This is a genomic window from Micromonospora mangrovicola (assembly GCF_047200535.1).
Lineage (GTDB): Bacteria > Actinomycetota > Actinomycetes > Mycobacteriales > Micromonosporaceae > Micromonospora.
On record NZ_JBJZOG010000019.1, the window covers coordinates 1 to 56,303 of the forward strand.

Here is a 56,303-nt window from a genome sequence, read left to right on the forward strand (position 1 = left end):
GGCGCCGGTGGACGGACTGGTCTGTAGACTTGGCCGGGTCGCGAGGGAGGACTGAATGACGCGTACACCCGCCGGCTCCGCCCGGGAGCGCATCCTCGACACCGCGTTCCGGCTCTTCTACGCGTACGGGCCGCGGGGCGTCGGCGTGGACACCGTGATCGCCGAGTCGGGGGTCGCCAAGGCCACCCTCTACAAGCACTTCCCGAGCAAGGACGACCTCGTGCTGGCGTACCTGGACAAGGTCGACCAGGCGTGGTTCGGGGCGCTGCGGGCCGCCGCCCGGGACGCTGGCGACGATCCCCGCGAGCAGCTCGTCGGCATGTTCGACGCGCTGGTCGGGGCCTGCCGCCGGCAGGGGTACCACGGCTGCGCGTTCATCAACACCGCCGCCGAATCTCCGGCCGGTGGCCCGGTGCACGCCCGTACCGTCGAGCACAAGAACGTGGTCCGGGCCTGGGTGACCGACCTGGCCCGGCGAGCCGGGGCGGCCGAGCCCGAACTGCTGGCCCGTCAGCTCACCCTGCTGCTCGACGGCGGGCTGGCCGGCGGGGTGCTGGACGGGGACCCGGCGCTCGCCGAGGCCGCCAAGCGTTCCGCCCGTGCCCTGGTCGACGCGACCCTCGACTGAGCGTGCGGCCGTCGTGGGGCGGTGGCGTGCCGCCGCGTGGTGTCAGGCCCACCCAGGCGTAGCGCTCCAGGTACCGGCGGGACAGCGCCCGGCCGACGTCCGCCTGGTCGGCGACGACCGCGGCGCGCAGCGCGGTGCGGCGTGCGGCGTACTGCTCCAGCCGGGTCCGCAGCTCCGCTACCGGAGCCGCGGTGAAGGGGCCTTCCTCACTCGCTGGCCGGGTGGGGGGCGATCTGCCCCTGACGCAGCCGGGCCGCGCAGAGTTCGGCCAGCCTGGCGTACGCGGTGGCGCCGATCAGCGCGGTCAGCTCCGGGCCGTACGACAGGTACATCGGTTCGGCGCCGACGTGCGCGTCGGTGGAGGAGGTGCACCACCAGTCCAGGTCGTGCCCGCCCGCGCCCCAGCCCCGCCGGTCGAACTCGGCGAGCGTGGAGATCAGCACCTTGGTGTTGTCCGGCCGCTTGTGCCACTCCTGGTCCCGGCGGATCGGCAGCTGCCAGCAGACGTCCGGCTTGTACTCCAGCGGGTGCACCCCGTCCCGCAGTGCCTGGGCGTGCAGCGCGCAGCCGCCCCCGCCGGGGAAGTCGGCGTCGTTGAGGAAGACGCACGGCGCGTCGACGTCCCGGGTGGCCGTACGCCGGGCCGGGTTCTTCCCGTCGATGGTGTCGTTCTCGGTCCAGTTCTTGAAGCCCTTGCGGAAGTGCTGCCAGGTCTCCGGGGTGAGTCGCTTGACCGCCGCCCGGACCCGTTTCTCGTCGTCGGCGTCGGTGAAGAACGCCCCGTGCGAGCAGCAGCCGTCGGCGGCCCGACCGGCGATGATGCCGTGGCAGCCCTTGCCGAAGATGCAGGTCCAGCGGGAGAGCAGCCAGGTCAGGTCGGCCCGGACCACGTGCTTCTCGTCGGCCGGGTCGACGAACTCGATCCACTCCCGGGGGAAGTCCAGCTCCACCTCCCGGCTGCGCGGGTCGTCGGGGTCGTCCACCAGCACCTGCAGCTCGATCTGCCCTGTCACCCGGCCCAGCGTACGCGCGGTGACCCGGGCCGGCCGGCGAGCCGGGGAAAGTGTCTGGCCATAGGGTCAGGAGCATGCGACTGGGTGTTCTCGACGTCGGTTCCAACACGGTGCACCTGCTGGTGGTCGATGCCCACCACGGGGCTCATCCCTGGCCGGCGCATTCGGAGAAGGTGGTGCTGCGGCTCGCCGAGCAGCTCGGCCCGGACGGCGTGCTGACCGACGCGGGCGCGGACAGCCTGGTCAAGGCCGTGGGGATGGCCCGCGCCGCCGCCGACGGGCTGGAGACCGACGACCTGCTGGCCTTCGCCACCAGCGCGGTCCGCGAAGCTACCAACGCCGGCGAGGTGCTGGCCCGGGTCCGCGACGAGACCGGCGTACGCCTGGAGGTGCTGTCCGGCGCGGACGAGGCCCGGATGACCTTTCTCGCCGTGCGACGGTGGTTCGGTTGGTCGGCCGGCCGGTTGCTGGCGATGGACATCGGCGGCGGCTCGCTGGAGTTGGCTGCCGGGATCGACGAGGACCCGGATGTGGCGGTCTCGCTGCCGCTGGGCGCCGGCCGGCTGAGCCGGGAACGGCTGCGGGTCGACCCGTCCGGCACGGTGCCGCCGTCCGCGGAGGCGGTCGAGGAGCTGCGGGAGTACGTCGACGCGCAGCTCGAACCGGTGCTGGAGCAGCTCGCCGGGGTGGGCTGGGAGCGTCCGGTGGCCACCTCGAAGACGTTCCGGACGCTGGCCCGGCTCGCCGGGGCCGCGCCCTCCGGCGCCGGGCTCTGGGCCCGGCGCAGCCTGACCCGGACCGGACTGCGGCAGGTACTGGGTTTCATCCGGCACATCCCGCCGGGGCAGCTGCACGAGCTGGAAGGGGTCAGCGCGGGGCGGGCCCACCAGCTTCTCACCGGGGCGGTGGTGGCCGAGGCGGTGATGCGCCGGCTCGACGTCGACCGCCTGCACATCTGCCCCTGGGCGCTGCGGGAGGGGGTCATCCTGCGCCGGCTGGATCAGCTCGCGCCGATGTGATCCGTGCCGGTCGAGGTGGGCGCTTTGCGGCTGCTCGTCCCGATGCGCCGCGCCGGGGGCGGCTACCCTGAGGGGTGTGACTTCCCACGTCCCGGTGCTCCTGTCCAGTTCCTCGGTGTTCCCTGAGCGCACCGCGGCGGCCTTCCAGCTGTCCGCGGCGCTCGGGTACGACGGCGTCGAGGTGATGGTCTGGACCGACGTGGTGAGCCAGGACCCGGGCGCGCTGCGCGGCCTGGCCGACCACTACGGCGTCCCGGTCCTGTCGGTGCACGCGCCGTGCCTGCTGGTCACCCAGCGCGTGTGGAGCCCCGACCCCTGGGAGCGGCTGCGCAAGGCCGCGGAGCTGGCCGAGACGCTGGAGGCGCCCACGGTCGTGGTGCACCCGCCGTTCACCTGGCAGCGGGACTACGCGCGGAACTTCGCCGAGGGTCTGGCAAAGATCGAGGAGCAGTTCGGCGGGCTGCGCTTCGCCGTGGAGAACATGTACCCGGTGCGGATGGCCGGCCGGCAGTTCGTCCCGTACGTCCCGGGTTGGGACCCGACCGTCACCGGCTACCGCTCGTACACCCTGGACCTGTCGCACTGTGCCGCCTCGCACACCGACGCGCTCGCGATGGCCGACCGGATGGGCGCCGGCCTGGCCCACGTGCACCTCGGCGACGGCACCGGCGAGGGCCGCGACGAGCACCTGGTACCCGGCCGCGGCGGTCAGCCCTGCGCGGAGCTGCTCCGCTCGCTGGCCGGCCGGGGCTTCACCGGCTCGGTCGCGGTCGAGGTCACCACCCGGGGCGCGAAGAGCCGCGCCGTGCGCGAGGCCGACCTGCGCGAGGCGCTCGAGTTCGCCCGCGCCAACCTCACCGCACCCTCCCCGGTCAGCTGACCGGGGAGAGCGACTCCGCCTGGGTGGGGACGCTGACCTGCTCACCGACGGCGGCCCGCTTGCGGGCCCGGTGCGCGGCCACGTGCGAGCGGGTCGCACAGCGTTCCGAGCAGAACCGCCGGCAGCAGTTCGACGAGGTGTCCAGGTAGACGTTGCCGCAGCGCTCGTCCGCGCAGACGCCGAACCGGGCGCTGCCGTACTCGCACAGCCAGACCGACAGGCCCCAGACGGCGCCGGCCAGGTATTCCGACGAGACCGAGGCGCCCCGGCTGGTCACGTGCATGTGCCAGTCGCTGGAGTCGTGGCCGGAGATGCGCGGCTGCACCGGGAAGGCCTCCAGCATGGCGTTCAGCTCCGCCACCGCCTCACCGTCCCGGCCGGAGGTGCCGTACTCGAAGACGTCGCGCAGGCGCTTCTGCGCCCGCCGGAAGATCGTCAGGTCCCGCTCCGCGACCTCGTCGCGCATCCACCCGCTCTCGTCCGGGAAGAGGGCCCGCAGGTCGTCGAGGTCGTCCAGGCGGGCGTTGACGAGATCAACTCCGGTCCGGGCGTACGCGTCGAAGTTCACGACACCAACGGTAGACGACTCACGGGACACGCGGCGCGTCGATGTAGTGGGGCAGGAACCGCGCGTAACCGTCTGTGATGAGGCTCTCGCTCTCCCGTACACCGGCGCCGGCCGACTCGCCGTCGACGATCCAGCTCCCGAGCACCATCCGGTTGCCGGCGAACTCGGGCAGCGCGCGGAACTCCTGGTAGCAGAAGCCCTCGTCGCCGTAGACGCCCGGATTGGTGATCTCGGTGCCGGCGGTCACGATGCGTACCGAGCCGCCCTCCCGGCCGAGCAGCGGCTTGGCCACGTACCCGGTCATCCCGCGCGGCGAGTCGAGGTACGCCGGCAGCAGGTACTCGTGGCCCGGATACAGCTCCCAGAGCACCGCCAGCAGCGCCTTGTTCGACAGGAGCAGCTTCCAGGCCGGCTCGATCCAGGTCGTCGGGGTGCCCGGCTCCAGGGCCGGCGGCCCGTACGGCTCGGCCAGCATCCACTCCCAGGGGTAGAGCTTGAAACAGGTGGTGATCGGCCGGTCGTCGGCGTCCACGAAGCGCCGCCCGTCCCAGCCGATCCGCTGGATCGGCATGAGCGTGACGTCCAGCCCGGCCTGGCGGGCCGTCTCGGCCAGGTAGCCGGCGGTGATCTGGTCCTCGCCGGACTCCTCCTCCGCGGACCAGACCACGTGCACTCGCGGGTCGTGCAGCCCGGTGCCGATCTTCGCCCACGCGCCGACCAGCCGCTCGTGCAGGCTGTTCCACTGGTCCGCCTCGGGCCGGGTGTGCTCCAGCCAGTACCACTGCACGATGCTCGCCTCGACCAGCGAGGTCGGGGTGTCCGCGTTGTACTCCAGCAGCTTGGGCGGCCAGCTGCCGTCGTACCAGAGGTCGAAGCGGCCGTAGAGGGTCGGCGGCTGAGCCCGCAGCGACTGGGCGACCGCCTCGGCCGCCCAGGCCGGGATGCCGAACTCGGCGTACCGGTTGCGGGCCACGATGTGCTCGGCGGCGGCCACCGACATCCGGTGCAGCTCCTCGGTCGCCTCCTCCAGTCGGAGCACCTCGTCCAGCTCGAAGGCGTACGCGGCGGTCTCGTCCCAGTACGACATGATCTCGCCGCCGGGCAGTTCGGTGTCGACGTACACCAGGCCCTGCGACCGGATGGTGGCGTCCCAGCCGGGGCGTGGCGGGCTAGCCTCCCGCCGCACGTCAGCCCCCGCAGGAGGCGAGGTAGGTGCCGAAGCCACCCCGGTCCGGCAGCGCCGCGACCGGGGCCGGGGTGTCCCGGGCGGCGGCCGGCGCGGGGACGCGCAGGGCCAGCGCGACGGTGTCGGCGCCACCGCCGGCCGGGCCGAGGGCGCAGTCGTCATCGTCGTCGTAGCCGCCGTTGCAGCCGGACAGGGCGAGCGCCAGGACGGTCAGCGTGCCGAGCTGGACGGTGGCCGACCGGAGCCGGCGGTGGGGGTGAGGTTCCACGTGCTCCGTTCTAGCGGACGGCCGCCAGATCGGCGGCCCCACGGCGGGGCCGGAACGCAGCGTGACGTTGGCCGCCGCCCCTCGGCGCGGGTACGCAGGCGGGCGTTACGCTCGGCGCATGCTCCGTTCCGTCATCCTCGCCGCCTCCCGGTCATCCCAGGTCGAGCGGCTCGTTGCGACGGCCCCGTTCACCCGGGACGTCGTCCGCCGGTTCGTCGCCGGCGCCGGCACCGACGACGCGCTGCGCGCTACCCGCGCACTCGTCGCGGACGGCCAAGCGGTCACCCTCGACAACCTCGGCGAGGACACCGTCACCCCGGAGCAGGCGAACGCCACCCGGGACGAGTACCTCAAGCTGCTGCGGCTGCTGGGCGCCGCCGGGCTCACCCCGGCCGCCGAGGTCAGCGTGAAGCTCTCCGCGCTCGGTCAGATGTTCGACGAGCAGCTCGCCTACGACAACGCCCGGGCGATCTGCGCGGCGGCGGACGCGGCGGGCACCACGGTCACCCTCGACATGGAGGACCACACCACCACCGACTCGACCCTGGACATCCTCGCCAAGCTGCGTAAGGACTACCCGTCGACCGGCGCGGTGCTCCAGGCGTACCTGCGGCGCACCGAGTCGGACTGCCGGGAGCTGTCCGGCGTCGGGTCCCGGGTGCGGCTCTGCAAGGGCGCGTACAAGGAGCCGGAGTCGGTGGCCTACCAGTCCACCCGCGAGGTGGACAAGTCGTACGTGCGCTGCATGAACGTGCTGATGGCCGGGGACGGTCGCCCGATGCTGGCCACCCACGACCCGCGGCTGATCGCCATCGGCGAGGACCGGGCCCGCTGGTTCGACCGCGGACCGGACCAGTTCGAGTTCCAGATGCTGTACGGCATCCGGCCCGAGGAGCAGAAGCGCCTGATCGGCGAGGGGTACACCGTACGCACCTACGTCCCCTACGGCGACCAGTGGTACGGCTACCTGATGCGCCGCCTGGCCGAGCGCCCCGCCAACCTGATGTTCTTCGGCCGCGCGCTGGTCTCGAAGAAGTGACTCACGCGTTCGACCAGGCCCGGGTGCAGAGCACCAGGCGGTAGCCGTCCGGGTCGGCGAACGTCACCCCCCAGCGGTCCCAGTACGGGCCGGCGGAGACCCTCGTCCCGCCGGCCCGTTCGAGTTTGTCGAGCAGGCCGTCGTCGACCGGCCCGTCCAGGTAGAGCACGAACAGGTCCTCGTCGGTCGGGCGCGGCGCGACGGAGAGCTGCGCGCCGCCGACGAGCTCCAGGTGCCAGCCGGCGCCCGGCCAGCCCAGCATCACCAGGTCGTGCTCGCCGGGCCCCTCGGCCTCGCCCCGGTACAGCACCTCCAGACCCAGGCCCTCGGCCCAGAAGCGTTCGGCGGCGGCGAGGTCGTGGCTGGGTCGGGCGATACGGACGTGGGTGTCTGCGGAAAGCGGCATGCGCACGATCGTGCGATCTCCACTCGACTTGAGGTCAAGCCTTGACGGCAAAAGCTAATGGCATTAGCCTTTTGGCTATGACGATTAGCCGCGTGTCGCGGGACGGCGGAACCATCGCGTACGAGGTGCACGGGGAGGGCCCACTGGTGGTCCTCTCGCACGGCATGGGGGAGAACCGGGCGGCCTTCCGGCACCTGGTGCCCCGGCTGGTGGCCGCCGGGTACCGGGTCGCCTCCGTCGACGTGCGGGGGCACGGCGACTCCAGCGCCCACTGGCCCACGTACGCCCCGGCGGAGGTCGGCGCGGACCTGCTCGCCGTGGTCCGGGCGCTCGGCGGTCCGGCCACCCTGGTCGGCAGCTCGTCCAGCGCGGCGGCCGTCGTCTTCGCCGCCGCCGACGCGCCCGAGCTGGTCAACGGCATCGTGCAGGTCAGCCCGTTCGTGTCGCGGGAGAAGCCGAACCCGGTGATGCGGCTGGCCCAGGCGCTCGTGCTGCGCAGCCCCCGCCTGTTCGGGATGTTCCACCGGACACTCTTCCCGTCCGGACGGCCGGACGACGACGCCGCGTACCGGACGGAGATGGTCGCCAAGCTGCGCGGCCGGATGGCCGCGGTGCGCGGCGTGGTCGAGCCGGTCGAGCCGCACTGGACCACCCGGACCCGGGAGGTACGGCAGCCGGTCCTGGTGCTGATGGGCACCCGGGACCCGGACTTCAAGGACCCGGGCGCCGAGGCGCGGGCCGCCCGGCGGCTCTTCACCACCGCCGAGGCCCGCATGATCGACGAGTCCGGCCACTACCCGCACGCCGACCAGCCCGACGCCACGGCCACCGACCTCGCCGAGTTCCTGGCGGTGACCTCCCGTGCCTAGGGTCGGCCTGACCCCGCAGACGGTGGTCCGCGAGGCCGCCGCGCTCGCCGACGAGGTCGGCCACGACCGGCTCACCCTGGCGGCGGTCGCCGGCCGGCTCGGCGTCGCGCTGCCCAGCCTCTACAAGCACGTAAGGGGCGTCGACGCGCTGCACCAGAAGCTCGCCGTGCTGGCCGTCGGCGAACTGGCCGAGGAGATGACCCGGGCGGTCGCCGGCCGCGCCGGCCGGGACGCGCTGCACGCGGTCGCCGTCGCCTGGCGGGACTACGGCCGCCGGCACCCGGGCCGGTACGCGGCGGCGCAGCAGGTGCCCGACCCGGACGACCCCGAGCACGTGGCGGCCGGCCGGCGCGCCCTCGACGCGGTCTACGCGATCCTGCTCGGATACGGCCTGACCGGCGACGACGCCGTCGACGCGGCCCGGATCTTCCGCAGCGCCGTGCACGGTTTCGTGACCCTGGAGGCGGTGGGCGGCTTCGGCATGCCGCGCGGCCTCGACCGCAGCTTCGACCAGCTGGTGGCCGCACTGGACACCGCGTACCTGGACTGGAGGTCCTGATGAAGGGCGCGCTGCTCGCCTTGATCTTCCTGCTGGAGCTGGCGATGCTCGCCGCCGCCGGCTGGTGGGGGTTCACCCTCGACGCCGGCTGGTCGGTGCGCCTGCTCGCCGGTCTCGGTGCGCCGCTGCTGATCGCCGTCGTGTGGGGCGTGTTCTGCTCGCCGAAGGCCGGCGTGGTGCTGCCCGCCCCGGCCAAGCTCGCCGTGCAGGCCGCCTGCTTCGTGACCGGCGGGCTGCTGCTCGCGCTGGCCGGGCAGCCGGTGCCCGGTGCCGTGCTGGTGGCCCTCTGGGCGCTCGACAAGGCGCTGCTCACCCACCTCGGCGACCCGGTCTGAGTCCGCCCTCCCCGCCGGGCACTCGTGTCCTCCCTTCCAGCCAGCAGGGATGACACCTTTGAGTGCCTACAAACTTGATGTCCTCGACGATTCACCGGGCGGGCCGGGCCGACCGGTACCAGAAGCCGGACCGAGGACCATGACGCAACCGAGGCTCGGCGGGAGGCGTTTGAAGGCGTCGTTCTCCTGACGGGCGGGAGTCCGCTCCGGTGAGTCGGCCGCGACATCAAGTTCGTAGGTGCCGGGAGACGCGTCGTTCGAGTGCACGGTGGTCCGCACCTCGCCGGCGCGCGGTGGGCTCTGGCCGGAACGCCCCGATTGGTCGTACCCTTCGCCGGTGACCGACGGTGACGAGCGGCCCTCCGGCCCGGCTACGGCGAGCCCCGCACCTTTCGCGCCGGCAACGCCGGCCCCGCCGCCGGTGTCGCGGAAGCTGCGGCGACCGCCGCTCTGGGTCGTGGTCGCCGTGGTGCTCGCGCTCGCGGCGTGCGGGGTGTCCGGCGTGCTCCTGGTCGGCGTGGTGGGGGACGCGGCCGGGCGCCCGGCGGCCGGCCGCGCCGACGACGACCCGGCCACGGCCGCCGCCCGCCGGCTCGGCCAGCGGATGACCGCCCAGCTCGACCGGCAGGCCACCGCGCTGCTCGGCGGCGACAAGGCCGCCTTCCTGGCGGTCGCCGAGCCGGCCGCCCGGCCGGCGCTGACCCGCCGGTACGCCGCGCTCCGGGCGCTGCGGGTGACCGTCTGGCGGCCGGCGGCCGAGGGCCTGCCGGCGGCGGTCGACGGGCGGCCGGGTGAGTGGCGACTGTCGGTCGACGTCGGTTACTGCTTCGTGGTGCTCGACTGCGCCCCGAGCACGGTGGAGATCGGCACCCGGTGGCGGCTGATGGGAGAGGAACCCCGGCTGGTCGCCGTCGAGGAGTCCCGGGCGAAGCCGGCCGGCGCCCGACCGTGGGAGATCAGCGACCTCGCGGTGGCGGTCGGGAAGCGGACCGTCGTCGCCACCACGCCCGCCCAGCGGGCCAAGCTGCCCGGCCTGCTCGCGCAGGCGGAGGCCGCCGCCAAGGTCGCCGACCTGTACGCGGTCGACGGCCCGCCGCCGGACCGCTACCTGGTCTTCTACGCCGGCCGGGCGGAGTGGCAGCGCTGGTACGGCGGTGGCCGCCCGAAGTGGACCGCCGGGTACGCGGTCGGGGTCGGCGGTGGGCACCACGACGTGGTGCTGAACGCGCAGATCATCTCGCGGGCCGGCGTCGACGACCTGCTCCGGCACGAGCTGACCCACGCCGCCTCGCTGCCCGACCGGGGCTACTCCGACCGGTCGAGCTGGTGGCTGGTGGAGGGACTGGCCGAGTACGCGGGCGCGGACGGCCAGCCGGTCGACCGCTACGAGGGTCTGGCCGAGGTGCGCCGACTCGTCCGCGGCGGCTGGAACGGCCGGCTGGACTCGCTGGCGCCCGCCGACGACGCGGCCGACGACCGGGTCGGGGGTGCCTACGGCGTCGGCTACCTCGCCGTCCGCCACCTCGTCGACCGGTACGGCGAGCAGCGGGTGCTCGACTTCTTCCGGGCCGTGGTGCACGAGCGGCGATCGCTGGACGCCGCGGCCGACGAGGCGTTCGGCGAGCGGTGGTCCACCCTGCACGACGACTGCGTCGCCTACGTCCGCGCGGTCGCCGGCGGCTGACCCGCACCCAGCCAAGGCCATGGTCCGGGCCGAGCCGCCCAGCCGCGGACCGGGGGACGGCGTGGGTCACCGCCTCAGCTGATTCCGGGGCGGGTGCGGCGTACTCGTACGATCGACGGGTGCGCCGCACCCACTCGCCGCGGCTGCCCGCGGCCACCCGCCCTCGCCTGCTCACCGCCCTCCTCGCCGTCGTCGCGCTGACCGGCACCACCGCCGCCTCCTGCGGTGACGACAAGTCCGGCGTCACCGTGGCCCAGGTCGGCCGGTCCGAGGTGACCGAGGTGATCGACGCGCCGGCCACGGTGACCGCCCGGGCCGCCGCCACCCTCACCGCACCCGCCGACGGCACCCTGGCCAGCCTGCGCGTCCAGCCTGGACAGCGGGTCGCCAAGGGTCAGGTACTCGCCGTGATCGACTCACCCTCCGCCCGGGCCCGCCTGAAGCAGGCCCGGGAGGCGCTCCGCGCGGCCAAGCGGGCCGGCCGGGGCGTCGGCGTCGGGGACCTGGGCGGCAGCCGGCGCGGCACCGACCGGGCCGCCAAGGAGGCGTTCGACGCCGCGCGGCAGGCCGCCGGGAAGATCGCCGACCCGCAGCTGCGGTCCGCGCTGCTGCTCCAGGTCGACTCGGCCCAGCAGCAGTACGAGTCGGCTGCCCGGGCCGCGGATCGCGCGGTCGCCGCCGTGCAGCGCGGCGTGGCCGGCCTGAGCAGCGCCGTCGGCGCGCTGTCGGCCGCGCAGCGCCTCCAGGCCCAGCAGGCGTACGACCTGGCGGAGGCGACCGTCGACGCGTTGACACTGCGCGCCCCGATCGCCGGGGTGGTGCAGCCGGGCGGGACCCGGGCCGCCACCGCGACGGATCTCGGCAGCCTGCTCGGCGCGGCCGGGGGCAACGTGCCCGGGCTCGACCCGTCGGCGCTCGGCGCGACCGGCCAGGGTGGCCCGCCGCCGGGGGTGGACGACGCGGTGCCGCCGGGCGGCCGGGTCACCGCCGGCACACCCGTGCTGACCGTGGTGGACACCGGCCGGCTCGGCCTGCTCGCCGAGGTCGACGAGACCGACGTGCTGCTGGTCAGGACCGGCGTACCCGCCGCCGTCGAGCTGGACGCGGTGACCGGCGCCAGTTACGACGCGAAGGTCCGCTCGGTGGACGTGCTGCCCACCACCTCCGCCCGCGGCGGCGTCACCTACCGGGTCCGGCTCAGCCTCGGCGCGGGGCGGCTCGGCGAGGGGGAAGCCGCGCCGACGCCCCGGCCCGGCATGAACGCGGTGGTCCACCTCCGGGTCCGGGAGGCCGCCGACGCGGTGGCCGTACCGGCCTCGGCGGTCTTCTCCGCCGACGGCCGGGACGCGGTCTGGCTGCTGCGGGACGGCAAGGCCGACCAGGTGCCGGTCACCGTCGGCGTGCAGGGACAGGACCTGGTGCAGATCGTCGACGGCGTGCAGGCCGGGGACCGGATCGTGGTGCGCGGGGCCGACCAGGTGCACGACGGTCAGGAGCTCGGGTGAGCGCGGTGCCGCGGGTCGGCCGGTGACCGCCGTGCTCCCCTCCGGGGTGCCGGCGATCGAGGCGGTCGACGTGTCCCGGACGTACCAGCTGGACGGCGTGTCGGTGCCCGCCCTGCGGGGGGTCTCGCTGACCATCGACCCCGGCGAGTACGCGGCGGTGATCGGACCGTCCGGCTCCGGCAAGTCCACCCTGATGCACCTGCTCGGCGGGCTGGACCGGCCCACCGGTGGCCGGTTGGTGATCGGCGGCCGGGACGTGGCGACCCTCTCCGCGCCCGAGCTGGCGACGCTGCGCAACCAGACCATCGGCTTCGTCTTCCAGGCGTTCCACCTGCTGCCCCGGACCTCCGCGGTGGACAACGTGGCGCTGCCGCTGGTCTACCGGGGGGTCGGCGCGCGGCAGCGGCGGGAACGCGCGGCGGCGATGCTCGGCCGGGTCGGGCTCGGGCACCGGCTGGACCACCGGCCCAACCAGCTCTCCGGCGGCGAGCAACAGCGGGTCGCGATCGCCCGCGCCCTGGTCACCGACCCGGCGGTGCTGCTCGCCGACGAGCCCACCGGAAACCTGGACACGGCCACCGGTGAGGCGGTGCTGGAGCTGCTCGAACAGTTGAACGCGGAGTCGGGAGTGGCCCTGGTGATGGTGACCCACGACCAGGAGGTGGCGGCCCGGGCCCGCCGGCGGATCGCCGTCCGGGACGGTCTGATCAGGTCGGACACCGTTCATGATCGACCGCCGTCCGGCCCCGGCGGCCGGCCTGCGACACTGGACGACGCTCCCAGCGCGGAGCCCCGGTCCGCGTCCGGAAGCGGCCCGGGGCACCCGTCCGGTGGCTCCGGTGGCGCCACCGGAGCCACCGGACGCCTTCCGCGCGCGGTCTCCGGGCATACCGCTGGCGGCGGCGACCCCGCCGGACCGCACGTCTACGGTGCCGGACCGGGCGCGGACGCCGCGCGGCCGGGCGAGCCGACCGGGGGCGCCTCGTGAGGTTGGCCGAGGCCTGGCGGGTGGCGCTGGACGCGCTGCGGGCCAACCGGATGCGCAGCGCGCTGACCATGCTCGGGGTGATCATCGGTGTCGCCTCGGTGGTGATCCTGGTGTCCATCGGCACCGGCACCAAGCAGAAGGTCGAACAGCAGGTGGAAGGGCTCGGCTCGAACCTGCTCCTGGTGGTCCCCGGCAAGATCGACGTCGGTACCGCGCCGGTGGTCTCGCCGCTCGACCTCAGGGACGTGGACGCGGTCTCCCGGGTGGTCGGTGACCCGGGGCGGGTGGCGGTCACCGTCACCTCCGGGGCGACCGCCCGCGCCGGCAACCGGTCCGACTTCACCACCGTGCAGGGGGTGTTGGAGACAACTCCGAGGGTCTTCACCCGCTCGCTCGACCGGGGCCGTTACCTCACCGGGGCGGACGTGGACACCAGCCGTCGGGTCGCGGTGCTCGGCGCGTCCGTGGCACGGGCGCTCTTTCCCGACCGCGACCCGCTCGGCCAGCAGGTCGCCCTGGCCGGCGTCCGGTTCCGGGTGATCGGGGTGTTCGCCCCCCTCGGCCAGAGCCTGGGAGTGGACCGGGACGACGAGGTGCACATCCCGGTCACCGCCGCGCAGCGGCTCTGGGGCACCCAGCGGATCGACGGCATCGCGGTCAAGGCCCCCGACCGGGAGCGGATCGACCAGCTGGGCGACCGGATCGTCGCCGAGCTGTCCCGCCGGCACCCGGACACCGAGTTCAGCGCGGTCACCCAGGAGCAGATCCTCGGCGTGCTCGGCGACATCCTCGGCGTGCTCACCGGGGTGCTGGCCGCGATCGCCGGCATCTCGCTGCTGGTCGGTGGGGTCGGCGTCTCCAACATCATGCTGGTCTCGGTACGCGAGCGGACCCGCGAGATTGGCCTGCGCAAGGCGGTCGGTGCCCGGCCCCGGGACATCGGGGTGCAGTTCCTGCTGGAGGCGGTGCTGCTCACCTCGATCGGCGGGTTGACCGGGATCGCGCTGGGCGTGGGCGTATCGGTGCTGGTCGACGCCGTCTCGCCGATCCCCGCGGCGATCACCTGGTGGTCGCTGGCGCTCGCGTTCGGCGTCTCGGCGGCGGTGGGCATCGTCTTCGGCGTGGTCCCGGCCCAGCGGGCCGGCCGGCTGGACCCGGTGGTGGCGCTGCGTGCGGAGTGACACCCGGACGCCGCTGGGGCGAGTTGGCCGAGGGGCGCGCTCCCACGAACCGGACGGGCCGCCCGGCCGGGTAGAAAACGGCAGGTCAGCATGGGGTGATCGGGGGACATTCCATGATCATTAGAAGGAAGGGATCGCGCCGGTCACAGCCGCCCCGCTACCGTACTGGTAACACGCGCGTTGCCCGTCGTGGCCGGAATCAACCTGTCCCGGTGGCACGCGCCGGGCATGGGAATGGGTCGGTGAGCCATGGCCGGGTCGCAGTCTGACGCACGGCTGTCGGATGTCAGGTTCCTGACCGTTGCCGAGGTGGCGACGGTCATGCGGGTGTCCAAGATGACGGTCTACCGTCTCGTGCACAGCGGTGAGCTCACCGCGGTGCGGGTCGGCCGGTCGTTCCGGGTGCCCGAGCACGCCGTGCACGAATACCTCCGGGGCGCCTTCCAGGAGACCGCCTGACGCATCGGTGGCCAGGCCGTCGAGTGCGACGAAAGGGGCATCGACGGGGCCGCGTTGGTCCTGCTGACGCTCTCCGGCTACCCTGGACCCCGACCGTGACCGCACCCTGGTGTGCCCTGCCCACCACGCCGGTCCGGTCCGTTGTCCGCAAGCGGTCACCGGCGCCACCCGCGGTGGTGTCTCCTGGTCCGCCCCGCACGTTGCATCGAAAGGCTGTCGTATGGGCTCGGTGGTCAAGAAGCGCCGCAAGCGCATGGCTAAGAAGAAGCACCGCAAGCTGCTGCGCAAGACCCGCGTCCAGCGTCGCCGCCTCGGCAAGTGACCGGAGCCGGGCCCCCGCCCGGCATCCGGCACCACTTGCCAACTGTCGACCCTCGGAGGCACAGGTGATCAGGCCGTGGACGTCCCGGCTCGATCCCGCCTGCCGGGCAAGGCGCACGACGTGACCCCCGGTGGCACCCCAGGTGCTCCGGGGGTCGTCGTCGTGACCGGGGTCGGTCGCTACCTCGGCGCGCACGTCGCCGCCCGCCTCGCCGCCGACCCGCGCATCGAACGGGTCATCGGGGTCGACCCGGCCACCCCGAACCCCGAGTTCACCGAGCTGCTGGCCGGGGTCGAGCGGATTCGACTCGACCTCGACTCGCTCGGCGGCCTCCTGGTCGACCTTGACGTCGACGCGGTGGTGCACCTGGCCCTGGTCAGCGCCCCCGACCCGCAGCAGGGCGGTCGGGCGGCGATGAAGGAACAGAACGTCATCGGCACCATGCAGCTGCTCGCCGCCTGCCAGCGGGCGCCCCGGCTGCGCAAGCTCGTGGTCCGCTCCTCGACCGCCGCGTACGGGGTGTCGTTCCGCGACCCGGCCGTCTTCACCGAGGAGACCGAGCCGCGCGAGGTGCCGCGCGGCGGGTTCGGCCGCGACATCCTCGACATCGAGGGGTACGTCCGCGGGTTCCGCCGCCGGCGCCCCGACGTCACCGCGACCGTGCTGCGCTTCGCGCCGTTCATCGGCTCCACCGCGGACACCACGCTCACCCGTTACTTCTCCCAGCCGGTCGTGCCCACCGTGTTCGGTCGGGACCCGCGACTCCAGTTCGTCCACATCGACGACGCCCTGGCGGTGCTGCACCGGTCGATCGCCGAGGGTCACCCGGGGACGTACAACGTGGCCGGGCCGGGAGTGCTCTCGCTGTCCCAGGCGATCCGGCGGGCCGGCCGGGTGGCCGTGCCGGTGCTGGAACCGGGCCTCGCCGGGGTGGCCGCCGTCGCCCGCAGCCTGGGCTTCGGCCGGTACGGGTTGGACCAGGTCGACCTCTTCGTGCACGGTCGGGTGGTGGACACCACCAGACTCGAGCGGGAGTACGGCTTCACGCCCCGCTCGACCGCCGCCGCGTTCGACGACTTCATCCGCGCCCACCACGGCGGGGTGGTGGTGACCCGGGAGCAGCTCACCACCGCCGAGCAGCTCGTGCTCGAGGGCATCCGTCAGGTCCGGGCCGCCGTACGGGAGCAGTCGTGAGCGGGCCCGAGGAGCGCGGCGAGGCCCGCTACGACGTACCGCTGGCCGTGCCCGCGCCGGACGCGGAGCCGGCGCGGCGCAACGGGCACCGGCACACCGGCACGGCCGCCGCCGATCCGGTGCCGACCGGTGGGCCGGCAGCCAGCGACGAGCCGGACACCGCCGCCGACGAGCCCGCGCGCCGCCGGACGGACGAGGCGGGCGACGCCGCCGACAAGGCCGTGGCGAAGAAGGCCGTGGCGAAGAAGGCCGTGGCGAAGAAGCCGACTACCGGCACGGCGGGCGCGCCGGACGGCGCCGGCGCACCGACGGGCAAGCTGGCGACGGGCCGGCCGGCGCGGAGCGAGGCGGCCGCGCGCGGGTCGGCCGCGCGGGGCGCGGACGAGCAGCCGGGCGCCGGCGGTGAGGTGCCCCCCGGGCCGGCGGTGGCCGACCGGCCGGGGGAGCACTGGGACCGGAAGGTCGCCAAAGGGCTGGCCTTCCTCCGGCGGCGGCTCTCCGGCGAGTACGAGGTCGACGAGTTCGGCTTCGATCCGGACCTGACCGATGCCGTCTTCCATCCGCTGGTCCGGCTGCTCTACCGGGACTGGTTCCGGACCGAGGTCAGCGGGGTGGAGCACGTGCCGGAGGCCGGGGCCGGCCTGGTGGTCGGCAACCACTCCGGCACGGTGGCGCTGGACGCGCTGATCCTGGCCACCGCCCTGCACGACCGGCACCCGGCCCACCGCTACCTGCGGCTGCTCGGCGCCGACCTGGTGTTCCGGATGCCGGTGGTCTCCGAGATCGCCCGCAAGACCGGCGGCACGGTGGCCTGCAACCCGGACGCCGAACGGCTGCTCGGCAACGGCGAGCTGGTCGGGGTCTTCCCCGAGGGCTTCAAGGGCGTCGGCAAGCTCTACTCCGACCGGTACAAGCTGCAACGGTTCGGCCGGGGCGGCTTCGTCTCGGCGGCGCTGCGCACCGGCACACCGATCGTGCCGGTGGCGATCGTCGGCGGCGAGGAGATCTACCCGATGCTCGCCGACATCAAGCCGCTGGCCCGGCTGCTCAAGCTGCCGTACTTTCCGGTGACGCCGACCTTCCCCTGGCTGGGACCGCTGGGCATGGTGCCGCTGCCGAGCAAGTGGCTGATCGAGTTCTGCCCGCCGATTCCCACCGCGCACCTGCGCGACTCGGCGGACGATCCGCTGGTCGTGTTCAACCTCGCCGATCAGGTCCGGGAGACCATCCAGCAGACCCTGCACAAGCTGCTCGAACGCCGACCCGACCCCTTCGGCCCCTAACCCGCCCCGCCCCGCGTCCCGCCGCCGCCCCCGCGCCCACGCTAATTCACGGAAACAGTGGCCATTCCGGCGCGGATGGCCACTGTTTCCGTGAATTAGCGCCCTGAAGGGTGGGTGGGGTCAGTCGGGGCGGTGGTGGCGGCGGCGGTGCAGGGCCAGGCCGGCGGTCACCGCGCCGGCGAGCAGGCCGGCGGCGGCCGTCGACGGAACGGCGATCTTGACTGCCCGGCGTCCGGTACGGAAGTCGCGGACGTCCCAGCCACGCGCCCGGGCCTGGCGGAGCAGCGCCGGGTCCGGGTTGACCGCCACCGGGTGCCCCACTGTGGAGAGCATCGGCAGGTCGTTGGCGGAGTCGCTGTAGGCGGCGCAGCGGCTCAGGTCCAGCCCCTCGACGGCCGCCAACTGGGTGACCGCCTCGGCCTTGGCCGGACCGTGCATGAGGTCGCCGACCAGCCGCCCGGTGTACGCGCCGTCGACCACCTCGGCGATCGTGCCGATCGCGCCGGTCAGCCCGAGCCGGGTCGCGATCACCCGGCCGATCTCCACGGGGGCGGCGCTGACCAGCCAGACCCGCTGGCCGGCGGCCAGGTGCCGCTGCGCGAGCCGGCGGGTGCCGGCCCAGATCCGCGGCGCCATCAGCTCGTCGAAGATCTCCTCCGCGAGCCGCTCCACGTCGTCGACCCGCCAGCCCTGGATGAAGGCGAGCGCCGCCTCCTTGGCCTGGGACATGTCCCCGGCGTGCTCGGTGGCGAGCAGCCGGAACTTCGCCTGCTGCCAGGCGAACCGGGCCAGGTCGCCGGTGGTGAAGTACTTCCGGGCGGCCAGCCCGCGGGCGAACCAGTAGATCGACGCGCCCTGCATCATCGTGTTGTCCACGTCGAAGAAGGCCGCGGCGGTGGGGTCGGGCGCGGGGGTGACCGGGGGTGCCTCCGGGGTCTCCGACCAGCCGGCGGTGTGCCCGTGGACGTCGGTGCTGACCGTCACCTTCCGGGTTCGGGGCACGGCAACCTCCCTCCCCGCGACGACCGCGCTACGCCCTTCGTGTCGAGCCTATCCGGGGGTCCGTGACGGCCGGATGTCCGACGGGAGAAGTGTGGCGTGGATGGCTGCCGCGCGGCGCCAACCGGTCAGCGGTCGGCGGGGCAGGCGGCCGGGGCCGGGCCGAGGGCGTCGCTGGCGGCCGGGGCCGGCAACCCGCAGGCGATCGCCTCGCGGAGCCCGTCCGCCCGCTTGCCCACGGCGTCGAGCAGGGCCAGCGAGCGGCGGGTGCGGTCCTGCTCGGCGTGGTCCGCCCGGTCGAGCAGCCCGCTGACCGCCTGCCGCTGGCCGGTGACGAACGCGTCGATCGCGTCCAGGCCGGTCGGGTCGGAGCGCTGCGCCGCCACCGTGGTCAGCAGGCGTACGCCCTGCCGGGTGTCGGCGTCCATGTCGTCCAGGACGGCGCCGAAGCCGAGCCGGTCCCCGCGTACGGTGGCCGCCTCGTCGAGCCGGGTCCGGGCGAAGTCGAGGAAGAGCTGGCCCCGGCTGACGTTCGAACTGGCCAGCGCGAGCTGGGCGCGTTCCGTGGAGCGCTTCATCCCGTAGAGGGCGTCTCCGGGCAGCGCGTTCTCGCTGGCGGCGGAGATGCCGGAGAGGGCCACCGCCCCGGCGGCGATGCCGACCAGGATCGCGCCCCGGGCCCGCGCCCGCCGGCCGGTCACGGCCGGCAGCAGCGACCCGCGTACGCCGGTTGTGGTCGGGCCGGACTCGGTCTTCGCCGCGGTGCCGACGCCCTCCCGCTCCGCGGTGGCGACGAGCATCGCGCGCAGCCCGGTGCGGAACTTCGCGTCGGCCTCGACGGTCGGCCGGTCGGCGACGAGCCGTTGACTCACCGCGACGAGTGCGGCGAGTTCGTCGTCGCCCGGGGAGCGGAGGTGGTGGCGTCGGCCGCCGTTGGCCTCGTCGAGGAGTTGCGCGAAGCGCTCGGCACGCCGACGGGAGAAGAGGTTGCTGTCCACCGCAGGCACCCCCTCTCGCTGGTCACGGCCGGGTGTGGCCGTCGTCGTGGCCAGCGACCGGTGGCAGCGTGACGCCGACGGTCGCCCGGGATGCCGGACTGTGCCCGCCGGACCGGGTGGCCCGGGGACGCCGGACAACCACTGGTCGCACCCGGAGAAACGGTCCGCGCCGGGTGCCGGTTACGGGCCGACGGGCGGCGAAATCACGAAGCGTGATCGCCGTCACAGGCGGCCGGGGTGCGCGTACCCGCCCGGGTCGGGTCGCCGGGCGGGTAGGGGACTGCTGGGAGCTAGGGCTGGAAGCCGTCGGGCAGGAGCCGGGCCAGCGCCCGGACCGCCCGGTACTGCAACGCCTTGATCGCGCCCTCGTTCTTGCCCATGGCCCGGGCCGTCTCGGCCACCGAGAAGCCCTGCAGGAAGCGGAGCACGATGCACTCCTGCTGCTCCGGGTTGAGCTGCTTGACCGCGGTGAGCAGCGCGACGTTGGTGATGTGCTCGACCACCGCCGCCTCCGGGCTGCCCTCCGGCCCCCGGTCCTCCCGGTCGGCGTCGAGCACGTCGCCGGTGGTGACCTCGAGCCGGTAGCGCCCGGACTTGAAGTGGTCGGCGACCAGGTTGCGGGCGATGGTGACCAGCCAGGCGCCGAGGTCGCGCCCCTGCCAGGTGAAGCTGCCGATCCGCTTGAGCGCCCGGAGGAAGGTGTCCGAGGTGAGGTCCTCGGCGAGCTGTCGGTTGCCGACCCGGAAGTAGACGAACCGGAAGACCGTGTCCACGTACCGGTCGTAGATCAGGCCGAACGCCTCGGCCTCGCCGGCCTGCGCCCGCTCGACCAGGGCCCAGACCTCGATCGCCGGGTCGGACGGGTCTGGGCGGCTCGGGTAGCCGTTGGCCGCGACGGCCGGTACCGCCGGCAGCACGGCCGTGTCGGCGGCTGGTACCGCTGGCAGCACGGCCGTGTCGGCGGCCGGTACCGTCGGCAGCACCGCGGTCTCGGCGGCCGACGGCTCCGGGCTGGCCGGGGCCTCGCCCCGGCGGCCCTGTGCCGGCATGGTCGGCCGGGACGGCGAGCCGAGCCGGCTGCCGGCGGGTTTCGCGTTGCTTCCGGGCACCGCCGGACGGGCCGGCGCCTCGTTGTGGTGGGTGCGGTTGCGGCCCCGCCGGGTCCCCTCGCCCCTTACCGCCGCGAGACTCCACATGCCCTCGGCGGAGCCCCGCTCGAGCCGCTCGTTGACCGGGGTCCGCTGGGTCGGGCCGGTCACCCCGGCCGGCCGTTCGGCGTATCCGAAGGTGGTCACCGTGCCTCCCCGATCCGCACGGGGCACGGCCGCGTCGGACGCGGCGGCGTCGCGGCGGGGCCGGGCACGCCCCGGCCGGACAGGGCCGTTCCGGGACCTGCCGGCGGGCGGCAGGTCCGCTTGAGGTGCTGGTCCAATGCGCTCAGTGGCACGGGGGCCTCCTCGGGCTGAGGGGTGTCGACTCACGGCAAATGGGGTGAGCCGACCCGAGTGATGATAGGGCCAACGTCACCCGCGTGTGGCAAGTCCGTTACACAGGGCGGAAGTATTTCCCGCCCCGTCGCACAACTGGCGGACCCCTTGTCCGTCGTGTGCGGTTGACTTTCGCGTCGATTCCTGGTCCGGAGTGGAAAGTCCAGGTCGGAGCGATTTCCGTGTCGCCATCGGCGTGTCGCGACGACTGCGCCGCGAGGCGGCTTGCGGCTGCCCGTGAACGCCGCCCCACGGGCCGATCCGATCCAGGCGCTCCGGCCTGGGTGTGCCGGCACGCGCCCCGACCGGTCCCGTCCACGGGACCATTCGCCGGGCGGGGGCTCGCGGGCGGGCGTGGTGCGGGGCGCGGGGCGTGGCCGGGCGGACGCGGCTGTGCCAGACTCAGCCACCGTGCAGGACGCAGCAGACAGCTCCGCGCCGAACCTCGCCGCCCGGCTCCGCCGGGCCGCCGTCGCACACGGCGACCGCCCCGCGCTGCACTGGCGCGACCGGACCCTGACCTGGTCCGAACTGGACGCCTCGGTCACCGCCACCGCCCGTGCGCTGGCCGTCGCGGCGCCACCGTCGCCCGGGGACACGCGTCCGCCCCGGGTCGCGATCGCCTTCGGCAACACCCCGGACTTCGTGGTCACGTACCTCGCGGTGCTACGCGCCGGCCTGGTGGCGGTGCCGGTCAACCCGGGCTTCACCGCCCGCGAGCTGCGGCACGTGCTCAGCGACTCGGGAGCCGCCGTGCTGGTCTGTGCCGCCGAGGTCCGGGACCGGGTCGCCACCGACGAGCTGCCCGCGCTGACCGCCGTGTACACCGCGCCACCGGTCACCTACGGTGACGATCCGGTGGACCTGTCCACCCGCGGCGGGAACGACCTCGCCGTCCTGCTCTACACCTCCGGCACCGAGGGCCGACCCAAGGGCGCGATGCTGTCCCACCGCGCTCTGGCCGCCAACCACGAGCAGATCGGCCGGATCACCCCGCCGGTGGTCGGCCCGGACGACACCGTGCTGCTCGCGCTGCCGCTCTTCCACGCGTACGGGCTGAACTCCGGGCTGGGGGCCGTGGTGCACCACGGCGCGACCGGGGTCCTCGTCGACGAGCCCGGCCCGACCGGTGGACTGGCCGAGATCGCCCGGCACCGGGTCAGCGTGCTGGTCGGCGTACCGTCGATGTTCCTGGGCTGGGCCGACACGGAGGGTGACGTCGCGGCGGCGCTGGCCTCGGTCCGGGTCGCCGTGTGCGGCGCGGCACCGCTGCCGCCCGCGGTCGCGGCACGCTTCACCGAACTCACCGGACACCCGGTGCATGTCGGGTACGGGCTCACCGAGACCGCGCCGGTGCTCACCTCCACCCTGGTCGACGGGGAGCCCCGAGGGGGCTCGGTCGGCCGCCCGCTGCCCGGCGTCGAGCTGCGCCTGGTCGGGCCGGACGGTGCGGACCTGTGGCGGGACGGCGTGCCCGCGGCCGAGGAGGACGCCGACGAGCTGAACCTCTCCGACGACGCGTCGGGCACCGACCCCGGGCAGATCGTGGTACGCGGCGCCAACCTGTTCAGCGGCTACTGGCCGGACGGGCGGGGCGGGCCGGACCAGGACGGCTGGTGGGCCACCGGTGACGTGGCCTACGCCGACGGAGACGGGAACCTCTTCCTGGTCGACCGGCTCGGCGAGCTGATCCTGGTGAACGGCTTCAACGTCTACCCGCACGAGGTGGAGCTGGTGCTGGAGGCGCACCCCGGGGTGGCCGAGTCGGCCGTCCTCGGGGCACCGCACCCGCGGACCGGCGAGACTGTGTGGGCGTACGTGGTGCGGGTGGCCGGTTCCCCGGTGACGGCGGAGGATCTGCTCGGTCACTGCGCGCGTAACCTGGCCCGGTTCAAGTGCCCGACCGCCGTCGAGTTCGTCGACAGCCTGCCGTACTCGGCGATCGGCAAGGTACGCAAGACCGAACTCCGCCCGGCGGCACCTCCGGTGCCCGCCCCGGCGCCGCCGACCGAGATCCGCACGGAGGTATCCGATGTCCAGTGACGCCCGGCTCGCCCTGATCACCCGGCCCGGCTGCCACCTGTGCGAGGACGCCAAGGCGGCGCTCGACCGGGTGGTGGCGGTCACCGGCGACCGCTGGATCGAGAAGGACGTGACCGGCGACATCGAGCTGGAACGCGAGTACGGCGACCGGCTGCCGGTGGTGCTGCTCGACGGCAAGGAGCACGGCTACTGGCGGGTCGAGGAGGAGCGCCTGCTGCGGGACCTGACCACCCCGCAGCTCTGAGCCGCCCTACAGTGCAGCGATGACCACTGCACGGCGCAGCCACCTGGTGTGGGACTGGAACGGAACCCTCCTCGACGACCTCGACCTGGTGGTACGGGCCACCAACGTCGCCTTCGCCAGCGCCGGCGGCCCGGTGGTCAGCGCCGACGAGCACCGGGTGCGGTTCCGCCGGCCGATCGCCGACTACTACGCCGAGATGCTCGGCCGGGCGGTCGACGACGAGGCGTTCGGGGCGCTGGACCGGATCTTCCACGAGGCGTACCGGGCCGGGCTGACCAGCTGCGCGCTCGCGGCCGACGCCACCGCCGCGATCGCCGCCTGGCCGGGGAGCCAGTCGCTGCTGTCCATGTGGTTCCACGACGAGCTGGTCCCGACGGTGCACACCTACGGGCTGACCCCGCACTTCGCCCGGGTGGACGGGCTGCGGGCCGCGGTGGGCGGCGGGCCCAAGGCGGAGTGGCTGGAGAAGCACCTGGCCGAGCTGGGTCTCGACGGGCGCGAGGTGGTGCTGATCGGCGACTCGCTCGACGACGCCGACGCCGCCGGGTCCGTCGGGGCCACCTGCGTCCTCTACACCGGCGGGCTCTCCGACCCCGCCCGCCTGCGCGCCTCCGGCCACCCGGTCGCGGACACCCTGACCAAGGCCGTCACCCTCGCCCGCACCCTGCCCTGACCCGGTTCCGCCCGCCGGGCGGCGACCCCGGTCAGGCGCGCAGGTGGGTGAGGACGGCCAGGACACGGCGGTGGTGGGTGGTCGCGTCCGCGGGAAGGTCGAGCTTGGTGAAGATGTTGCGCACGTGCTTCTCGACCGCGCCGTCGCTGACCACGAGCGCCCTCGCGATGGCGGTGTTCGAGCGGCCCTCGGCCATCAGGGCGAGCACCTCCCGCTCCCGCGGGGTCAGGCTGCCCAGCGGATCGTCGCGCTGCCGCCGGACCAGCAGCTGACCGATCACCTCCGGGTCGAGCACCGTCCCACCCGCGGCCACCCGGTTCAGCGCGTCGAGGAACTCGTCGACGGCGGCCACCCGGTCCTTGAGCAGGTAGCCGATGCCGCCCCCGCCGGCCCCGCCGGTGGTGGCGAGCAGGTCGTCCGCGTACGACACCTCGACGTACTGGGAGAGCACCAGGACCGGCGTACGCGGCACCCGCCGGCGGGCCTCGACGGCGGCCCGCAGCCCTTCGTCGGTGTGCGAGGGCGGCATCCGCACGTCCACCACCGCCACGTCGGGCCGGTGCGCCACCACCGCCTCGATCAGGGCGTCCCCGTCGCCGACGGCCGCCAGCACCTCGTGTCCCGACTCGGTCAGCAGCCGGATCAGCCCCTCCCGGAGCAGTACGGCGTCGTCCGCGATCACCACCCGCATGGGTCCGGTGTCTACCACGTCCCCGTCCTCCGTGGCGGGCCACGGCGGGCCGGGACGGACCGGCCGGTCGGCCGGGTTCACCGCGGCAGCTCGGCCCGGACCGCGGTCGGGCCGCCGGCCGGGCTGGCCACCTCCAGCGTGCCGCCGACGGCCCGCACCCGGTCGGCGATGCCGCTCAGCCCGTGCCCCTTGGCCAGGTGGGCGCCGCCCACCCCGTCGTCCTGGACGTCGATCTCCAGCCGGCCCACCTTCCGGGCCACCTCGACCCGGCAGGCGGTGGCCGCGCTGTGCTTGGCCACGTTGGTCAGCGCCTCGGCCACCACGAAGTACGCGGTGCTCTCCAGCGCCGGGTCCAGCCGGCCGCCGGGCCGGCCCAGGCCGTCGTCGACCACCAGTTCGGTGGGGATCAGGGCGCGGGCGGCGAGCGCGGCCAGGGCGCTGGGCAGCCCCCGGTCGACCAGGATCGGCGGCGCGATCCCCCGGGAAAGGGCGCGCAGCTCGTCGAGCGTCTCCCGGGTCTGGGCGACCGCCTCGTCCAGGGTGCGCCGGGCGGCCTCCGGGTCGGCGGCGAGCTGCTGGCGGGCCCGGCCGAGGTCCATGGCGAGGCGGACCAGGCGCTGTTGCGGGCCGTCGTGGATGTCCCGCTCCAGCCGGCGCAGCGCGGACGCCTCGGCCGAGGCGGCGGCCCGTTTCTGGTCCTCCAGGGTGCTGATCCGGTTGCGCATCTCGGCCACCCCGGTCAGCAGGGAGCGGGCCAGCCCGGCCTGGGCCCGGGCACAGCCCCGGGCCAGCAGCGGCAGGGTGAGCAGGAAGAAGATTCCGATCGCCGTGTTCAGCGCGACGCGCGGGCCGGCCCCCTCGCCCATCCCGAGCAGCTCGCTGAGGTCCTGGTCGCCGGGCCCACGGGGGATCGCCCAGTCGTACGCGAAGTAGAGGGTGCCGGCGACACCGCCCACCCACCAGATCAGCACCAGGGCGAAGGTGGGGAGCGTCACCAGCAGCTTCACGAAGGCGTGCAGCAGGTCGAGCCAGGACTGCGGGTCCCGCATCGGCGTCGCGAGCCGGCGCCAGTAGCCCGCCCCCGGCTCGGGTGCCAGGTAGACCGGGCGGACCCGGGGTTGGCGGAGCACGGCCGGGAGCCGGAGCCGTTCGAGGTCGGCCAGCGCCCGGGCCGCGTAGAGGGTGCCGGCGAGCACGGGCAGCCCGAGCGTGGTGACCAGCAGCCCGGCGGTGAGTGAGATCCCCGCCACGGCCAGCACGAAGCCGACCAGCGCCAGCGGCAGGCCGACCAGCACGTACCCGGTGTCGCGGAGGAGTTGCCGGACGAGACCGGGGGCGGGCGTGGCGGAAGTGGGCCGGGTGGCCAGTGGTGCGGCGGTCATGTCCCGAGGCTATGGGCCGGCGCCCGCTCGGTCCCATCCCGTACGCCGGTCTCTCCGGGGTGGGGTTGTCCCCACCCCGGCGTGAGACGCGCCTCGCCCCGACGGTGACACACCGCAATCGAGCGCGCGCGATTGGTCAGAGAAGTCGGGATTGAGCAATAATCGACGAGCGGCGCCGGTGGAGCGCGGTCTATCGATCTTGTCTGGATGGAGGTGCAGGTGGAGGCGCGTCGCGGGCCAGCAAGATCGCGATTTGTGCACCCCTTCACAAGCGCCTACTCTGTAGTTCCGACGCGCCCTGCTAGCACAGCCGGCAACATCGGTCGCCAGCGGGAGTCCCGGAACGACCGGCCACCTTCGCTGGTCGAGGATCGCACCGCACGGAGTCTCATGAGTCAGCACCGTCACCCTGGCGCGCCTGGTCGCGCCGGTGCCGTACCGGCGCTCCCGGACCTGCCCGAGGCGACCGTGGCACGGCTCCCGGAATACCTCCGTGCCCTGCACGCGCTGGCCGACGCCGGCCACGACACGGTCTCCAGCGAGGGGCTGGCGAACGCCGCCGGGGTGAACTCGGCGAAGCTGCGCAAGGACCTCTCCCACCTCGGCTCGTACGGCACCCGCGGGGTCGGCTACGACGTCGGGCTGCTGATCGACCAGATCGAGTTCGTGCTCGGGCTCACCCAGCGGCGGGCCGTCGCGCTGGTCGGCGTGGGTAATCTCGGTCACGCCCTGGCCGGCTACGACGGCTTCGCCAGTCGCGGATTCCGGATCGCCGCGCTCCTCGACGCCGACCCGTCCCGGGTCGGCGAGGAGATCAACGGCCTGGTCGTCCGGCACATCGACGAGCTGCCCCGGGTCGCCGTGGAGGAGTCGATCTCGATCGGCGTCATCGCCACCCCGGCCCCCGCCGCCCAGGCGGTGGCCGACCAACTCGTCGCGGTCGGCGTGACGAGCATCCTCAACTTCGCTCCGTGCGTACTCTCGGTTCCGGAGGGGGTCGACGTGCGCAAGGTCGACCTCGCCATCGAGCTGCAGATCCTGTCCTTCCACGAGCACCGCAAGGCGTCGCTGACCGCGCTCCCCCCCACCGGGGGGTCCGCCCTCACCGCCCTGCCCGGCGGGCTCGCGGCCACCGACACCCAGGAGGCGATCGGCACGTGAAACTGCTCGTCGTCGGCGCGTCCTACCGCACCGCCCCGGTCGCGACGCTGGAGCAGCTGGCGGTCCCGCCCGCGGACCTCACCCGCACCCTGGACCGCCTGGTCGCCCAGCCGTTCGTCGCCGAGGCCGTGCTCGTCTCCACCTGTAACCGGGTGGAGGTGTACGCGGCCGTCTCCGGCTTCCACGGCGGCCTCGGGGACATCTGCGCCGTCCTGGCCGACCAGGCATCCTGCCCGCCCGCTGCGCTCGCCAACCACCTGTACGTGCACTACGACGCCGCAGCCGTGGACCACGTCTTCCGGGTCTCCGCCGGGCTGGACTCGATGGTGGTCGGTGAGGCGCAGATCCTCGGCCAGCTCCGGGACGCGTACCACTCGGCCGCCGGTGCCGACGCGGCCGGGCGGCTGCTGCACGAGCTGATGCAGCAGGCGCTGCGGGTGGGCAAGCGGGCGCACGCCGAGACCAACATCGACCGCGCCGGTCAGAGCGTGGTCACCGCCGCCCTCGACCTGGCCGCCGGGCTGCTCGGCGGCGACCTGACCGGCCGGCCGGCCATGGTGGTCGGTGCGGGCGCGATGGGCTCGCTGGGCGTGGCCACCCTCTCCCGGCTGGGCGCCGCGCCGCTCACGGTCACCAACCGCGGCGCCGACCGGGCCGTCCGGCTGGCCGAGTCGTACGGCGCCAACGCGGTGCCGATGGCCGAGCTGGTCGACGCCCTCTCCACCGTGGACATCGTGGTGGCCGCCACCGCCGCCACCGAACCGGTCCTCACCCTCGACGTGGTGACCCGGGCGCTGGCCCGGCGGGACGCCGACCGCGGCCCGCTGGTCCTGCTCGACCTGGCCGTCCCACGCGACGTCGAGGAGGGCGTGGCCGCACTGCCCGGCGTCGAGGTGATCGACATCGACCGGATGGCCGCGATCCTCGCCGACGGCCCGGCGGCGGCCGACGCCGCCGAGGTGACCCGGATCGTGACGGGCGAGGTCGAGACGTTCCTCAGCTGGCTGCGCGGCGCCGACGTGGCGCCCACCGTGGCCGCGCTGCGCGGGCGCGCCGACGACGTGGTCACCGCCGAGCTGCGCCGGCTCGCCCAGCGGCGCCCCGACTTCAGCGACGACCAGCGCGCCGAGGTGGCCCGCACCGTGCACCGGGTGGTGCAGCGCCTGCTGCACCAGCCGACCGTGCGGGTCCGCCAGCTCGCCGCCGAGCCGGGCGGCGACCAGTACGCCGCCCTGCTGCGCGAGCTGTTCGACCTGGAGGTCCCGCAGACCTCCCCGGTCGACACCGTTCCGGACGTGGTCGAGCCCGACGGCGTCACCGCCGCGGGCCGGCCGTCGTTCGAAGCCGCAGACGTCCCGCCCACCGGAGGTGCGCGATGACCGCCCCCCTGCGACTCGGCACCCGGGGCAGCGCCCTGGCGATGGCCCAGTCCGGCCAGATCGCCGAGGCCCTCACCGCGGCCACCGGCCGACCGGTCGAGCTGGTCGAGGTGGTGACCGCCGGCGACCGCTCGTCCGCCCCGGTGCACCGGCTCGGCGTCGGCGTCTTCGTCTCCGCGCTGCGGGACGCGCTGACCGCCGGCACCATCGACTTCGCCGTCCACTCCTACAAGGACCTGCCCACCGCGGCGGCCCCCGGGCTGCACATCGCGGCGGTGCCGCAGCGGCAGGACCCGCGCGACGCGCTGGTCGCCCGGGACGGCCGTACCCTCGCCGAGCTGCCGCCCGGCGCCCGGGTCGGCACCGGCGCGCTGCGCCGCATCGCCCAGCTGCACGCGCTCGGCATGCAGTTGGAGGTCACCCCGATCCGGGGCAACGTCGACACCCGCCTCGGCCGGGTGCTCGGCCCGGACGCCGACCTCGACGCCGTCGTGCTGGCCCGGGCCGGGCTCAACCGGCTCGGTCGGGCCGACGTGATCACCGAAACCCTCGACCCGATGCTGATGCTGCCCGCGCCCGCCCAGGGCGCGCTGGCGGTGGAGTGCCGGGTCGACGATCAGGACCTGGTCGAGCTGCTCGCGGTGCTCGACCACGCACCGTCCCGCGCCGCGGTCACCGCGGAGCGGGCACTGCTGGCCACCCTGGAGGCCGGGTGCAGCGCACCCGTCGCCGCCTACGGCGAACTCGCCGAGGGTGAGACCGGTGAGGAGATCTACCTGCGCGGGGCGGTGATCAGCCCGGACGGTACCCGTGACCTCCGGCTGTCCCGCACCGGAACGCCCGCCGACGCGGCGGAGATCGGCAAGGCACTCGCCGCCGAACTCCTCGAACTCGGCGCCGACTCGATCCTCGGCCAAGAAGGACACGCCGGCCCGGGGACCCAGCAATTTGGGAGCACAGAATGACCCGCACCCGTAAGCCCGTAGGCCGGATCGCGTTCGTCGGGGCCGGTCCCGGCGACCCGGGCCTGCTGACCCGCCGGGCGCTGGACGCCCTGGTCGACGCCGACCAGGTGGTGTACGACCGGGGAGTCCCCGAGTCGCTGCTCGAGCACGTCCGCGCCCAGGCCAAGTCCGACGCCGAGTTCAGCCCGGCCGAGGGCGTACCGGGGGACGTGGCGAAGGTGCTGATCTCCGCGGCCCGCTCCGGGCAGAACGCGGTGCACCTGGTCGCCGGGGACCCGTTCGGCCACGACTCGGTGGTCAAGGAGGTGCAGGCGGTGGCGCGCACCGCCGCGCACTTCGAGGTCGTACCGGGCATCGGCCAGGCCGAGGGCGTGGCCACCTACGCGGGCGTGCCGCTGCCGGGGGTGCGGACCGCCGCCGACGTCGAGGACGTCAGCACGATGGACTTCGACGCGCTGGCCGCCGCCGTCGCCCGGGGCTCGCTGGCCCTGGCCGTGGACGCCGGCGACCTGGCCGCCGTCCGGGACGGCCTGCTGGCCGCCGGGGTGGACGGCACCACCGGCGTCGGGGTGACCGGCGACGGCACCGGTGAGACGCAGTACACCACCACGTCGACCGTGGACTCCTTCGTCGCGGCGGCGCTCGGCTTCACCGGCCGGGTCGTGCTCACCGTCGGCGAGGGCGTCGGTCAGCGGGACAAGCTGAGCTGGTGGGAGAACCGCCCGCTGTACGGCTGGAAGGTGCTCGTCCCCCGGACCAAGGAGCAGGCCGGCGCGATGAGCGCGCGGCTGCGCGCGTACGGGGCGATCCCGTGCGAGGTGCCGACCATCGCGGTCGAGCCGCCGCGCACCCCGGCCCAGATGGAGCGGGCGGTCAAGGGCCTGGTCGACGGACGGTACGCCTGGGTGATCTTCACCTCGGTGAACGCGGTCCGCGCGGTCTGGGAGAAGTTCGCCGAGCACGGCCTGGACGCGCGGCACTTCGGCGGCGTCAAAATCGCCTGCATCGGCGAGGCGACCGCCGACGCGGTCCGCGCCTTCGGCATCCAGCCGGAGCTGGTCCCGTCGGGCGAGCAGTCCTCCGAGGGTCTGCTGGCCGAGTTCTCGCCGCACGACGAGGTGCTCGACCCGGTCGGCCGGGTGCTGCTGCCGCGCGCCGACATCGCCACCGAGACCCTCGCCGCCGGGCTCACCGAGCGTGGCTGGGAGGTCGACGACGTGACCGCGTACCGGACCGTCCGGGCGGCTCCGCCACCGGCCGAGATCCGCGACGCGATCAAGTCGGGCGGGTTCGACGCGGTGCTCTTCACCTCGTCCTCCACCGTCCGGAACCTGGTCGGCATCGCGGGGAAGCCGCACGCGCGTACCGTTGTTGCTGTCATCGGGCCAAAGACGGCGGAGACCGCGACGGAGTTCGGCCTGCGGGTCGACGTGCAGCCTCCGCACGCCTCGGTGCCCGACCTGGTGGAGGCGCTCGCCGCCTACGCCGTCGAGCTGCGCGAGAAGCTCGCCGCCATGCCGGCCAAGCAGCGCCGCGGTTCGAAGGTGCAGGGGCCGACCGCCCTGAGGTTCCGTTAGTCGTTAGGGAGGCTCCCATGCCGTACCCCGAGATCCGGCCCCGCCGGCTGCGCCGTAACGCGGCCGTGCGGCGGCTGGTCGCCGAGACGCGCGTCGATCCGGCCGAGCTGGTCGTGCCGATGTTCGTCAAGGAAGGGCTGACCGAGCCACGGGCCGTCGCATCGCTCCCGGGGGTGCTCCAGCACTCCCGGGACTCGCTGCGCAAGGCCGCCGTGGAGGCGGTCCAGGCCGGGGTGGGCGGCATCATGCTCTTCGGGGTGCCGGCGCAGCGGGACGAAACCGGCTCGGGTGGCCTCGACCCGAACGGGATCCTCAACGTCGCGATCCGGGACGTGATCTCCGAGGTGGGCGACGCCACCGTGGTGATGAGCGACCTCTGCCTGGACGAGTTCACCTCGCACGGGCACTGCGGCCTGCTCACCCCGGACGGCGGCGTGGACAACGACGCCACCCTGGAGGCGTACGCCCGGATGGCGGTCGCCCAGGCCGATGCCGGAATCCACGTGGTCGGGCCGTCCGGGATGATGGACGGCCAGGTGGGCGTCGTCCGCCGGGCCCTGGACGCCGCCGGCCACCAGGACGTCTCGGTGCTCGCGTACGCGGTGAAGTACGCCTCCGCCTTCTACGGCCCGTTCCGCGACGCCGTCGAGTCGGCCCTGGAGGGCGACCGGCGCACCTACCAGCAGGACCCGGCGAACCTGCGCGAGTCGCTGCGGGAGGTGGAGCTGGACGTCGCCGAGGGCGCCGACATGGTGATGGTCAAGCCGGCCCTGCCGTACCTCGACGTGGTGTCGGCGGTCCGGGCCGCGGTGGACGTCCCGGTCGCCGCCTACCAGGTCTCCGGCGAGTACGCGATGGTCGAGGCGGCAGCCGCGAACGGCTGGATCGACCGCGAGCGGGTGATGCTGGAGACGCTCACCTCGATCCGGCGGGCCGGTGCGCAGATCATCCTCACCTACTGGGCGGTCGAGGCCGCCCAGCTGCTGCGCCAGCGCTACTGAACCCCGGACGGTCGTCGCCGTCACCACCTCGGCGGCGTCGACGCGGCTGAGCGTCGGCCGGAACCTCGGCCCAGGCCACCCGGACCATCCAACCTGCCGTGCTCAGGTGGTAGCACGTCGGCGGGCTGGGTCGGGGCGAGGCGACTTCCCATGCCAGGTACCCGCCGCGCCGCCCGCCGATGTCCCGTCCTCGCCCAGGTTTCTGACGTCGCCGCCCTGGCCTGACCTGGCCGATCCTCCCTCGCCGATCCACCTCGGCCTGTCTGCCCTAGCGCCTTTGCTCTGCTGCAGCCCGCGCAACGGTAGAGCGCTCCCAGTGTTGCGCCCGCTCCAGCAGAGCAAAGGCGGCGAAGGAGCAGGCGTGGGGTGCGGGCTGTCGGGTGTCGGGCTGTGCCGCCGATGGTTCTTCCGCGCTGGCCAGTCGGGGGGAGCGGGATAAGTCGCGGGGCTGTCCACAGGTCTGTCCACAAGGGTTGTCGGGAGATGTGGTGCCGGGCAGGCTCCCGGGCATGGCCAGTGCACCCGATCCCGCACCGACCGGCCCGACCATCGGCCCGTTCCCGATCGCCGGGCTGGGCCGACATCTATGGCCTGGCCCGGCCGCCCGAGACCTTTCACCGCTGCCCCGTGGAGCGGGAGGAGCGGCGTCGGCGCAGCCAGTGGGAGGTGCGGGTGGCAAAGTACCGCGGCGTCCCCCTCGACCCGACCCGCGCCGGTGGGACTACTGAAACGGCCCGCCGCCCGGCTCGTGAGCCGGACGGCGGGCCGTCGTGCGAACGGGCGGTCAGTCGTCGTTCAGGATGGTCCCGACGGCGACCGGGTCGGCGAGCCGGAGCCCCGGCACACCCGCCACGTACAGCTTGAGCTGCTCGTCCGCCTCGACCTTCTTGTCACCGCGGACGGTAATCGGGAAAGTCAGCGACGTCTGGCCGGCGGCCAGCGTCTTGCAGCCGACGTACGGGTCGTAGTCCGACCCGGCCTGCGCCGTGGTGCCGTAGGTGGCGGCGCAGATCAGAGCCGGCTCGGAGAGCGGCCGGGAGACGGTCACCGTGAACGTCATGGTGGTGTCGCCCTTGTTGCCCTCGGCCACTGAGGTGTCGGCCACGCTCAGCGACGCGCGGGAGCGGAACCGGGCCACCTGCGGGTCGTGGTCGCTGGCCCCCCGGTCGCCCAGGCCCTCGGCGTCGGTGGGGTAGTCGGCGTTGATGTGCGCCGACCGGACCTGCACCAGGTCGCCGTGGAGCTTGCCGTTGACGAAGAGGTTGTCCAGCGTCTGCGCCTGCCCACCGTAGGTGTACGAGTAGGCCGCCGCCGGCACCTCCGCCGCCAGGTCGTCCCAGAGGTTGTGCATGCCGGCCTGGTACAGCGGGGCGAGCTGGTCGGACGGGGTCGGGTTCTCCGCCGTGGCGATCGGGTCGTCGGGCCGCGGGAACACGTTCAGGTCACCGCCGTAGATGACCCGGGCGTTCGGGTCGTCCGCCTCGACAGCCTGCACCAGCGCGGCCCCGTACGCGGCCTGCTCCCGCCGCTGCCCGACCCGGCTGTCCGGGCCCGACGAGTAGTGGTTGCTGACCGCCCAGAGCGTGTAGTGCTCGGTCGAGCCGGGGGCCGCGGCCACGGTGAACTTGGCCAGCTGCGCCGCCCGGGTGTAGACGTTCGAGCCGTCCACGCCGGTCGAGCGGTCCACGTCGGCCGGCAGCACCGCGTTGAACGCCTTGGGGTTCTGCACGTCCGCGTTGGACGGCAGGCCCGCCGAGCGGTACTGCACCGCCGGCGCGGTGCCCAGCAGCGGGTCGGTGGCGGTCGCCTCGGCCAGCGTCAGCCGGTCGGTGCGGTAGAGGAACGCCGAGGTGATGCCCCGGGCGTCCGCGCCGGTCCGGTCGTACGCCGCCGCGTACGCGGGGCCGCCGTTGGCCCTGATGGCCAGCGCCAACTCCTGGACGGTGTCCGGCGCGCCGTCTGCGTTGTCGGTGTCGCCGCAGACCAGCGCGCCGCCGACGACCGAGCAGATGTCCTGGTCCTCGGCCTCCTGCACCAGCACCAGGTCCGGGCTGTGCAGCGCCTCGACGATCTGCCGCGCCTCCACATTCAGCCGGTCCGTGTAGGCCGCCTCGTTGGCCGGCACGTAGTCGAACGGCGGGGTGACCCCGGTGCAGCCCGCGTTGCCGACGAAATCGCAGCCGTCGAACGGGTCGTCCCGGTAGTCGTACAGGTTCTCCAGGTTGTAGGTGGCGACCGCGACCTCGGCGTTCCGGTCGGCCGGCTGCGGCGGGTGGTTCTCGGACGGATCCACACCACCGGTCAGGGTGAGCTGCTCCGGCTGCACGCTGTACTTGCTGAACGCGTACGAGATGGCGCCGTAGGCGTCCTCGGTGAGCGTGTCGAAGGTGCGGGCCGGGGGCAGCAGCGCGGTGGAGTCACCCTCGGTGGCCTTCACCCCGCCGGCGCCGATCAGGATGCGCTGCGGGTTGCCGTTGTCGAACAGTTGGCCCGGGATGTCGTCCAGCGGGTGGGCATCCCGGAACGTCCGGCGGGCGTACGGGTCGGCCCGCTGCATCAGCGGGTCCTCGCGGTCCAGCACGTAGAACTCGGAGTCCGCGGTGGACGCGTAGATGTGCCGGGGTGCGGTCACGCCGCTGCCCGAGCGGACCCGCATCCGGGCACCCTCGTGCCGCTCCCAGAACAGGTCGGCGGCGGCCGCCTCGGCCGGCGGGATCGCGTCGTCCACCTGTACAGCGGTGTCCACGTCCAGCCCGGAGCCGAGCTTGCGCACCAGCGAGGTGCTGGAGAGCTGGGTCTGGTTGTAGTACTCGGAGACCCGGCCGCGCAGCACCACCTCTTCACCGACGGTCGGGGCGTAGCCGCCGATCAGCGTGGTGAACGAGCCCATGAAGACGAAGATGCCGTCCGAGGTGAGCGGGTCACCGTCCTCGGTGCCCTTGCGGCTCTGCAGGTAGAAGCCGTACTGGTCGCCGCCGGAGGAGGTGCGGGCCAGCGACTTCTGGGTGATCACACCCTGCACGTAGTACAGGGTGGAGCTGGTGCCGTTGCCGCTGGCCGGGGCGAGCGGCGACCGGTCGGTGGCGCCGTCGGCGTCCTCGGTGCGGCCCTGCACCTCGCCCACCGCCAGCACGGCGGTGGCCTGCACGCTGAAGGTGCAGGTCGCGGTGCCGCCGTCGGCGTCCGTCGAGGTCATGGTGACCGCGTACGAGCCGGCCGGCAGGCCGGTCGCGGTCACCGTCGCGGTGGCCGTGTCGCCGACCCCGGCGGCCGGGGTGAACGCGGTACGGCTGATCGAGCCGCTGGCCGGCGCCGGGCTGACCGCGGTGACCGCGAGGTCGGTGACCGTGTCGTCGGCGTCGGTGGCGGTGACCTGGCGGGTCGCGGTGTCGCCGGCCTCCACGGTCAGCGTGCCGCCGCAGGTCACGGTGGCCGGCAGGTCGACCGGGCCGCCGCCGGAGTCCACGCTGTGGCTGCCCAGCCCGTCGAAGGTGTCGGTGGCGAAGCCAGCCCACCGCACGGCCGGGTCGAACACGTCCGACGGGTCGGTGTCGCCGGAGGTCACCGAGGGCAGTCGACGCAGCGTGTTGTCGGCGGTGCTGGTGAGCCCGGAGCCCCACTCGGTGCCCGGGTCGAAGCCGACCTGACCGATGGAGTCGACCACGGTCGTGCCCTTGCGCAGCACGATCGCGTCGTCGCCGTTGTACAGCGAGCCGCCGTACGTCTGGTCGGCCTGCGCGAGGATCGCCGGCGCGGCCGAGGAGGAGGCGAAGACGAAGACGTCACCGGCGGCGACGGTGCCGGTCAGCGGGACGTTCGTCGACGTGGTGGCCCCGTTGAAGAAGAGCTGGAGCTGGTAGCCGCCGGCGGCCAGGTCGACCGGGACTCCGGTGCCGTTGTAGAGCTCGATGGCCTTGTTGTTGGACGAGCCCTCGACGTACTCCGAGATGAACAGGTCGGGGGACGCGGCGCTGGCCGCGGGTGGTGCGAGGCCGACGGCCGTCAGCGTAACGGCGGCGGTGGTCGCGAGCGCGGCGATGGAGCGGCGCGGGCGCATGAAGCCTCCACGTTGGGTGGACAGGAACTAACGCACGTTAAGGGTCGTTCCGGTCCGGCGTCCATCCCCTGGGCAGCCGTTTGGTGAACGTTCTTCAGCGATGGCTGTCGAGACGGTGCACCAGCTCGGCGACGTCCACGCCATATTCGCACCAGTCGCGGTCCGGGCGGTAGCCCAGTTCCGCGTTGACCTTCAGCATCGCCTCGTTGGCCTGCGCGTTCCAGGTCTGCACCTCGGCCAGCTGCGGCTCCGCCGAACGCAGCTCCAGCAGCATCCGCGCCTTGATGGCCCGGTCGATGCCGTAGCCGCGGTGGTCGCGCACGACGATGGTGTCGTACTGGTCGGCCCGGGTCGGGTGCTGCGCCGGCACCACCACCTCGGTCAGCCCGGCCACCTCGCCGGTCTGCTCGTGCAGGGCGAGCACGATGTAGGGCTTCATGCCCCGTCGGTGCAGCGTGTCGAGGCTGTCCCGGAGCCGCTGCGGGTCGTAGGAGCTGGGGCGCAGCTCACCGTCGTCGACGTCACGCACCTCGGCCTTGGCCCGCGCGTACGCCTCGATCAGGTCGTCCCGCAGGCCGTCGGGGCAGAACTCCAGGTGGTAGCCGGCGCCGACGCCACCGGCCATCTCGGTCAGCGCCGGCCAGTCGACCGCGCTCAGGTCGAGCACGCTGCGGGTCTCGACGTACTCCCGGGTGAAGCCGAGCGAATCGTAGAACGCCACGGCGGGGGTGTCGCCGACCACCTCGACGCCGATCGACTGGAAGCCCTCGTCCCAGACCCGGCGGCCGGCCACCCGGACCAGCTCGCGGCCGAGCCCGGTGCGCCGGACCGTGGGGTGGACCAGCACCTCCAGCACCCCGATCCCGCCCAGGAGCAGCACGTGCACGTGGCCCAGGATCGCGCCCGGCGTGCCGTCGGGGGCGGGATCGGCCTGGGCCACCCAGGAGATCCGCCGCTCACCCGGCATCACCTCGGAGAGGTACTCCCGCATGGAGCTCTCCCGCCACGGCGGATCCTGCGGCAGGTCGGCAGCTAGGACCGCGTTCAGCGTGTCCAGCAGCGACCCGATCTCGGCGGACGACGCGGTCCCAGGGTCCCACTCGCGCACCATCACCCGTCTAGCTTGCCGGGAACCGCCGTCCGGGGGAAGGGTCCAGTTCTCGAATGTATCCGACCGGTCACATCACGTGCGGCTCTGCCGCCCGTACTCGTTGGCCTTGTCGAACACGTCCTGGGCGTACCGGCGCACGTCGTTGTAGGACAGGACGGCACCCCACCAGTCGCCCGGAATGCTCAGGTTCCGGCCGCCCTGGCACAGGTAGTCGCCGGCGGCGAGGGCGGCGTCGTCGATGTCGTGCGGGTTGCGCACGCCGTCGTTGTCGCCGTCCGCGCCGACCGACTGCCAGGTACCCGGGATGAACTGCATCGGGCCGATCGCGTGGTCCCAGACGCTGTCGCGGTCGAGCTGGCCCTGGTCGCTGTCGGGCACCCGGGACGTGCCGCCCTGCCCGTTCAGCGGCGGACCGATGATCTCCGGCGCGGAGACGCCGTCCGGCCGGAGCGTGGCCCCGTTGGCCGAGCCGTGCCGGGACTCCACGTACCCGATGGCGGCCAGGGTGGTCCAGCTGAGCTGGCAGCTCCGGTGGGTCTGCTCGAGCACCCGCTCGGTATAGCCGTACGCCTGGAGGGCCACCACCGGGATGCCGGTGCGCTGGCTCACCTGCTGCGCCCACCCGGCCAGGGCGTCCGACGGGCGGCCGGTCCCCGGGACGTCGACGGGCCCGGTCGGCACCGCGGTCAGCGTCGCCGCCGGGTCGCCGGTGGCGCCGGGTGGCACCGGGGGCAGGGCGGTCGCGCCGGGCGCCGCGCCGCCCTCGGGCACGCCGTTCACCGGGGCCGAGGCGGTGGCGTCGACCGCCACCGGCTGCGGCTTGCGGATGGCCGCCGGCACCAGCAGCGCCCCCGCCGTCGCGGTGGCCGCGACCAGGACGAGCAGGAACAGGCCGGGCAGGGTGGTACGCCCGCTGGGGCGGCGGGACCAGGCGTGGGTGGCCCGGGCGGCGCCGACGACGACCCGCCGAGTCGCCGGCATCCGGACCGCGTGCGCGAACGGGGTGCGCCGCCGTCGACCGCCGGCCGGCTCGTCCTTCGCCGGCTTGGCCGTGGCGTCGGCTGTCGTGCCCGTGCCGGCCCTGGCGTCGGCTGTCGTGCCCGTGCCGGCCCTGGCGTCGGCCGGCTCGGCGTCGGGCGTGGGGGCGTTCGTCGCGCCCGGGTCGGCGGTGCGGCGGGGTTTCGGGACGGGCCGCGGGCCGGCCTCGCCGTCGGGCGGCGCGGCCGGTCGCAGGGGTCGAACCGTCATGCGCTCCTCGCCGTCCACCACCCGTCGAGTATCACCCATGCCCGCCCGGTCGTCAGGCCCGGTCGTACGCTGGAAGCATGCCCCGGTACGAGTTCCGCTGCCGCTCCTGCGGCGACACCTTCGAGGTCAACCGCCCGATGGCGGAGGCCGGTCAGCCGGCGTCCTGCCCGCAGGGACACGCCGACACGGTGAAGCTGCTGTCCACCGTCGCGGTCACCGGCCGGGGCGGACCCGGTCCGGTCGGTGGCGGTGCCGCGCCGGCCGGTGGCGGCTGCTGCGGCGGCGCCTGCGGCTGCTGATCCGACCGGCGGCCTCGTCTCGCCGGTCGATCCGTACCTTGCCGGCGGTGTGATCCTTTGGCACCTTGAGTCGGAATCTGCCCGACCGTTCTCACGATGCGTGACGGCCTGACCATAGGGCAACATGAACCCGACGTCAGGGGGCGGAGGTTCCACGCATGTCGCCACGGATCCACCTCCCGAGCGGATGGGTGACCTTCGTGTTCACCGACATCGAGGGCTCGACGCGACTGGCCCAGCTGCTCGGTCCGGGTTATCGCCCGGTGCTGCGGGAACACCGGCGGCTGCTGCGCGACACGTTGGCCGGCACCGACGGGGCGGAGCTGCTGACCGAGGGGGACTCGTTCTTCCTCGCGTTCGGCGACGCGGCCACCGCGTTGGCCGCCTGTCTGACCGCGCAGCGCGCGCTGGCCAGCCACGACTGGCCCACTCCCGAGGCCGCGCCCCGGGTGCGGATGGGCCTGCACACCGGGTACGCCGAGCCCCGCGACGGTGAGTACGCCAGCCCCGAGGTGCATCGCGCCGCCCGGGTCGCCGCCGCCGCCCACGGTGGGCAGGTGCTCTGCTCGGCCGCCACCGCCCGGCACGCCGACCCGCTGCCGGCCGGGGCGTCCCTGTTGGACCTCGGGCTGCACCGGCTGCGCGGCTTCGACGACCGGGAGCGCCTGTTCCAGCTGGTGGCGTCCGGTCTGGAGCGGAGTTTCCCGCGCCCGCGTACCGCCGACGCGGTGGCGCACAACCTGCCCACCCAGGTCACCTCGTTCGTCGGCCGGGAGGCGGAACGCGCCGAGCTGCGGCGGCTGGTCGACACGTACCGCCTGGTGACCGTGCTGGGCGCGGGCGGGGCCGGCAAGACGCGGCTGGCGGTGGAGCTGGCCTCGGGGGTCGTCGAGGCGTACCCGGACGGGGTGTGGTTCGTCGACGTCGCCGCGGTGACCGACCCGGGCCTGGTGGCGTTCGAGATCGCCGCCGTGCTCGGGCTCCGGTCGGAGCCCGGCCGCCCGATGGTGGACACCCTGGTCGAGTACGCGGCCGCCCGCCGAATGCTGATCGTGCTGGACACCTGCGACGCCCAGCCGGCGTCCTCGGCCGAGGCGATCTCCCGGCTGCTGGCCGGTGGCCGGGGCGTGCGGGTGCTCGCCACCAGCCGGGAGTCGTTCGGGCTGCCCGGCGAGGTGGTCTGGCGGATTCCCCCGCTCTCGGTGCACCCCGGTCCGGACGGCGGGGAGAGCGACGCGGTGGCCCTGCTGCTGGACCGGACGGCGGCGGCCCGGGGTGGCCGGCCGCCGGCCCCCGCCGAGCAGGCCGATCTGCGTCGGGTGGTCCGCCGGCTGGACGGGCTGCCGCTCGCCATCGAACTGGCCGCGGCCCGGCTGCGGGTGCTCTCGGCCGGCCAGCTCGCCGAGCGCCTCGACGACATGCTGGGCACGCTGGATGCCGGCCGGGAGGAGCCCGAGCCGCCCTCGGCGGAGGCCGGCTGGTGCGGCAACCAGCAGGACACGGTCGACCTGGTGGCCGCCGCGACCGGGGCCGCTCCGCCGCCTCCGGCCACCCGGGCCGTGCAGCGCTCGGCCAGCGAACGTCACCTGACCATGCAGGCCGCGGTGACCTGGTCGTACCGGACGTTGGGGGTGCGCCCGGCCCGGCTGCTGCGCTGGCTGGCGGTCTTCGCCGGCCCGGTGGACCTGTCGACCGTGCAGTGGCTGCTCGACGACGATCCGCTCGATCCGCTCTCCGTGCTGGTGGACAAGTCGATGGTGCTGGCCGAGCCGCACGCCACCGGCAGCACCTACCGGATGCTCGACCCGATCCGGGCGTACGCGGCCCGCCGGCTGGTCGAGGCCGGCGAGGAGCAGACCGCCCGGGACCGGCACGTCGCCTGGTCCCGGCACGCCCTGGAGCGCGCCCACCTGGGCCCGGACGGCCGTCCGGTCACGCTCTCCCTGTACGCGCTGGATCCGCTCGCCGGGGAGTTGCGGGCCGCGTTGCGCTGGTGCGCCACGGGCGGCAGCGCCCGGTCGGGGCTCCGGCTGGCCGGCGGGCTGGACCAGTGGTGGCGGGAGCGGGGGCTGGCCCGGGAGGGGCGGCTCTGGTTGTTCCGGCTCTACGGCCGGATCGCCGAGACCGGCGAGTCGATCCCGGAGGCGGAGCTGGCGGCGGCGTACCACATGCACTCGCTGCACGCCGGTGCGGACGGCGAGTTCGGCGAGGAGCTGCGCTACTCGCAGCGGGCCGAGGCGGCCGCCCGGCAGGCCGGTGACCTGGGGCTGCTGGCCCGGGTGCTGGCGGGCCGGGCCGCCCCGCTGGTCGACATGGGACAGTTCGCCGAGGCGGAGCGGGTCTGTCGCGAGGTCATCGACTGGGCGTACGGGCAGGACGTGGTAGCCGACGCGCTGCTGGCGATCTACAACCTCGCCGAGCTGCTCTGGCGCCGGGGCGCGCTGGACGAGGCGGCCGAGCTGCTGGGGGCGGCCCGGCCGGTGGAGGCGGCCCGCCCGGTCGAGCGGGGCCGGCGGTCGGTGGACATGCTGCTCGGCATGGTGGCGCTGGCCCGGGGGGACCTGGTCGCCGCGCACGAGCACCTGCTGGTGGCGCTCCGCTCCCGGATGGGTCACGGCTATCTGGGGCGGGCCTGCGACACGTTGAACGCGATCGCAGTGCGCTGCGCGCTGGGCGGCGATCCGCTCACCGCGGCCCGGCTCTTCGGCGCGGCCCAGGCCACCCGGGCCAATCTGCGCGCCACCCCGGGCCTCTACGGGAGGTACTGGTCGGAGCAGCAGGTGGAGGTGCGTCGGGTGCTCGGCGACGGGGCGTTCGACGCCGCGTACGCGTCCGGCGGCGAGCTGGCCCTGGAGGAGGCGGCGGCGCTGGCCCTCGAGGTGGAGCATCCGGACCTGGCCGCCGACTCGCCCCGCTTCACCGCCCCGACCCCCCGCCGCCCCGCCTCGCCCCGCTCCACGACGGGTTGACCGGGAGGTTCGCATCGGTATGCCGGCGCGAACCTCCCGGCCGACGGGGGCGGCTGAGGGGGGAAGGGTCAGTGGCGCGCGGCGCGGCGCTCGGCGTCGGCCTTGATCCGGGCCGCGCGGTCGATGTCGGCCTGCTGCACCGCGGCGACCGAGCCGAAGATGCTGACCGCCTCGTAGTACGTCCAGGCCAGGCTGTAGCAGGCGGGCCGGACGACGATGTTGTACGTGGCGCAGACCCGCTTCAGGTCGGCGTAGAACGCGCTGTCCAGCCGTGACTTGTTGGCGGAGAACTGGCCCATCGCCTTGTAGTTGCGGTAGCCGAAGTCGTGCCGGTAGCAGGAGAGGCTGAAGTTGAAGCCGAGCGGGTTGTCCGGGCTGGATGAGCAGTAGTCGGTCGACCAGTCGAAGTTGTAGTCGGCCCAGGCGGCCTTGTTGAGCCGGCCGGCGTTCCAGGCGTTGTAGCTCGTCGCGCTGGTCTGGGTCCAGCTGTACAGGACGGAGAGCTTCTGCTCGGTGCTTACTGCGGCGGCGGCGGGGGTGGCCACGCCCACGGCGGTGAGCAGTGCGATCGTGCCGGCGGCGAGCAGGGTGACGAGGCGTCGGGTCACGGGTACCTCCCCGGGGTGTGGGTCAGGATGTCGACCAGTTTCGATCGATTACCGAACCTCGGGCGATGCCCGCACTGAACAGTTGGTGACATGCGTTGAAACAGACGAATGCCCCGGACGCCGGGCGTCCGGGGCATTCGGTCGACCTCAGTTCACGAAGCGCGGCGGGCTGACCGGGCCCTCGTTCCAGGACCGGTCCACCGCGCTCACGTAGTAGGTGTAGCGCGCGTCGGCCGCCGCCGTGGTGTCCACCCAGGACTGCCTGTCGCCGTCCGTGCCGCGGACGGTGGCGACCAGGTGGGACGCGTCGGCGAAGTCGCACCGGTCGGCGAGACCGGTGCCGTCGAAGCGGTAGATGGCGTACGAGGTGGCGGTGCCGAGCGGGCCGTCGCCGTTCGCCGGCTGCCGCCAGCTCAGGCGTACGCCGTCGGCCTGCCGCTCGGCGGCGGTGACCACCGGAGCGAGCAGCGGTCGCGACGGGAGCTGGGACATCGCCGGCACCAGGGCCGGGCGGGAGTAGTGCTCGGCCGCGTAGATGTCGGTGGCCCCGAGCCGGTTCGCCTTCACCTGCACCGCCGAGAAGTGCACGTTGCCGAGCACCTCCGGGTACGACCGGTTGAGCGTCAGGTGGTTCGACAGCTCGTACGGGTTCATCCAGTACGACCCGTACGCCGGCTCACCGCTCTTGTAGTCGGCCTGGCCGATGTAGAGCTGGACGCGGGTGCCGCGCACCTGCTCCGCCCACCAGGGCACCAGCCGGGCGTAGTCGGCGGCTGGGTACTGACCGATGTACCAGTAGAGCTGCGGTACCACGTAGTCGATCCACTCCTCCTTGACCCACTTGCGGGTGTCGGCGGAGATGATGTCGTACGACTGGCTGCCGGTGGTGTCCGAGCCGTTCGGGTCCGCGCTCTTGTTGCGCCAGATGCCGAACGGGCTGACCCCGAACTTCACCCACGGCTTGGCCGCCTTGATCTTCGCGCCCATCTCCTGGATCAGCAGGTTGATGTTGTCCCGCCGCCAGTCGGCCCGGTCGGTGAAGCCCCGGTTGTACTGGGCGAAGGTGGCGTCGTCCGGCACCTGGTAGCTGCCGCTCGGGTAGGGGTAGAAGTAGTCGTCGAAGTGCACGCCGTCGATGTCGTACCGGTTGACCGCGTCCATCATCGCGGTCTGGACGAACTCGCGGACCTCGGGGATGCCCGGGTTGTAGTAGAGCCGGCTGCCGGCGGCCCCGGCCGGCGGGTACGCGAACACCCAGTCCGGGTGCTGCCGGGCGGGGGCGTCCGGGGCCAGCTTCGACAGGTCCGCGCCGGCGCCGCTCGGGGCCGGCATGGAGACCCGGTACGGGTTGAACCAGGCGTGGAACTCCAGGTTTCGCTTGTGCGACTCCTCGACGAGGAAGGCCAGCGGGTCCCAGCCGGGGTTCTGGCCGCGCACCCCGGTCAGGTACTCCGACCAGGGTTCGTACTGCGACGGCCAGAACGCGTCGGCGGTCGGGCGGACCTGCACCACCACGGCGTTGTGGTGCAGCTGCTGCGCCAGGTCGAGCCAGCCCAGGTACTCCGCCTTCTGCTTGGCGACCTGGTCCGGAGCGGTCTGGGAGGCCTTGCTGGGCCAGTCGATGTTCACCACCGAGGCGATCCACATGGCCCGGAACTGTCGCTTGGGCGTGGCGGGGTCGGTGACGCAGGTGTTCGTGGTGGTATCGGACGTGGTGTCGGTTTCGGCGGCGGCCGCGGGGGTGCCGGCGACGAGCGCGCCGAACAGCGTCACGGCCAGCCCGGCGGCTGCGAGCCGAGTTGCCTTCATGCGGTCGGTCCCTTCGTTGGGGCTCCCGGGAACTGTCGGGTGACGACCGACGCCGGACGCATCCGGAAAGATTCGCCGCAGAACATCAGTCGCGGGTAGAAAACTTTCACTATTCCGCGGGCGGCGCAAGACCTCGGGGCGGATCGATCCGCGGGTCGGGCCGAACGTGTGAGGGTGACCCGGGCCACACGCCCGACCGTGAACTTTCCGATACCGGAAGTGGTGGGTCGGTTCCTCGCCTGGATGCTGGTCGGCGGCCTCATCTACTTCGGATACGGCTACCGGCGCAACCGCCTGGCCCGGCGGGAGCGGGCCGGTGCGGCCAGGGAATCCCGCGAGCCCGCCGCCGCGGGCTGACCCCCCACGCGGCGCTTCCTTTCACCGACCCGAGGTGGGGGCGGCGGGAAGCGCCGCGACGGTACAGTGCCGGCAGCTCACCGACAGGGGGAGGACCGCCGGTGCGACCGAGGCTGAAGGACGTCGCGGAACGGGCCGGTGTGTCGGTGAAGACCGTGTCCAACGTGGTCAACGGCTACCAGCATGTCCGCCCGGACACCCGGGCCCGGGTCGAGCAGGCCATCGCCGCGCTGCGCTACCGGCCCAACCTCTCCGCCCGCAACCTGCGCAAGGGACGGACCGGGGTGATCGCCCTGGCCGTGCCGGAGCTGGACCTGCCGTACTTCGCCGAGCTGGCCCGGCACGTGGTCACCGCCGCCGCCGGGCATGGCTGGACGGTGCTGATCGACCAGACCGGCGGCGGGCACGAGCAGGAGTGCAAGGCCGCCAGCGGGGTGGTCGACCACATGATCGACGGGCTGATCCTCAGCCCGCGCGCGCTCGGCGGCGACGACCTCGCCGGCCTCGCCGGGCTGCCCATCGTGCTGCTCGGCGAGCGGGTCGAGCACGGCGCCGCCGACCACGTGGCGGTGGACAACGTTGCCGCCGCCCGGCAGATCACCGCCCACCTGGTCGGGCTCGGCCGCCGCAGGATCGCCGCGCTCGGCGCGCAGCACACCCCCGAGGACGCCGGCGCCCGGCTCCGGCTGGCCGGCTACACCGCCGCGCTGGCCGAGGCCGGCATCGGCTACGACGAGCGGCTGGTGGCGTCCGCGCCGGCCTGGCGCCGCGCGGACGGCGCGGCCGCCATGCGGCGCCTGCTCTCCTCCGGCGTACGCCCCGACGCCGTCTTCTGCTTCAACGACACCCTTGCCCTCGGCGCCCTGCGCGCGCTGCACGAGGCCGGGCTGCGCGTGCCCGGGGACGTGGCGGTGGCCGGGTTCGACGACATCGAGGACGGCCGCTTCTCCGTCCCCACGCTCAGCACCGTCTCGCCGGACAAGGAGGGCATCGCCCGCCTCGCCGTCGACCTGCTCGCCAGCCGCCTCGCGGGAGACGCGGACGGCCCGCCGAGGGAAATCGTCGCCCCCCACCGGATCGCCCTGCGCGAGAGCGCCCCCGCCCTCCGGTAGCTCAGTCGAAGAAGCGGGCCAGGTGGCCCCGGGACGGTCCGGGGGCGTCGGGCGGGAGCGGCGTGAGGTCGGCGAAGACGGAAGCGCCGTCGCAGCTGGCGTGCAGCGGGTACCAGCGCGGGGTGCCCGGCGGGCGCTGACCGCAGATGCCCTTGAAGGTCTGCACGTCCAGCAGCCGTACGTGGGTCGGGTCGGCCACCGCGTTCACGTGCCGCCACCAGGGGCTCATCACGTGCAGGACGCCGCCCGGCCGCAGCACCCGGTGGCACTCGTCGAGCAGCGGCAGGAAGTCGATCAGGTGCTCCAGGATGTGCACCGCGAAGAAGACGTCCACCGAGTCGTCGGCGAGCGGCAGCGATCCGGACAGGTCGGCGACCGCGTCCACCCCGGCCGCCGGGTAGATGTCCAGGCCCAGGTTGCCCGGCCACTGCTTGGTGGCCCCGCAGCCCAGGTCCACCACCACCGGGTCACGGCCCGCGACGCCCACCCGGCACCACACGCCGAGCACCCCGGCGAGGCGGCCCACCAGGTCCCGGAGCAGCCGCAGGTCGGCCAGGTCGGCGACCTCGCCGGTCAGGTGCGCCACGCCCCGGTCGAAGCGCACCTCGACGGCGAGCCCGCGCAGCCGGTCGTCGTGCGCGGCCAGGTCGGCCCACGCCTCGGCGAGGTACCCGTCGGCCGTGGTCAGCCGCTCGGCCGAGGGTGCGGATTGCCCCATCGCCACCATGCGCCACCTCCGGGCGCGCGATACCCGCATCCGCGCCCGGTATGCCTGGATCCACCGCCTCATCGTGGCGCGGGCTATCCCCGCCCCGCCCCAGCCGACCGGCGCGGCGCGGTCGGACCGTCGCCGCGCAGCGCCGGGGCGGGGTGGCGGTCAGCCGGCGATCGTGCGGCGTGTCGGCCGGCCGGCACCCCGCATCCGCTGGCGCGGCTGCGGGGCGGCCGCCTTGGGCCGCTTGAGGTGGTAGCGGTGCAGCTCGTTGTTGCCGGACAGGGACGGGTCCTCGCTCATCGCGACCAGTTCCCAGCCCTGGTCACCGGCCCGGTTCAGGTGGGCCACCGCGGTGTCGCCGTACGGGGTGACGTCGACCATCGAGCCGTCCGGGCCGTACCAGATGAAGACGACCTCCCACCCGAGGTCCGTGGCGGCGGCCTGGCGGCGGCGGACCAGCAGCGCGTACTCCCACTTGAGCATGAGGTCATTCTCACCCGGCACGACCGGACCGGCACGGATCAATCCTCGGCGATCCGTCCGGCCGCCACCCGGATCCGCCGGTTGACGCTCACCGCGTCCAGCATCCGCCGGTCGTGGGTCACCAGCAGCAGGGTCCCCGGGTACGTGGCCAGGGCCGACTCCAGCTGTTCGATCGCCGGCAGGTCCAGGTGGTTGGTCGGCTCGTCCAGCACCAGCAGGTTCACCCCGCGCCCTTGGAGCAGCGCCAGCGCGGCGCGGGTCCGCTCGCCGGGGGAGAGGGTGGCGGCCGGCCGCAGCACGTGGTCCGCGCGCAGCCCGAACTTGGCCAGCAGCGTCCGCACGTCGGCCGGGGTCAGCTCGGGCACGGCGGCGCCGAAGGCGTCCACCAGCGGCTGATCGCCGAGGAAGAGCCCGCGTGCCTGGTCGACCTCGCCCACCACCACGCCGGGGCCGAGCGCCGCGTACCCCTCGTCCAGCGGCAGCCGGCCCAGCAGCGCGGCGAGCAGGGTGCTCTTGCCGGAGCCGTTCGCCCCGGTGATCGCCACCCGGTCGGCCCAGTCGACCTGGAGGTCCACCGGGCCGAGGGTGAAGCCGCCCCGGCGTACGACGGCACCGCGGAGCGAGGCCACGACGGCGCCGGCGCGGGGCGCGGCGGCGATCTCCATCCGCAGCTCCCACTCCTTGCGGGGCTCCTCGACCACCTCCAGCCGCTCGATCAGCCGCGCGGTCTGCTTGGCCTTCGCCGCCTGCTTCTCGGTGGACTCGGCGCGGAACTTGCGGCCGATCTTGTCGTTGTCGGTGGCCTTGCGCCGGGCGTTCTTCACGCCCTTCTCCATCCAGGCCCGCTGCATCCGGGCCCGCGCCTCCAGCTCGCCCCGGGTGTCGGCGTAATCCTCGTACTCCTCGCGGGCGTGCCGGCGGGCCACCTCCCGCTCCTCCAGGTACGCGGCGTAGCCGCCGCCGTAGTGCCGGACCTGCCGCTGGTGCAGGTCCAGCTCCAGCACCCGGGTCACCGTCCGGGTCAGGAACTCCCGGTCGTGGCTGACCAGTACCGTCCCCGCCCGCAGCCCGGTGACGAACCGTTCCAGCCGGTCCAGCCCGGCCAGGTCCAGGTCGTTGGTGGGCTCGTCGAGCAGGAAGACGTCGTAGCGGCTGAGCAGCAGGGACGCCAGCCCGGCCCGGGCCGCCTGGCCACCGGAGAGGGCGGTCGTCGGGTGGTCCAGGTCGACGGTGAGCCCCAGCTCCGCGGCGATCTGCTCGGCACGCTCGTCCAGGTCCGCGCCGCCCAGGTCGAGCCAGCGCTCCAGCGCCCCGGCGTACGCGTCGTCGGCGCCCTCGGCCCCGGCGGTGAGCGCCTCGGTGGCGGCGTCAAGCGCGACCTGCGCCGCGGCCACCCCGGTCCGCCGGGCCAGGAAGTCGCGGACCGTCTCACCCGGCCGCCGCTCCGGTTCCTGCGGAAGGTAGCCGACCGTGGCGGTGGGCGGGCTCAACGACACCGAGCCCTGCTCCCGGGGCTGAAGCCCGGCGAGGGTCCGCAGCAGCATGGACTTGCCGGCGCCGTTCACCCCGACGAGCCCGATCACGTCGCCGGGGGCGACGACCAGGTCCAGGTCGGCGAAGAGCAGGCGGTCACCGTGGCCGGCGGTGAGGTCCTTGGCGATCAACGTGGCGCTCATGAGGAGACCGAGCCTACCCAGGCGACGATCCGGGGCCGATCGGATCGACCGGGCCTCGCGGCGCGACGGAGGTGAGGGAGACTCACTCCCGTGGTGACCACTCTGGCGATCGACTGCGGCGGCGGCGGGATCAAGGCATCCGTGCTGGATGCCGCGGGGACGATGCGGGCCAAGCCGCTCCGCGTCCCCACGCCGTACCCGCTGCCACCCGCGCTCTTCGTCAAGACGCTGCTCGGACTGGGCGGCCGCCTGCCGGCTGCGGACCGGCTCACCGTGGGCATGCCCGGCATGATCCGGCACGGCGTGGTGGTGGCCACCCCGCACTACGTCACCCGCTCCGGCCCGCGCAGCAAGGTCGACCCGTCGCTGGCCGCCGAGTGGTCCGGGTACGACGCGCGCACCGCCCTCGCGGAGGCGTTCGGGATCCCGGCGCTGGTGCTCAACGACGCCGAGGTGCACGGCGCGGGGGTGGTCGCCGGGACCGGCTGCGAGCTGGTGCTGACCCTCGGCACCGGCCTGGGCAGCGCGCTCTTCGACGGCGGGATGCTCGCCCCGCACCTGGAGCTGTCGCACGCGCCGGTGCGCTGGAACACCACCTACGACACGTACGTCGGCGAGCCGGAACGCCGGCGCCTGGGGGACGCCTTCTGGTCGCGGCGGATCCGGCAGGTGGTGGACGGCCTGCGCCCGGTCTTCCGCTGGGACCGGCTCTATCTCGGCGGCGGCAACTCCCGTCTGATCCGGCCGGAGCAACTCACCCGGATGGGCGACGACGTCGTGGTCGTCCCGAACACGGCCGGAATCGTGGGCGGTGTCCGGGCCTGGGACCTCGTGGGCGACCAGTACGATCCGACCCCCTGAGCGCGATTTCCGCCCGCCGGAACACTCGCGGTACGGCTGGTGTTGTGTCAGCGTCGGACATGAGGGCGGCGCGACACGAGGAGGTGGGTCGAGTGGATCTTCTGGCGGAATACCGGCGGGCGACCATGTTCTTCGAAGCGGGTGACCCGACCGGAGCGGCCCGGCTGCTCGAGCCGATCGTCGAGGCCGAACCCGGCAACTCCTCGGTACGGCAGTTGCTGGCTCGCGCGTACTTCCAGTCGGCCCAGCTCGGCCGGGCCGAGGAGCAGTTGCGTGAGCTGGTCGACCGGGACCCGAGTGACCACTACGCGCACCACGTGCTGGGCCGCACCCTGGAGCGGATGAACCGGCCCGCCGACGCGCTGCGGCACCTGCGCATCGCGGCGGCCATGTACTCGACCAACGCCGACTATGCGGCGGCGTTGCGCCGGGTGGAGGGCAAGGTCGGCGGCACCCGCTGACGAACGTGACGACGGGCAGCCCGGGCGGGCTGCCTTTCGTCGTCTCTAGGATGGTTCCGTGAAGCTCAAGCTCGATCTCCACGAGATCTACAACAAGGGCTACGAGATCGACCGCGCCCTGCGCGACATCATGGACGAGGCGGTGGCGAAGAAGGCCACCCTGGTGGAGATCATCCCCGGCAAGGGCTCCGGCCAGCTCAAGAAGAAGGTGCTGCGGTTCCTCGACCAGAAGGACGTGAAGCAGCTCTACCACCGGGTCGAGAAGGACTCGAAGAACTTCGGCCGCCTCTTCGTCCACTTCCGCTGGAAGTAACCTGGACTACGGCCGGCGGGCGTAGAGGAACGCCCCGTGCCGGTTCTCGTCCGGCCGATGCAGCAGTTGGGCCTCGACGGTGAACCCGGCGTCGCACAACCAGGCAGCCACCCGCTCGGCGGGACGCCGGTGGACGTACACCTTCATCGGGTGGCCGCCGTAGCCCTGCGTCTTCAGCCGGTGCTCGTCGCCGACGTGAAAGCCCAGCAGCGCGACACCCCCGGGACGCAGCACGCGGTGGAAGTGGGCGAGCACCGCCGGGACCTCCTCGTCCGGGACGTGAATGAGGGAGAACCAGGCGAGCAGGCCGGCGACGGAGGAGTCGGCGAGATCGAGGTCGGTCATCGAACCCACCTCGAACCGCAGGTCCGGGTGGTCCCGTCGAGCAACGTCGATCATGGCGGGGGAGAGGTCGACGCCGAAGGCGTCGAGACCGAGGCGGTGCAGGTGGGCGGTGAGCCGCCCCGGCCCGCACCCGACGTCGGCCACGGCGCCGCCACCCCGGGCCTGGACCAGCTCGGCGAAGAGCCCCAGGATCGCCCGCTCGTACGGCGCGTCGGCGAGCGCGTCGCGCAGCATGTCGGCGTAGCTCTCCGCCACGGTGTCGTAGGACGTCCGGGTGTCGGCGAGCCAGCTGTCGACGGTCATCCCGGCACCCTAGTGCGGTGACCGCCGGGTGCGTCGCCCCGCCCAGGGCTGGCTCGCCCCCTACGCCACGGTTCGCAACCTGCTCTCCGGCGAGATGACCCCGCTGCGCTGGGCGCAGTGGCTCACCGTCCTCCTGCTCTGGGGAGTCGGCCTGAACACCCTCGGCGCCGCCCACCGGACCCGGTGACCGGTCAGAACTCGTACGTCTTCGCCACAGCGAGCATCTCCGAGCTGTGCGAGCCGACGATCCCCACGTCGGCGGGTCGGGGACGGAAACCGGGCAGCTGGTCCAGGCCGTCGCTGGCGTCCATCGCCCGCAGCCGCAGCTTGTTGCCGCTGGCGTCGAAGGTCAGGTCGACCTCGACCCCCTCCGGCGGCGGCGCGTGGAAGACGAAGCCCAGCGACCGCAGGTCTGCCACGTCGACGGATCGTCCGGCGACGGTGGCCGCGCTCAGCCCGCCGCTGCCCAGCGCGTCGCCGTTGAGGTGCAGCGAGAGCAGGCGGACGGGACGCTGCGGAACGATCCGTACCCGGATCCGCCGGTCGCCGTCGGCCGCCTCGGTGTCGGAGAGCAGTTCGACCTTCGGGGCGGGCAGGTTCGCCGCTGGGGCCGGGCCGGCGCGCAGCTCACCGTCGCCGAGGCCGGGAAACTCGTCCGAGACGTCGACGGTGCCGTTGACGTAGCCGTCGGTCCAGGGCTGCGGGTCGCCCTCGTGGCTGAGCCACCGCGCCTCTCCGGTGTCCGCGTCCAGCGCGTACATCAGGTGGGTCGGCACTGGGTGGGCGGCGTCGAAGCGGTCCACGGCCAGGCCGACCCCGGCGAGCACCACGGCGGCGAGCGCGGCGGCGACGGCCGGCACCGCGCCCAGCCGGCGGGCCCGCAACGCGCCCAGGCCCCGCTGGCCGCCGGCCTGCGGGTGCAGCAGGTCGACCACCGGCAGCGCGGCCAGCCCGAGCAGTACCGCGAAGAGCGCCGCCACCGCACCCATCGCCATGCCGAGCGCCGGGAAGAGCAGCACCACGGTGGGCAGCAGGATGACCACGGCCACCGCGCCGGCCAGGGTCACCGCGACCACCGGCCACGGGCCGTCCTGCCGGGTGGTCAGCGCCGCCAGCCCGGCGGCCGCGCCGGCCAGCGCCGGCAGGGTGGTCAGGTACGCCCCGCCGGGCACCGCGGCGGCCAGCAGCACCCCGAACAGCGCCAGCCAGGCCAGCCCACCGAAGGCGAGGGCGGCCGGGCCGAACCGGCGGCGGGTCAGCACGTACCAGGCGAACAGGACCGCGGCGGCGAGCGCCACCACGGCGAGCCGGTACCAGACCGGCCGGTACGGGTCGAGCAGTTCGGCGTAGCGGGGGCGGATGGTGGTGATCGTGGTCCAGAGCAGCCACGCGCCCAGCGGGGCGACCACGACCGGCACCAGGGTCAGGCCGACACCCCCCACGAGCGTCCAGGCGGTGGCCCGGCCACGCCGGACCAGCAGCCAGCCGAGCGCGCCGACGGCGACCAGGGCGAGCAGGGCCAGCGGCAGGGCGAGCCAGCCGGGGTAGCGGACCAGGCCGCCGGGCACCGGGAAGTAGGTGTCGTCGTGCCCGGAGCGCAGGTCCCGCAGGTCGGTGCGGCCGAACTCGCGGGCCAGGCCGAGGGCGTTGTCACCGTGCATCTGGAGGCTGCCCCGGTCCATCGCCGCCGGGGTGTCCAGCGGCGAGTGGTAGACCGCGCCGCCGTCGATGTACGCCGAGTTCAGCCCGACGAAGCCGTGGTCCAGGAACGCGGTGAAGTCGGTGTCGTTCGGTAGCGCCCGGTAGATCTCCACCGCGAACGAGGTGCCCACCGGATGGGGTGCCGCGCGGCCGAACACGTCCACCAGCTTGGCGTTGTTCCGGGACGTCTCAAACATGATCACCGGGCCGGTGGAGCCGCGTGCCTCCAGGTTGAGCACCACCCCGCCGTCCCGGGCCAGCGGGTGGTCGGCGGCGAACCCCGAGGCGCCGCAGAGGCAGGCTTCCTCCGCGTCGGTGAGCACGAAGACCACGTCGTTGCGGGGACGCGGCCCGGCGGTCAGCGCCCGGGCGACCTCCAGGATGCTGGAGGTGCCGGCGGCGTCGTCGTTGCCGCCCGGCCCGGACTGCACCGAGTCGTAGTGCGCGACCAGGAAGACCCGGCCGGTCGAGTCGGTGCCGGGCAGCCGGGCCACCACGTTGCGGACCCGGGCCAGGGTGGCCCCACCGGCGGTCCCGCTCAGCTGCCCGGCCTCCGGGGCGACGGTGTCCTGCACCTCGGTCTCCAGGCCCAGCCCGCGCAGCACGCCCACCAGGTGCTCCCGGACCTGGTCGTTGGCGGCGCTGCCGGCCACGTGCGGCCGCGCCGCGATGACCTGCACGTTCTCGTACGCCCGCGCGGCGCTGAACTGGTCCGCCGGCGCGTCGGCCGGGCGGGGCGCCGGGGTGGCCAGGTCGACCAGGACGCCCGCGCCGACGGCGAGCAGCGCGGCGAGCGCGGCCACCGCGGCGAGCGGTCGCCGGCGGGGCCGGGACAGCGCCCGGTCGGCGGGGCGGGTGAGGGGTGCGCCCACTTCGAACTCCTCGGGGATGGGTCGGGGGTGGGCATCATCCTGCACCCCCGGAGCCCGCGAAGGCACCACCGCCTGCCGGTGCGCGCGGTCCCCCGCCCCGGTGGCGGCGTAATATCGGTCGTCCGCCCTGGCGCTGTCCCAACGGCGGAGCGCTCGTCCTGCCCGCGCCAGCTCCGGTCGTGTTGTGTGCGACCGTGGTCTGATACAGGATCAGCAGGGCACTCGGAAGGAGCCCGACATCACCAGCGAACTCCCGCGCCTTGCGGCGGTGACCCGGCCGCACCGGGGGACCGGTATGCCCGGTTCCTCCGTCGTGCCGCAGGCGGGCGCCGGGATTCACGCCAACCTGCCGCCCGGCGAGCGGCTGCGGGTCCTGCTGGTCGAGGACGACGAGGGCGACGCCTTCCTGGTCGGCGAGCTGCTCGCCGAGACCAACTCCATGATCGACCTGCTGGTCGCCACCAGCCTCAGCGAGGCCCGGCAGCGGGTGATGGGCGTCGACTGCGTCCTGCTCGACCTCGGGCTCCCCGACGCACAGGGCCTGGACGGCCTGCGCCAGGTGCTGGAGATGTCCACCGGCGCCGCGGTCTGTGTGCTCACCGGCCGCTCGGACGAGCACCTGGGCATCGTCGCGGTCGCCGAGGGCGCCCAGGACTATCTGGTCAAGGGGCAGGTCGACGGGGTGCTGCTGGCCCGCGCCCTGCGCTACGCGGTGGAGCGCAAGCGGGCCGACGAGAACGCCCGCCGGCTGCGCGAGGTCGAGCTGCGTCAGGCCGAATCCGCCCGCCTGGAGCGGGGCCTGCTGCCGCAGCCGCTGATGGCCACCGACGAGGTGTCGGTGCACACCTTCTACCGCCCCGGCCGGCACGCCGCGCTGATCGGCGGCGACTTCTACGACGTGGTGCAGACCCGGCCGGACCGGATCGACCTGATCGTCGGCGACGTCTGCGGGCACGGCGTGGACGAGGCGGCCCTCGGTGTCGAACTCCGGGTGGCCTGGCGCGCGCTGATCCTGGCCGGGGTGCCGGACGACGAGGTGCTGCCCGCCCTGGAGCAGGTGCTGATGAGCGAGCGCCGGCTCCAGGAGATCTTCGCCACCGTAGCCACCGCCCGACTCGACCTGGCGGCCAACCGCGCCATCGTGAGGCTCGCCGGGCATCCGCCGCCGCTGCTGCTCAGCAGGGGTCAGGTCGCCCCGGTGCCGGCCAAGGGCGGCCTGTTGCTCGGCGTCCGACCCCGCCGGCCCGTTGCCTTCGACCTGGAGTTCGACGCTGATGACTGGTCCCTGCTGATGTACACCGACGGCCTCATCGAGGGGCGGGTGGGCACCGGCGACGACCGGCTCGACGTGTCCGGGCTCACCGGGCTGCTCGCCGATCCCGTCAACCGTTCGGTGCCCCTGGCCGAGCTGCCCGCCTGGCTGGTCGGACGGGCCGAGCAGATCAACGGTGGCCCGCTCGCCGACGACGTGGCCATGCTGCTGGTGACCCGGGGCGGCGGCCGGTGAAGACGTACCGGCAGGGCTGGACCCTGCGCCGGCGGGTCATGGCGCTGGTCGCGCTGGTGGGCGTGCTGCTGGTCGGCCTGGCCGCCGCCGAGGCCGTGGTGGCGGCGAACAACCGCGCCTACTCCGACCAGGTGCTCGAAGGCACCGGCCCGGCCCGGGCTCAGGCGGAGCAGCTGCTCGGCGTACTGGTCAGCGAGGAGACCGCCGTACGTGGCTACGCGGTGACCGCGGACACCGAGGATCTCGACCGTTACACCAGCAGCCTGGTGCGGGAGCGGGAGCTCTACCGCGGCATCGAGTCGCTGGCCGGCCGCCATCCCCGCGTCCGGGCCCAGCTCGACACGGTCCGCGCGCAGGTCGACGAGTGGCAGCGGACGGTGGCGCAGCCGGTGATCGACAGCACCCAGCGCGACGGCCGCGAGGCCGCCCAGGCGCTGATCACCGACCAGTCCCGGCAGCAGTTCGACGACATCCGCCAGTCCGTCGGCACGCTCCAGCAGGAGATCCTGGCCGAGCGGGAGCGTGGCGTCGGGCGGATCGAGACGACCTCCAACCTGCTGGTCGCGCTGCTGATCGTCGCCGCGGTCGTGATCGTGGTGGCCGGCACGGTGCTGCTGCTCTCCCTCGACCGGATCGTGATCCGTCCGCTGGCCGGCCTGGCGCTTCAGGTGCGGGAGGTCGCCGAGGGCGACTACCAGCACGCGATCACCGGCTCCGGGCCGCCGGAGTTCGTCCGCCTCAGCGTCGACGTGGACGCCATGCGGCAGAAGATCGCCAGCGACCTGGCCGAGGTGCGCGTGGCGCGGGAACGGATCGAGTGGGTCAACGGCCAGCTCCAGAAGCAGGCCGAGGAGCTCACCCGCTCCAACCGTGACCTGGAGCAGTTCGCGTACGTGGCCTCGCACGACCTGCAGGAACCGCTGCGCAAGGTGGCCAGCTTCTGCCAGCTCCTCCAGCGGCGGTACGCGGGCCAGCTCGACGAGCGGGCCGACCAGTACATCGCGTTCGCCGTCGACGGGGCGCAGCGGATGCAGCGGCTGATCAACGACCTGCTCGCCTTCTCCCGGATCGGCCGGCTCACCACCGGCTTCGCCGAGGTCGACCTGAACAAGGTGATGGGCGACGTGGCGGCACAGACGGAGGCCGCCCGCCAGTACGCCGACGCCGAGTTGATCTGGGACGACCTGCCGGTGATCCGTGGCGAGGAGCCGCTGCTGACCAACCTGCTCGCCAACCTGGTCAGCAACTCGATCAAGTTCCGCCGCCCGGACGCGCCGCCGCGGGTGCACGTGTCGGCCCGGCTGGTCGGTGACGAGTGGGAGATCAGCTGCCAGGACAACGGCATCGGGATCGAGCCGGAGTTCGCCGACAAGATTTTCGTGATCTTCCAGCGGCTGCACTCCAAGGACGCGTACCCGGGCACCGGCATCGGCCTGGCCATCGTCAAGAAGATCGTGGAGTACCACGGTGGTCGGGTCTGGGTGGACACCGACACCGAGGAGGGCACCGC

At 73.9% G+C, this 56,303-nt stretch carries 52 protein-coding genes and 1 pseudogene (1 of these 53 running past the window's edge); 33 read left to right on the forward strand and 20 right to left on the reverse strand.

The window, feature by feature from the left end; all coding sequences use genetic code 11:
• Positions 1-55 precede the first annotated feature (55 nt).
• Positions 56-628 (forward strand): TetR/AcrR family transcriptional regulator, encoded by a 573-nt coding sequence (locus ACL02O_RS10530; RefSeq protein WP_412817817.1) that lies wholly within the window; start codon positions 56-58, stop codon positions 626-628.
• Between the two features lie 206 nt (positions 629-834).
• On the opposite strand, the gene ACL02O_RS10535 is transcribed toward ACL02O_RS10530, so the two are convergent.
• Positions 835-1,641: a hypothetical protein gene (locus ACL02O_RS10535; protein WP_412817818.1), complete on the reverse strand. Its 807-nt coding sequence runs from the start codon at positions 1,639-1,641 to the stop codon at positions 835-837.
• A 74-nt stretch (positions 1,642-1,715) separates the two neighbouring features.
• On the opposite strand from ACL02O_RS10535, the gene ACL02O_RS10540 reads away from it, so the two are divergent.
• Both ACL02O_RS10540 and ACL02O_RS10545 read left to right on the forward strand, forming a co-directional pair.
• Positions 1,716-2,660, forward strand: coding sequence for a Ppx/GppA phosphatase family protein (locus ACL02O_RS10540; protein WP_412817819.1), 945 nt, complete (start codon positions 1,716-1,718; stop codon positions 2,658-2,660).
• Positions 2,661-2,736: 76 nt separating this feature from the next.
• On the forward strand, positions 2,737-3,540 hold the full coding sequence (locus ACL02O_RS10545; RefSeq protein ID WP_412817820.1) for a sugar phosphate isomerase/epimerase family protein: 804 nt from the start codon (positions 2,737-2,739) through the stop codon (positions 3,538-3,540).
• Here ACL02O_RS10545 and ACL02O_RS10550 read toward each other — a convergent pair.
• The 3 genes from ACL02O_RS10550 to ACL02O_RS10560 are packed head-to-tail and all read right to left on the reverse strand — an operon-like array spanning position 3,533 to position 5,562.
• Positions 3,533-4,108, reverse strand: a complete 576-nt coding sequence (locus ACL02O_RS10550; protein WP_412817821.1) for a CGNR zinc finger domain-containing protein — start codon at positions 4,106-4,108, stop codon at positions 3,533-3,535. The genes ACL02O_RS10545 and ACL02O_RS10550 overlap by 8 nt on opposite strands.
• A 19-nt stretch (positions 4,109-4,127) precedes the next feature.
• A complete protein-coding gene (locus ACL02O_RS10555; RefSeq protein ID WP_412817822.1) occupies positions 4,128-5,294 on the reverse strand; it encodes a glutathionylspermidine synthase family protein in 1,167 nt (388 codons plus the stop codon).
• Position 5,295: 1 nt separating this feature from the next.
• Positions 5,296-5,562 (reverse strand): hypothetical protein, encoded by a 267-nt coding sequence (locus tag ACL02O_RS10560; RefSeq protein WP_412817823.1) that lies wholly within the window; start codon positions 5,560-5,562, stop codon positions 5,296-5,298.
• Between the two features lie 118 nt (positions 5,563-5,680).
• On the opposite strand from ACL02O_RS10560, the gene ACL02O_RS10565 reads away from it, so the two are divergent.
• Positions 5,681-6,601: a proline dehydrogenase family protein gene (locus ACL02O_RS10565; RefSeq protein WP_412817824.1), complete on the forward strand. Its 921-nt coding sequence runs from the start codon at positions 5,681-5,683 to the stop codon at positions 6,599-6,601.
• A gap of 1 nt (position 6,602) precedes the next feature.
• On the opposite strand, the gene ACL02O_RS10570 is transcribed toward ACL02O_RS10565, so the two are convergent.
• Complete coding sequence (locus ACL02O_RS10570; RefSeq protein WP_412817825.1) at positions 6,603-7,007, reverse strand: VOC family protein; 405 nt, start codon at positions 7,005-7,007, stop codon at positions 6,603-6,605.
• A 77-nt stretch (positions 7,008-7,084) separates the two neighbouring features.
• On the opposite strand from ACL02O_RS10570, the gene ACL02O_RS10575 reads away from it, so the two are divergent.
• From ACL02O_RS10575 to ACL02O_RS10625, 11 genes and pseudogenes are all read left to right on the forward strand, one after another.
• Positions 7,085-7,876, forward strand: coding sequence for an alpha/beta fold hydrolase (locus ACL02O_RS10575; protein WP_412817826.1), 792 nt, complete (start codon positions 7,085-7,087; stop codon positions 7,874-7,876).
• Positions 7,869-8,435: a TetR/AcrR family transcriptional regulator gene (locus tag ACL02O_RS10580; protein WP_412817827.1), complete on the forward strand. Its 567-nt coding sequence runs from the start codon at positions 7,869-7,871 to the stop codon at positions 8,433-8,435. Before ACL02O_RS10575 ends, ACL02O_RS10580 begins: the two co-directional genes overlap by 8 nt.
• A complete protein-coding gene (locus ACL02O_RS10585; protein ID WP_412817828.1) occupies positions 8,435-8,770 on the forward strand; it encodes a YrdB family protein in 336 nt (111 codons plus the stop codon). Before ACL02O_RS10580 ends, ACL02O_RS10585 begins: the two co-directional genes overlap by 1 nt.
• 337 nt (positions 8,771-9,107) lie before the next feature.
• Positions 9,108-10,454, forward strand: a complete 1,347-nt coding sequence (locus ACL02O_RS10590) for a hypothetical protein (protein WP_412817829.1) — start codon at positions 9,108-9,110, stop codon at positions 10,452-10,454.
• A 119-nt stretch (positions 10,455-10,573) separates the two neighbouring features.
• Entirely contained in the window at positions 10,574-11,959 is a 1,386-nt protein-coding gene (locus ACL02O_RS10595; RefSeq protein ID WP_412817830.1) for an efflux RND transporter periplasmic adaptor subunit, read from the forward strand.
• Between the two features lie 31 nt (positions 11,960-11,990).
• Positions 11,991-12,824: pseudogene (locus tag ACL02O_RS10600) on the forward strand (ABC transporter ATP-binding protein); the annotation flags it as partial.
• Between the two features lie 119 nt (positions 12,825-12,943).
• On the forward strand, positions 12,944-14,128 hold the full coding sequence (locus ACL02O_RS10605; RefSeq protein WP_412817831.1) for an ABC transporter permease: 1,185 nt from the start codon (positions 12,944-12,946) through the stop codon (positions 14,126-14,128).
• Positions 14,129-14,377: 249 nt separating this feature from the next.
• Positions 14,378-14,587, forward strand: coding sequence for a helix-turn-helix domain-containing protein (locus ACL02O_RS10610; RefSeq protein ID WP_046564428.1), 210 nt, complete (start codon positions 14,378-14,380; stop codon positions 14,585-14,587).
• Positions 14,588-14,807: 220 nt separating this feature from the next.
• Positions 14,808-14,909, forward strand: a complete 102-nt coding sequence (locus ACL02O_RS10615) for a 30S ribosomal protein bS22 (protein WP_007465623.1) — start codon at positions 14,808-14,810, stop codon at positions 14,907-14,909.
• A 120-nt stretch (positions 14,910-15,029) separates the two neighbouring features.
• Positions 15,030-16,103 carry an NAD-dependent epimerase/dehydratase family protein gene (locus tag ACL02O_RS10620; protein ID WP_412817885.1) on the forward strand — a complete coding sequence of 358 codons (1,074 nt, stop codon included), beginning with the start codon at positions 15,030-15,032 and terminating at the stop codon, positions 16,101-16,103.
• Between the two features lie 407 nt (positions 16,104-16,510).
• Positions 16,511-17,386, forward strand: a complete 876-nt coding sequence (locus ACL02O_RS10625; RefSeq protein ID WP_412817886.1) for a lysophospholipid acyltransferase family protein — start codon at positions 16,511-16,513, stop codon at positions 17,384-17,386.
• Positions 17,387-17,506: 120 nt separating this feature from the next.
• On the opposite strand, the gene ACL02O_RS10630 is transcribed toward ACL02O_RS10625, so the two are convergent.
• From ACL02O_RS10630 to ACL02O_RS10640, 3 genes are all read right to left on the reverse strand, one after another.
• Complete coding sequence (locus ACL02O_RS10630; protein WP_412817832.1) at positions 17,507-18,388, reverse strand: HAD family hydrolase; 882 nt, start codon at positions 18,386-18,388, stop codon at positions 17,507-17,509.
• A 125-nt stretch (positions 18,389-18,513) separates the two neighbouring features.
• Complete coding sequence (locus ACL02O_RS10635) at positions 18,514-19,383, reverse strand: DUF5667 domain-containing protein (RefSeq protein WP_412817833.1); 870 nt, start codon at positions 19,381-19,383, stop codon at positions 18,514-18,516.
• Positions 19,384-19,673: 290 nt separating this feature from the next.
• On the reverse strand, positions 19,674-20,678 hold the full coding sequence (locus ACL02O_RS10640; protein WP_412817834.1) for an ECF subfamily RNA polymerase sigma factor, BldN family: 1,005 nt from the start codon (positions 20,676-20,678) through the stop codon (positions 19,674-19,676).
• A 603-nt stretch (positions 20,679-21,281) separates the two neighbouring features.
• On the opposite strand from ACL02O_RS10640, the gene ACL02O_RS10645 reads away from it, so the two are divergent.
• The 3 genes from ACL02O_RS10645 to ACL02O_RS10655 are packed head-to-tail and all read left to right on the forward strand — an operon-like array spanning position 21,282 to position 23,830.
• Positions 21,282-22,913, forward strand: coding sequence for an AMP-binding protein (locus ACL02O_RS10645; RefSeq protein WP_412817835.1), 1,632 nt, complete (start codon positions 21,282-21,284; stop codon positions 22,911-22,913).
• Positions 22,903-23,157 (forward strand): glutaredoxin family protein, encoded by a 255-nt coding sequence (locus ACL02O_RS10650; RefSeq protein ID WP_412817836.1) that lies wholly within the window; start codon positions 22,903-22,905, stop codon positions 23,155-23,157. Before ACL02O_RS10645 ends, ACL02O_RS10650 begins: the two co-directional genes overlap by 11 nt.
• Before the next feature lie 19 nt (positions 23,158-23,176).
• Positions 23,177-23,830 (forward strand): HAD family hydrolase, encoded by a 654-nt coding sequence (locus ACL02O_RS10655; RefSeq protein ID WP_412817837.1) that lies wholly within the window; start codon positions 23,177-23,179, stop codon positions 23,828-23,830.
• A gap of 31 nt (positions 23,831-23,861) precedes the next feature.
• Here ACL02O_RS10655 and ACL02O_RS10660 read toward each other — a convergent pair whose 3' ends face one another.
• Together ACL02O_RS10660 and ACL02O_RS10665 are read right to left on the reverse strand one after the other, a co-directional pair.
• Positions 23,862-24,521, reverse strand: a complete 660-nt coding sequence (locus tag ACL02O_RS10660; protein WP_412817838.1) for a response regulator transcription factor — start codon at positions 24,519-24,521, stop codon at positions 23,862-23,864.
• Positions 24,522-24,598: 77 nt separating this feature from the next.
• A complete protein-coding gene (locus tag ACL02O_RS10665) occupies positions 24,599-25,903 on the reverse strand; it encodes a sensor histidine kinase (protein WP_412817839.1) in 1,305 nt (434 codons plus the stop codon).
• 390 nt (positions 25,904-26,293) lie between these two features.
• Here ACL02O_RS10665 and ACL02O_RS10670 point away from each other — a divergent pair, with 390 nt between their 5' ends.
• The 5 genes from ACL02O_RS10670 to hemB are packed head-to-tail and all read left to right on the forward strand — an operon-like array spanning position 26,294 to position 31,986.
• On the forward strand, positions 26,294-27,064 hold the full coding sequence (locus tag ACL02O_RS10670; RefSeq protein ID WP_412817840.1) for a redox-sensing transcriptional repressor Rex: 771 nt from the start codon (positions 26,294-26,296) through the stop codon (positions 27,062-27,064).
• The gene (locus tag ACL02O_RS10675; RefSeq protein ID WP_412817841.1) at positions 27,061-28,443 is read left to right on the forward strand and encodes a glutamyl-tRNA reductase; all 1,383 of its coding nucleotides are present in this window, start codon (positions 27,061-27,063) and stop codon (positions 28,441-28,443) included. The genes ACL02O_RS10670 and ACL02O_RS10675 overlap by 4 nt, the downstream gene beginning before the upstream one ends.
• Positions 28,440-29,408 carry a hydroxymethylbilane synthase gene (hemC, locus tag ACL02O_RS10680; RefSeq protein ID WP_412817842.1) on the forward strand — a complete coding sequence of 323 codons (969 nt, stop codon included), beginning with the start codon at positions 28,440-28,442 and terminating at the stop codon, positions 29,406-29,408. Before ACL02O_RS10675 ends, hemC begins: the two co-directional genes overlap by 4 nt.
• Positions 29,405-30,985, forward strand: a complete 1,581-nt coding sequence (locus ACL02O_RS10685; protein ID WP_412817843.1) for a bifunctional uroporphyrinogen-III C-methyltransferase/uroporphyrinogen-III synthase — start codon at positions 29,405-29,407, stop codon at positions 30,983-30,985. The genes hemC and ACL02O_RS10685 overlap by 4 nt, the downstream gene beginning before the upstream one ends.
• 17 nt (positions 30,986-31,002) lie before the next feature.
• Positions 31,003-31,986: a porphobilinogen synthase gene (gene hemB / locus ACL02O_RS10690; RefSeq protein WP_412817844.1), complete on the forward strand. Its 984-nt coding sequence runs from the start codon at positions 31,003-31,005 to the stop codon at positions 31,984-31,986.
• A gap of 784 nt (positions 31,987-32,770) precedes the next feature.
• On the opposite strand, the gene ACL02O_RS10695 is transcribed toward hemB, so the two are convergent.
• The 3 genes from ACL02O_RS10695 to ACL02O_RS10705 all read right to left on the reverse strand — a co-directional run bounded on the left by ACL02O_RS10695 (position 32,771) and on the right by ACL02O_RS10705 (position 38,441).
• The gene (locus ACL02O_RS10695) at positions 32,771-36,043 is read right to left on the reverse strand and encodes a lamin tail domain-containing protein (RefSeq protein WP_412817845.1); all 3,273 of its coding nucleotides are present in this window, start codon (positions 36,041-36,043) and stop codon (positions 32,771-32,773) included.
• A gap of 94 nt (positions 36,044-36,137) precedes the next feature.
• Positions 36,138-37,154: a GNAT family N-acetyltransferase gene (locus tag ACL02O_RS10700; RefSeq protein ID WP_412817887.1), complete on the reverse strand. Its 1,017-nt coding sequence runs from the start codon at positions 37,152-37,154 to the stop codon at positions 36,138-36,140.
• A gap of 72 nt (positions 37,155-37,226) precedes the next feature.
• Complete coding sequence (locus ACL02O_RS10705; RefSeq protein ID WP_412817846.1) at positions 37,227-38,441, reverse strand: lytic transglycosylase domain-containing protein; 1,215 nt, start codon at positions 38,439-38,441, stop codon at positions 37,227-37,229.
• A gap of 38 nt (positions 38,442-38,479) precedes the next feature.
• Between ACL02O_RS10705 and ACL02O_RS10710 the strand changes: the two genes are divergently transcribed.
• Both ACL02O_RS10710 and ACL02O_RS10715 read left to right on the forward strand, forming a co-directional pair.
• Positions 38,480-38,701 (forward strand): FmdB family zinc ribbon protein, encoded by a 222-nt coding sequence (locus ACL02O_RS10710; protein WP_412817847.1) that lies wholly within the window; start codon positions 38,480-38,482, stop codon positions 38,699-38,701.
• Positions 38,702-38,859: 158 nt separating this feature from the next.
• Positions 38,860-41,670: an ATP-binding protein gene (locus ACL02O_RS10715; RefSeq protein ID WP_412817848.1), complete on the forward strand. Its 2,811-nt coding sequence runs from the start codon at positions 38,860-38,862 to the stop codon at positions 41,668-41,670.
• Between the two features lie 68 nt (positions 41,671-41,738).
• Here the strand turns inward: ACL02O_RS10715 and ACL02O_RS10720 are convergent, their stop codons facing one another.
• Complete coding sequence (locus tag ACL02O_RS10720; protein ID WP_412817849.1) at positions 41,739-42,278, reverse strand: phospholipase; 540 nt, start codon at positions 42,276-42,278, stop codon at positions 41,739-41,741.
• 147 nt (positions 42,279-42,425) lie between these two features.
• A complete protein-coding gene (locus ACL02O_RS10725; RefSeq protein ID WP_412817850.1) occupies positions 42,426-44,087 on the reverse strand; it encodes a glycoside hydrolase family 10 protein in 1,662 nt (553 codons plus the stop codon).
• A gap of 219 nt (positions 44,088-44,306) precedes the next feature.
• On the opposite strand from ACL02O_RS10725, the gene ACL02O_RS10730 reads away from it, so the two are divergent.
• Together ACL02O_RS10730 and ACL02O_RS10735 are read left to right on the forward strand one after the other, a co-directional pair.
• The gene (locus ACL02O_RS10730) at positions 44,307-44,444 is read left to right on the forward strand and encodes a hypothetical protein (protein WP_412817851.1); all 138 of its coding nucleotides are present in this window, start codon (positions 44,307-44,309) and stop codon (positions 44,442-44,444) included.
• A 101-nt stretch (positions 44,445-44,545) separates the two neighbouring features.
• Positions 44,546-45,556 carry a LacI family DNA-binding transcriptional regulator gene (locus tag ACL02O_RS10735; RefSeq protein WP_412817852.1) on the forward strand — a complete coding sequence of 337 codons (1,011 nt, stop codon included), beginning with the start codon at positions 44,546-44,548 and terminating at the stop codon, positions 45,554-45,556.
• A gap of 1 nt (position 45,557) precedes the next feature.
• Here the strand turns inward: ACL02O_RS10735 and ACL02O_RS10740 are convergent, their stop codons facing one another.
• From ACL02O_RS10740 to ACL02O_RS10750, 3 genes are all read right to left on the reverse strand, one after another.
• Positions 45,558-46,283, reverse strand: a complete 726-nt coding sequence (locus ACL02O_RS10740; protein WP_412817888.1) for a class I SAM-dependent methyltransferase — start codon at positions 46,281-46,283, stop codon at positions 45,558-45,560.
• Positions 46,284-46,433: 150 nt separating this feature from the next.
• Positions 46,434-46,754 (reverse strand): hypothetical protein, encoded by a 321-nt coding sequence (locus ACL02O_RS10745; protein WP_412817853.1) that lies wholly within the window; start codon positions 46,752-46,754, stop codon positions 46,434-46,436.
• A gap of 38 nt (positions 46,755-46,792) precedes the next feature.
• A complete protein-coding gene (locus ACL02O_RS10750) occupies positions 46,793-48,430 on the reverse strand; it encodes an ABC-F family ATP-binding cassette domain-containing protein (protein WP_412817854.1) in 1,638 nt (545 codons plus the stop codon).
• Positions 48,431-48,520: 90 nt separating this feature from the next.
• Between ACL02O_RS10750 and ACL02O_RS10755 the strand changes: the two genes are divergently transcribed.
• The 3 genes from ACL02O_RS10755 to ACL02O_RS10765 all read left to right on the forward strand — a co-directional run bounded on the left by ACL02O_RS10755 (position 48,521) and on the right by ACL02O_RS10765 (position 50,065).
• The gene (locus ACL02O_RS10755; protein ID WP_412817855.1) at positions 48,521-49,291 is read left to right on the forward strand and encodes an ROK family protein; all 771 of its coding nucleotides are present in this window, start codon (positions 48,521-48,523) and stop codon (positions 49,289-49,291) included.
• Positions 49,292-49,383: 92 nt separating this feature from the next.
• Positions 49,384-49,752: a tetratricopeptide repeat protein gene (locus tag ACL02O_RS10760; RefSeq protein WP_412817856.1), complete on the forward strand. Its 369-nt coding sequence runs from the start codon at positions 49,384-49,386 to the stop codon at positions 49,750-49,752.
• 58 nt (positions 49,753-49,810) lie between these two features.
• Positions 49,811-50,065 carry a Smr/MutS family protein gene (locus tag ACL02O_RS10765; RefSeq protein ID WP_089005137.1) on the forward strand — a complete coding sequence of 85 codons (255 nt, stop codon included), beginning with the start codon at positions 49,811-49,813 and terminating at the stop codon, positions 50,063-50,065.
• A 6-nt stretch (positions 50,066-50,071) separates the two neighbouring features.
• Here ACL02O_RS10765 and ACL02O_RS10770 read toward each other — a convergent pair whose 3' ends face one another.
• Positions 50,072-50,713 carry a class I SAM-dependent methyltransferase gene (locus tag ACL02O_RS10770; RefSeq protein ID WP_412817857.1) on the reverse strand — a complete coding sequence of 214 codons (642 nt, stop codon included), beginning with the start codon at positions 50,711-50,713 and terminating at the stop codon, positions 50,072-50,074.
• 28 nt (positions 50,714-50,741) lie between these two features.
• Between ACL02O_RS10770 and ACL02O_RS10775 the strand changes: the two genes are divergently transcribed.
• Positions 50,742-50,900, forward strand: coding sequence for a hypothetical protein (locus tag ACL02O_RS10775; protein WP_412817858.1), 159 nt, complete (start codon positions 50,742-50,744; stop codon positions 50,898-50,900).
• Positions 50,901-50,904: 4 nt separating this feature from the next.
• Here ACL02O_RS10775 and ACL02O_RS10780 read toward each other — a convergent pair whose 3' ends face one another.
• Entirely contained in the window at positions 50,905-53,286 is a 2,382-nt protein-coding gene (locus ACL02O_RS10780; RefSeq protein WP_412817859.1) for a M28 family peptidase, read from the reverse strand.
• A gap of 295 nt (positions 53,287-53,581) precedes the next feature.
• On the opposite strand from ACL02O_RS10780, the gene ACL02O_RS10785 reads away from it, so the two are divergent.
• Together ACL02O_RS10785 and ACL02O_RS10790 are read left to right on the forward strand one after the other, a co-directional pair.
• The gene (locus ACL02O_RS10785; protein WP_412817860.1) at positions 53,582-54,793 is read left to right on the forward strand and encodes a PP2C family protein-serine/threonine phosphatase; all 1,212 of its coding nucleotides are present in this window, start codon (positions 53,582-53,584) and stop codon (positions 54,791-54,793) included.
• On the forward strand, positions 54,790-56,303 hold the 5' portion of the coding sequence (locus tag ACL02O_RS10790; protein WP_412817861.1) for a sensor histidine kinase. 235 nt of this gene lie beyond the right edge of the window; only the first 1,514 of its 1,749 coding nucleotides appear in the window; it begins with the start codon at positions 54,790-54,792; the stop codon falls past the right edge of the window. Before ACL02O_RS10785 ends, ACL02O_RS10790 begins: the two co-directional genes overlap by 4 nt.

Excerpts from the sequence above, each read along its gene's own strand:
- ACL02O_RS10530 (WP_412817817.1), top strand. The coding sequence starts at position 56 with ATGACGCGTACACCCGCCGGCTCCGCCCGGGAGCGCATCCTCGACACC.
- ACL02O_RS10540 (WP_412817819.1), top strand. The coding sequence starts at position 1,716 with ATGCGACTGGGTGTTCTCGACGTCGGTTCCAACACGGTGCACCTGCTG.
- ACL02O_RS10565 (WP_412817824.1), top strand. The coding sequence starts at position 5,681 with ATGCTCCGTTCCGTCATCCTCGCCGCCTCCCGGTCATCCCAGGTCGAG.
- ACL02O_RS10570 (WP_412817825.1), bottom strand. The coding sequence starts at position 7,007 with ATGCCGCTTTCCGCAGACACCCACGTCCGTATCGCCCGACCCAGCCAC.
- ACL02O_RS10575 (WP_412817826.1), top strand. The coding sequence starts at position 7,085 with ATGACGATTAGCCGCGTGTCGCGGGACGGCGGAACCATCGCGTACGAG.
- ACL02O_RS10585 (WP_412817828.1), top strand. The coding sequence starts at position 8,435 with ATGAAGGGCGCGCTGCTCGCCTTGATCTTCCTGCTGGAGCTGGCGATG.
- ACL02O_RS10610 (WP_046564428.1), top strand. The coding sequence starts at position 14,378 with ATGGCCGGGTCGCAGTCTGACGCACGGCTGTCGGATGTCAGGTTCCTG.
- ACL02O_RS10615 (WP_007465623.1), top strand. The coding sequence starts at position 14,808 with ATGGGCTCGGTGGTCAAGAAGCGCCGCAAGCGCATGGCTAAGAAGAAG.
- ACL02O_RS10650 (WP_412817836.1), top strand. The coding sequence starts at position 22,903 with ATGTCCAGTGACGCCCGGCTCGCCCTGATCACCCGGCCCGGCTGCCAC.
- ACL02O_RS10655 (WP_412817837.1), top strand. The coding sequence starts at position 23,177 with ATGACCACTGCACGGCGCAGCCACCTGGTGTGGGACTGGAACGGAACC.
- ACL02O_RS10660 (WP_412817838.1), bottom strand. The coding sequence starts at position 24,521 with ATGCGGGTGGTGATCGCGGACGACGCCGTACTGCTCCGGGAGGGGCTG.
- ACL02O_RS10665 (WP_412817839.1), bottom strand. The coding sequence starts at position 25,903 with ATGACCGCCGCACCACTGGCCACCCGGCCCACTTCCGCCACGCCCGCC.
- ACL02O_RS10670 (WP_412817840.1), top strand. The coding sequence starts at position 26,294 with ATGAGTCAGCACCGTCACCCTGGCGCGCCTGGTCGCGCCGGTGCCGTA.
- hemC (WP_412817842.1), top strand. The coding sequence starts at position 28,440 with ATGACCGCCCCCCTGCGACTCGGCACCCGGGGCAGCGCCCTGGCGATG.
- ACL02O_RS10685 (WP_412817843.1), top strand. The coding sequence starts at position 29,405 with ATGACCCGCACCCGTAAGCCCGTAGGCCGGATCGCGTTCGTCGGGGCC.
- hemB (WP_412817844.1), top strand. The coding sequence starts at position 31,003 with ATGCCGTACCCCGAGATCCGGCCCCGCCGGCTGCGCCGTAACGCGGCC.
- ACL02O_RS10695 (WP_412817845.1), bottom strand. The coding sequence starts at position 36,043 with ATGCGCCCGCGCCGCTCCATCGCCGCGCTCGCGACCACCGCCGCCGTT.
- ACL02O_RS10700 (WP_412817887.1), bottom strand. The coding sequence starts at position 37,154 with ATGGTGCGCGAGTGGGACCCTGGGACCGCGTCGTCCGCCGAGATCGGG.
- ACL02O_RS10705 (WP_412817846.1), bottom strand. The coding sequence starts at position 38,441 with ATGGGTGATACTCGACGGGTGGTGGACGGCGAGGAGCGCATGACGGTT.
- ACL02O_RS10710 (WP_412817847.1), top strand. The coding sequence starts at position 38,480 with ATGCCCCGGTACGAGTTCCGCTGCCGCTCCTGCGGCGACACCTTCGAG.
- ACL02O_RS10715 (WP_412817848.1), top strand. The coding sequence starts at position 38,860 with ATGTCGCCACGGATCCACCTCCCGAGCGGATGGGTGACCTTCGTGTTC.
- ACL02O_RS10725 (WP_412817850.1), bottom strand. The coding sequence starts at position 44,087 with ATGAAGGCAACTCGGCTCGCAGCCGCCGGGCTGGCCGTGACGCTGTTC.
- ACL02O_RS10740 (WP_412817888.1), bottom strand. The coding sequence starts at position 46,283 with ATGGTGGCGATGGGGCAATCCGCACCCTCGGCCGAGCGGCTGACCACG.
- ACL02O_RS10745 (WP_412817853.1), bottom strand. The coding sequence starts at position 46,754 with ATGCTCAAGTGGGAGTACGCGCTGCTGGTCCGCCGCCGCCAGGCCGCC.
- ACL02O_RS10750 (WP_412817854.1), bottom strand. The coding sequence starts at position 48,430 with ATGAGCGCCACGTTGATCGCCAAGGACCTCACCGCCGGCCACGGTGAC.
- ACL02O_RS10770 (WP_412817857.1), bottom strand. The coding sequence starts at position 50,713 with ATGACCGTCGACAGCTGGCTCGCCGACACCCGGACGTCCTACGACACC.
- ACL02O_RS10785 (WP_412817860.1), top strand. The coding sequence starts at position 53,582 with ATGCCCGGTTCCTCCGTCGTGCCGCAGGCGGGCGCCGGGATTCACGCC.